Below are 57,671 nucleotides of genomic sequence, written 5' to 3'. Positions count from 1 at the left end.
GCAGACGATGCCAGGCTCATGCCACTGGCTAAAGCAATTGCGGCCAGGCCAAGACTGGTTTTGTTCGACATTGGTTTACGGTACATAGTGCTTCTCCAGATGCTTTGCGCGGCCAGGCCGCGGTTAATGCCACAGGGCGGATAGACCCTCAAGGAAGTTCGAGGCGAAAGGCACAAGCGTCTTCCACTTCGATACAGCGTCCTTGTTCGGGTAGGCCTATTTAGCGGGAGTCATGTATCGGCGATGTATCGGCGAGCGGAGCATTTGTAAGCCAATCCCAAGACTTAGCGTTTGGGTACATAGAGATACAAAAACCGACCTCAGCCTTTGCTCGTCAGTCAGGACAACAGCTTTAAAGCGGGTGTCGCGGCTACGCCGACGGCAGCTTGCGCATGCAGCTGGCGCAGCAGCACCAGTGCGTCAGCGACGAAGCCGGTCACGTCTGTTGCACCAGCCTCCTCAGCCAAAGCGTGCAACTGCGCTCGACCATCCATGTCAGGAAACTGCTCGATCCGCTGCAACAAACGGAACGCGAGAGGGCTGACCTGGGAGAATTGCACTTGGCCACTCGGCACACGGCTGATCAGCAGCAACGTTGGTTGTTCTGGCGGTTCAGGAGGCAGATGACCTGGCCCGAGACGATGTACGGCCCAGGTGTAAGCCAGCGGCCAGACGAGCGGGGAGAGCCTGAGGGGACGGTCGAGTAAATGCGCCGCATCACTGGCCTTTAACGGCGCAGCGTCCAACTGTTGAAGCGCCATTTCCACCCACTCGTAATGAGCCAATTCAGGCAAGAACGGGTACCAGGGGTGTTCGTGACCGGGCGAGTCTTCCAGGCTTGCTACGAAGTCTACAAACTCACGAGCAATTTCTCCGAAGCGTGGCGTTTGCGCGCGGTAATCACGCAAAAAACGTCGTACCAGCGCACGCCAACCGGCATCACCCAGCACGGCAACCAGCACCGGAAACGTTCCACCCAGCAACCCCAACAGATTGTTCAACACCAGGTTGAGATAGACCTGTGCTCTCTCGGGATTCATCTGCGCAGGCGGCGCATAACTGTCCGGGTCACGCAGGTACCGGGTCAGCGCGAGCTGCTGACTGTGCAGACTTGAAGGGGAGTCAGCCATCGACGGTCACCCGCACCAAAGCATTGGCGTCGCGTTGCAAGCGCCTGATGGTGTTCAGCTCAGCCACCAGTTCGTCGTAGGACGGAAAGTTGAAATCGCGCTCCAGCAGGGTTGGCTTCACACCGAACAGGCCATAAGCCTGGCCCAGCAATGACCAGACTACCGGTTTGACCGACGCACCATGGGTGTCGATGATCAGGTCCTCAGCTTCGTCGTAATGGCCTGCCACATGCATGGCGACTACGCGTTCTGGTTCCAGGCCGGCGAGGAAAACCGCTGGATCGAAGCGGTGGTTTACCGAGTTGACGTACACATTGTTAACGTCGAGCAACAAGTCGCAATCGGCCTCGCGGAGCACTGCATTGGTGAACGTCAGTTCGTCCATGTCCTGATGAGCACCGGCGTAGTAGGAGACGTTTTCTACAGCAAGACGACGACCGAGAATGTCCTGTGCACGGCGGATGCGCGCAGCAACGTGATGAACGGCCTCCTCAGTGAATGGCAACGGCAGCAGGTCGTATAAATGGCCATCGTCACTGCAGTAACTCAGGTGTTCGCTATAGAACGGCACGTTAAAGCGATCAAGAAACCCGCGGACTTGCTCAAGAAAAGGTTCGTCCAGCGGTGCACTGCCACCCAGCGACAGTGACAGGCCATGGCATGACAACGGATAGCGTTCAGCCAGCAATCGCAAGGCTTCACCATGAGCGCCGCCGATGCCGATCCAGTTCTCTGGAGCAACCTCCAGAAAATCGAAATCCCCGACTGGAGCGTCACGAAGCGTGTTGAGCAGCGCACGGCGCAATCCCAGCCCGACGGTCCCCTCAAGGGGGAACTGTGGAACGAAATGTGTTGATGATGAAGTGTTCGTTTGCATGAGTTCAATACTCCGATTCGACGTCTGGAACCCCCGATCCACAGCACCTCCACGGTTACCGCTGGCAGCCGGGGGGTGTGAATCGGGTGATTGAAACCCGCCACGGTTCTGCTCAAACGAGGTTGATCACCACGTTGATGTTGTTCCGCGTCGCTTTGGAGTACGGGCATGTCTGGTGTGCAGTATCGATCAGGTCTTGAGCAACGTTGCGATCCAGCCCGGGAAGGAAGACGTTGAGGCGAGCCTGGAGGAAATACGCACCATCGGTTGTGCCTAGATCGACTTCGGCGTCGACCGCAAGGTCAACCGGGAGGGTGACTTTCAGCTTGCTCGCCGCTAGTCCCATTGCACCGATAAAACAGGCCGACCAACCTGCGGCGAACAGCTGCTCTGGGTTGGTACCGGCACCAGAGGTGCCAGGCGACGACAGTTTTATATCCAGTCGGCCGTCGTCACTGACGGCGGTGCCATTGCGACCACCCGAGGAGGTATGGACTTTGCCGGTGTACAGCACTTTATCAATATGGGTCATGGTGAAACTCCTGATTAACTAGCGGGGGTTGAGAGCGATAACCTCGGTGACGCGATAACACTCAGCGTGCATTCAAACGCTTGAGATACCGACCGATGAATGCATCCAGGCTCAGCTTGCCGGCGCCTGTGAATACCAGTGGCAGAAGTGCGACGAGATAGATCAACGGCAGCTTGAAATTGCCGTAGCCTTTGTTGCTGATGGAGTACCCCATAGCCAGTTCACTCAACGTCGACCACTCTGCTGGCCAGTGAACTGCGGCAGTTGCCACGACGGTGACTACTATGAGGATCAGTGCCGAAAGACGTGTTCCCAGGCCTACAAGCAAAGCAATGGAACAGAGCAGCTCTGCCCACATGGATAACTGCCAATTGAACGTAGTCGGCAGCTGATTGAAGGGAAAAGGAAAGGCCCCTTGAATGCTGGGGAACCAGTTCTCACCGTTCCACTTTTCCCATCCCGCTTCAAAAAACTCCCAGGCCAGAAAAACGCGCAGGCTCAAAGGGGCGATCCAGTCTCCAGCGCGATCGAGATTAAGTTGCAGCCGATTCAAGACCGATGACGCGTTTGTATGCATGGGTTTAATCCTCCGACTTGTCGTCAAGAAAGTGGAAGCCGTTCAGGTGCTTCCAATGACAGGTGTCAGGCACAGGAGCACTGCGCTGGCTGTGAGCGCAGTTCATCGTGCTGGTGTATCTCGCTTGTGTCTGAGGGGGCGGGAAGATCAATGTTGTGTAACGTGTTTGCGTCCGTACACACTTGGATACAGAGCAGTGCCTGTCGAGGGCGCTATTTTGGAGTTGGGATATACGATCGGCTGCGTTCTGCCGGTGACTGGCGGGAGGATTTCTGGCAGGGCGTAGTCATCCTGGCCGCCAATAATCTGTATTAACAGAGGAATGTCCCGAGGATTTGGTCAGTTGTAACAGCGGTGTGCTGGCCAACCCGTGCGTGAACAGCGCGCGAATGCGAGTTTGCCAGGCGTTGAATGCAGCCGCGGCATGACAGATATTTTGCTGGAGTGAAGGGCTAAGCCTGGCCCAGCCCTGTAAATCAGTGCTGTCGCAGTTATCTGCGCCTCATTTTTTCTCGGCGCTGACCTGGCCGGTATATTTGGGGAGGTTGATTTCCACATCGGCTTTTTGTTGCAGGCCTAGTTCCATGAGCCGGCCGATATGGTGCTGGGCTGCGGGGCGTCGAACCGAGTTGAGAAAACCTGTCCATTCCTTACCGATGTCTTCGTTTGGGGGCAGGGAGGCTATGTTCACCAGATCCTTGATCTCGCCCAGAGATTGCTTGTCGAAGGTGGCAATGCGGCGAGCCAGAGTGTCGACAAAGCCGTTCAGTTCCCCTTCGGGGAAGCTGCGGTTTACGTAGCCATAACGCTCGGCCAGCTTGCCGTCGATGTCGCTACCGCTCAGCAAGACCTCTAATGCGCGGCCGCGGCCGATGAGACGCGGCAGACGTGCCATTGGGCCTCCACCAGGGACGAAGCCGGCGCCAATTTCAAATTGGGACAGCACTGCCTTGTCGCTGGCAAAACGCATATCGCTGGCCAGGGCCAGTTCGCTGCCTACGCCTGAGGCGCGGCCGTTGATCATTGAGATGGAAACCACTGGGGACTTACTCAGGCGTACCAGCATGTCCGGAAGTGGCGGTAGGCCGGTCTTCCCGTTAGGCATTTCCAGGGTCCGCTCCAGAGGCTCCGCAAAGTCGTAGTGGGTCAGGAAGAAACCAGGAACCTTGCTTTCAAAGACCACCACTTTGAGCTTGTTGTCGCTTTCGATCGCGCTGATCACCTTCTCGAGCTGAAAGGTAGAGTCAGGGCCATATATGTTGAAAGGCGGGTTATTGATCTGCACCCGCCAGTATTCCGGGCTGATTTTTTCAATGAGAAACTGGTTGGGTGAGGAGGAGGCAGATTTAGGGGGGCTGGCAGAGTCGGCTGCCAGGGCTTGACCCGCCATGGCAGTACCGCCAAGCAGCATGCTGACGGCGAGAGTCGCGCTTACGATACGTCGTAGTTTCATGGAGAACTCCAACTTAATCGAATGAACTGCGATGAATTGACCTGAATCCTGTTCAGGATCATGAGCACCGGATGATGCTCGACTCAGCAGTATGATCCGCAGCCGCGTTTTGGCAAATTCAGGCGCCACTACGAGCGGCAGCCGTGGCGCAGGCAAGGTTTCTGGTCATGGAAGCCAGTTCTGCAAACAAGCCAGCCAAGCCGAACTCACTCCCTCATATGCTTACCAAGAAATGCCCCCACCAACCCGGCAATCTGCCCAGGCTGCTCATCCAGCGCGAAATGCCCGGCCTCCAATACATGAATCTCTGCATTCGGCAAATCCCGGCGATACGCCTCGGCCTCAGCCACATCAAAAGACGGATCAAACTTGCCCCACACCACCAGGGTCGGCGGTTGATGTTCGCGCAACCACGCTTGCCACTTCGGATAGCTGGCGACGTTGTTGCGATAGTCGTAGAAAAGATCACTCTGTATATCCGCTTGCTGTGGCTGGTTCAGGAAGTTGAACTCATCGGTCCACAGATCCGGATTGAAAAGCTCGATATTCGGGTTGGACCCCACATGCCGTTGCCGAGTGGTCGCGAAGGAGAAAAAACTTGCCCGCAGTCCCGCCTCGTTTGCCGTCCGATTGGCCCAGAACTCACGACGTTTTTGCCACAACGGCCCCAAACCATCCTCATGGGACACTGCATTCTGAACAATCAGCGCCTGCAACCGTTCAGGATGAGCCAGCATCATCCTGAAGCCCACGGGGCCGCCGTAATCCTGAACATACAGCGCATAATTTTTCAGCCCCAACGCGTCAGTGAAATGCTCCATTACACTGGCCAGATGATCGAAGTTATAGGCAAACGCCTTGGGGTCGGGCGCATCGCTATGACCAAAGCCAGGATAGTCCGGCGCAACCAGATGGTAATGCTCAGCCAGCCGCGCCAGCAGCGGGTCATACATGCGCGAAGAACTGGGGAAACCGTGCAGCAATAATAAGGTAGGCGCATCCGGCCGACCGGCTTCACGGTAGAAAATCGTCAGGTCATCGACCTTGATACTTCGGTAGGCGACTGCCAGTTGCGCGGTGGAATATCTCGCCGAATCGGCAGCTTGGGCAGTGCCGGATAGAGACAAACTCAAAGCGCAACCAAGGGCCAGGGCAGACAACAATTTACTCATCGCAGGGCTCCGACAGAAGGGTGGAAGGAGGTGACTGATAACGGTGCCACCTCGATGTATCCACCCTGTATCGGTTTTGTAATCGCCGGTATGTTTCCCGGGGGAACTTACACAGCGATACACACCCCGCACGTCCCCGCGCGCTCTTGTTGGGGCGCGGTGGATTTGTAATGGCGGGTCTGGAACCGCCTAAGGTATCAAGCGCATCTCCCGCAGCCTGTCGAACACGTCAAAAAATGCCTGATCGCTCGCTTGGTAGGCAGTGAAGCCCATCAGGCGGCTTTTCGACATGTCCGTGACCACTTCGATTGGGCGGCCAAGGTCGGCATCGGTATGCCATGGGGAAATCAGACGTCCAATGTCGGACTCTTTCAAACCGTGCTCGGCGACTATTTGCGTCCAAACGGCTTGATCGTCCGCCATCTGCTTCTCTAGAGGCGAGGGTGACGCAGGATAGTCAGCAGCAGGCAGGTCGAAGTATTCGGCAATTCGGCTCCACATCCATTTCCAGCGGAATACATCGCCATTGGTGATATTGAATGCCTGATTTGCCGCAGCCGGCGTGGTGGCCGCCCACAGTTGCTGTTTCGCCAACTGCCGCGCATCGGTCATGTCGGTGAGGCTGTCCCACTGCACTTTTGATCCTGGAAACACGAAAGGGCGATTGGTGTGTTTGCAAATCGAGGCATAGACGGCGAGGGTGGTTGCCATGTTCATCGCATTGCCCACGGCCACCCCGGTGACGGTATGCGGGCGATGCACGCTCCAGGTGAAGCCGTCCTTTTCAGCTGCGGCGAAGAGTTCGTCTTCCTGTGCGTAATAGAAATTCTCGACATCGAGACGACCCTGTTCTTCGCGAAACGGCGTCTGCGGCAGACTGCCCTTACCGTAGGCTTCGAACGGGCCGAGGTAGTGTTTCAGGCCGGTAACCAGTGCTACGTGTTTGACGCTTTTGGCTGGGCGAATGGTGGCGAGGACGTTGCGCACCATGGCTGCATTGACGCGAATGTTTTCGGCCTCCGTGGCTTGCCGCGACCATGTGGTAATGAACACATGCGTGGGTTTCACATCCCTTAGCGCCTGTTCCAGAGAAGCAGGATCCTGAAGGTCTGCCGCGACAGGAATCACGCCGTGCGCTTGCGATGGATGTCTCGACAGCGCGGCAACGTGCCACTGGTTGTCGATGAGTAACTGGGTGATGGCGCTGCCGACAATGCCGCTGGCGCCCACGACTAGAGCTGTCTGGGTCATAGGTTTCTCCTAGATTTGAGTTTGGGAGTCCTGCTGAGCAGCAGAGGTTCAACCTGAAAATCCGTTAGAGTGCGCGCTACTCCCCGTTAAAGCCTGTGAGAAAAATGACTCGTCCGCTGTTTGTCGCTCTGGATGGCCCCAAAGGCGTCGGCAAAACCTCGCTATTGGAGGCCATCACTGAAGTCCTGAGGGCAAACAACCAGAAAGTCATCCGACTGTGCGAGAAAAAAAGCGACCCGTTCAGGGGCGAGACAATGCATCTGGTGAATCGACTCGTCCGACATCCCGACCGGAATCTGGAACTGGAAGTTTGCCAACGCCTGGCTGATAGCCGCAGTTGGATTTCCCAGCACGTGCTGACCAAACAACCCGCCGACAGCATCATCCTCATCGATCGCTGGTACCCGTCCGATGCCGCGTTTCGCCGGATAGTCCCGTTTGCTGAAATCCTGCAATTGAACATTGACCGCAACGTACAGGTGCCAGACCTGCATGTCGGGGTGGTTACAGCGGCGGACATTTCGTGGGAGAGGGCGGGGGCACGACGGCGGGGCTTGAGCAGTACTGTACTTCGCGGTCTGGAGGAGCATGTCGCTTGTACTGAGGCGTTTGAGGTGGCCGCTGCCGATCAGGGTTGGTTTTTGTGTCGGAATGAGGGAACGATCGAGGAGGCGACGGGGCGGGTGGTAGGGGAGATTAATCGGGTGATTAGACGCCTCCATGTCCGAAGTGTCAGTCCGCCATGCTGAGCGGCGCGGATCGAATCTAAACCCGCTGTCCTGTCACTTGATCGCACGCTCGGCGGCGTTGAGGATTGGTTCGCCGCGAGATAGGTCGGGCCTAGTAGGAGGTGGCGCTTCCTAGTTCTGGACCGCGGTAACCGTAGCGATTTCAGGCGGGGGGACCCAGCAGGGAAATCAGGCGCGGCTCGATGCTGTCGGGTTGTATCTCGAGAATTGCCAGCGTGACCGGCAACTTGAAACGCCGAGGGCCGGCGCTACCAGGGTTCACGTATAGACGATCGCCGCGCCATTCTATGCGCGGTTTGTGGGAATGGCCGGTGATGATGAGCTTTATGTCTGGATCTAGATCGGCGGGGACGTCGGCGATGTCGTGGATAAGGAGAGTGTGCCAGCCGTTGAGAGTGCAGGTCAGGAAGTCGGGGAGGTCTTTGGCCCATGGGCTGCTGAGATCATTGTTGCCGCGCACGGCGTGGACGGGAGCAATTTCGGACAATTGGGCGAGAATGTCCGGGTTGCCGATGTCGCCGGCGTGGATGATCAGGTCACAGCCTTGGAGCGCGCTGATGGCTTCGGCGCGGAGGAGATTGTGAGTGTCGGATATTAGGGCGGTTTTCATGGGCCAACTCTCCGTGGACGTTTCGGGTGGGAGTGACTGTTTTCGACCCATAGCTGCCTGTCGCGACCGCAGGCGATTGCGGCCAGAAGCGAAGAACCGCCCGAACTTGCATTAATCTCTTAGCCAGTTCCGCCAGAGCGTTTCAGGGACTTCGGATCGAATGTCACATTTGCCATACTTTGAGCACTAGGTACTGACTGCCATTCAGCAGTGGTGGAGTCGATTTCGCGCAGAGTCCATTGCTGGGGGCCGGACCAGGACAGTTCTATGTAGGGGCCTTCAAGTACTTCGTTCGCTATTAACATCTCGACTTCGTCGGCAGGTCCCGGCAGCATGCCTCCGACAGCAATGGGCACGCGCTGACGCAAAAGGATGTTGAGCATGCACAACAGCTCGGCATGTGATGTGTAATGCACTCTGTGCTCCCCGACTTCCGTGTAGGCAAACACCAGATTGCCCGATACTGAGTCTACGGAGCTGATCAAAGTGAGATGCGCCGGTGGCCGGCCTGACCCCTTTGAATAACGTAGTTTGATAACCGCGCCCCTCTACATATTTCGCTTTATGAAATCGGAGAGCTTCGCGGCTTCATTGCGTAATTCGTCGAATCTTTCGTTTAGCTCAACATGGCCCGGCTTCCAGCAAAGAACGCCATTGTCATGGCTTTGACCAAGAATGAGATCATTGAATGAGCCCATTCCGCCATAGGCTGACTGTAGGTACTCAATTCCGGAGTAATCAGACTCCATTAAGCGTGCTCTTGCCTTACGCATCCACAGGCTCCAGTGAGTATCTCCATCGCTCTCAAGCATTGCTGCAAGCTGATCAAGAACGCAGATCAGTTCTTCGGTTTTCGGTCCCATTTCTTAACATCCTTCAAGTGAAACACGGTATGGGAAGTAAGTCCCGCTGCCGAGTGTTTCTTGTCAGTCTCGCTGCATAAGCTACTGTTTCGCCATCAGGTTGTCCAAGGGCCGCTCCTGGCCGATTGATGCCTGTCACAAAGGGCAGCAATCGACCCTAAACTGACGGTCGCCTTAGCCTGACTTCAGATTGAAAAAAACGGGCGCTCTCCCAAACGCTCTACCAACCTTACGAGATAGCCATCGGGATCCTGGACGATGAATTCGCGCTGACCGGTTTCGACATTGTTAGCCCGATACCAGGTGTCTTTGCATTCTCGATAGAGTGGAAATCCAGCCTGACCAAGTTTTTGGATGATCGGGCCGACAGCCACAACGTCAATCTGGAGGTTGATTCCTCTTCCAAACGGTTTACTCAGGGGGGCCGTTAGCCATTGACCTGCGTCCGGGTCAGCCTGCTCAAGCACCACTTGCGCACCGTTCGAATCGAGGTAAGCGAATCCGTCTTCTGGGCGTTGATAAGCCACTTCAAGTCCTAGACAAGAAACCCAAAAGGCCAGACTGCTATCCAGGTCAGTGACCATTAACTCTGGAACCAGTTTGCTACGTTCGAACATGAGATGACTTCCATTTCAATCGGCTCATTCGCCGGGGGAACAGTGTAAAAAGCTGATCGCGAAATCAGGCTGTGCTCTCCTGGCACGGTGCCCCAGGAGAAGGTGGCGTGCGTCATGATGCCCGGTCAGCTGAGTATTATCGAGTCGAGTTGAATGGCGGCTTTTGGCCGTAAGCAGCCGTTCAAGCCTGCTCGTTTCTGCGGCGGTGTATGCCCATCTTGTAGTCGCTACTTTGCTCTCACCGTCCACAGCTGATCTAGCTTCGTCGTGTAACTCTGACTCATCAGCTCCCGACGCATTGCCCAATCAGGGGCGGCAGGCACGCTGGCTAAACGCAGCGCTCCCTTTCCCCAGCGGCCATTTATCTCATCCAGAACGTTCATCACTTTGTCCGCCATCACGGGTTGCGAATGGGCGAACAGGTCATCAGTGAATTCGCCGGGCTGCCGCAAATCCATCAGCAGCACTTCCGCCTTGCTGTATTTGTAGCCGGGACGGAAGAGACGATTGACCGCTTCGGTCGCAGCCTTCGTCATCAGCCGCACGTCGTTGGTCGGGTACGGCAACTCCACCAAGGCGCCATTCGCATATTTCGCTTCGTCAGGGTTGAACATGCCGGTCCGTATGCTCACGCGGATCTTCTTGCACAGCGAGTTTTGCGCTCGGAGCTTTTCCGCCGCGCGTTGGGTGTAGGTGGCGACGGCCTCTTTTATCGGCTCAATTTGGGTCAGCCGCATACCGAACATTCTGCTGCAGCAAATCTCCTGCTTCGGTGGGTCAGCTTCCCCTAGTTCTAGACATGGTGTACCGGCCAGCTCGCGAGCAGTCTTCTCGATCACCACGCTGAATTTCTGGCGAAGCATCCATGGATCGGCTTTCGCCAAGTCCATGGCGGTCTTGATGCCCATCGTTTCCAGATGAGCCTTCATGCGCTTGCCAATGCCCCAGACTTCGCCGACATCGGTGTTGCGCAGCGTCCAGTCCCGTTTGAACGGATCGCACAGATCCACCACGCCTCCCGTGACATCCAGCAGCCGTTTGGCCGTGTGGTTGGCGAGCTTGGCGAGTGTCTTGGTGCGCGCGATCCCCACCCCGACTGGAATTCCTGTGCGCTTGAGAAGGGTGGAGCGCATGTGCCTGCCAAACGCGGACAGATCTCCAGGCATGCCAGTCAAATCAGCAAATGCTTCATCAATGCTGTAGACCTCAAGTGCCGGCACCATCGATTCGATGATCGTCATGACGCGTTCGCTCATGTCTCCGTAAAGAGCGTAGTTACTGCTGAAGGCCACGATCCCATGCCGGCGAAGATGGTCCTTGATCTGGAAATACGGCTGGCCCATTTTTACGAACGGCTTGGCGTCGTAGCTACGCGCGATCACACAGCCGTCGTTGTTGGACAGAACCACGATAGGTGTCTTGGCGAGGTCCGGTCTAAAGACGCGCTCGCAGCTCGCGTAAAACGAGTTGCAGTCGATCAGGGCGAAGACAGGCTCACGTGTTGTCATGATCGCGCACGCTGTATTTCACAACGCCCCAGATCACAAGCTCATCGCCTTCCATGACATGTCTCGCCGGATATTTTGGGTTCTCTGATACAAGCACCACGGCGTTCTCGCGCAGAAGCAGGCGCTTGCAGAACGGTTCCGAATTCAACGCGGCGATAACGATATCGCCACTGACCGCTTCGATGCTCCGATCGACGATCACCATATCCCCGGAATAGATACCCGCGCCTTGCATGCTGTCTCCATCTATCTTTACCAGGTAACCGTGCGGCGCCCGGATATCGAAAAGCTCATCCAGGGAAATGTGCTTTTCGATGTGATCAGCCGCAGGAGAGGGAAAGCCCGCCGGTACCTTGGATGAATAAAGTGGCAGCTTCTTACCGCCAGTAGCGAGTGGGCCGAGAAGGGTGACGCTCATGATGCAAGCCTTAGAAGGTTAACTGTACATGCATACAGTTAACGATTTGGTTCGCTTGCGGTCAATCTCATAGGTACGACAATTCGACGGGTGACAGCATGTGCGGACGCTACTCGATCTACGAATCGATGGATCACTATCTTAAGGAGCTTGCGCCAAAGCAGTTGGTGATCAATGGCTATGACCTCTGGCCAGTCGAGCGGTACAACGTCGCACCGTCAACGCGGGTGGAAATGATCCGGCCGGTGGAAGAGGGCCTGAGCATCGATAAGGTCAAATGGGGATGGGCGCCATTCTGGGCGAAGGGAAAGCGTCCTGACCCTATCAATGCAAGAGTCGAGACCGTCATCACCGGCAAGTTTTTCAACCAGCTCTGGCCAAACGGACGCGTACTCGCGCCGGCGAACGGCTGGTTCGAGTGGGTCAGGGACGAAGAAGATCCGAAGAAAAAACAGCCGTATTTCATCACTCTGAAAGAGCAAATTCCCATGTTCTTCGCAGGGTTGGCCGAGGTGCACGAAGGTATGGAACCGGATGATCGCGACGGCTTTATCATCATCACCGCTGCGAGTGACGAAGGCATGGTCGATATCCACGATCGCAAACCCCTGGTCTTATCGCCTCAGCACGCCCGTGAATGGGTCGATCCCGACACTTCGCCTGAACGAGCTCGCGAACTCGCAATGGAGCACTGCAGGCCTGCTACGGATTTTCACTGGTACAAGGTTGGCAAGGATGTGGGGAATGTTCGTAATCAGGGCTCGCACCTGATTCAGCCGCTATCGCTGGCTTCGGATGTGGACGACTGACTAAAACCGAGAGTCGACAGTAATCGTCGGCGGAACGACGAGCGCCCCATAATTACCCGGAATTATGGTCGAGCCATAATTATCGCCAATTTATAATTGTCCCTAGCCCGGTTACGAAGCGGGCAAGAAATGCCGATCTGCAATACACTCTTAGTTACCTATCTAATCGAGACCTGTCATGTCCAAACTCGCAGAATTCCGCCAGCTCGAAAAACACCTCGCCGAACAGCTGCAAGCACTCGAAGCCTTGAAGGGCGATGCAGGCCTCAAGAAAGAAATCGAATTCGAAACGAAGCTGCGCGATTTGCTCGCAAAATACGGCTACAGCTTAAAGGACGTAATCAACCTGCTAGATCCACAAGTAGGCCGCCGCGCTCCAGCTGTCGAGGCGAAAGCTGGCAGCCGCAAGCCTCGCCAATTGAAGGTTTATAAAAACCCCCAAACAGGCGAAGTCGTAGAGACGAAGGGTGGCAATCACAAAACGCTCAAGGAATGGAAAACAAAGCACGGCGCTGCGACCGTTGAGTCTTGGCTGACCAAGTGATTTGTTGATTGAATAAAAAAGGGCCCCATAGGGCCTTTTTTTGTGACTCTTATTTGGAGATTGCTGTTACCTGATCACTAATAAGCTGGGCCAAAATTTGAACAGGCTTCGTAGAACTCTTTCAAGGTCGATGTACCAGCCCGATAACCCGGTGAAAGGTGTGTAGTCCCAAATTTATTCCTCGTACCAATCCTGCCTGTGACCCTCGCGCCACCGACGTTGGCGAACGTTGTGATTAGAGCAAGGCGATGGTTGCCAGGCCGACTTGAAGAGAGTCGAGCTTGATCTCGAATAGAGTGTGGATGTAGCCCACTGCGGTGATACTTCGCAGCTTTGATTTGCTTGTCAAAGCATGAAGGAAATCAGTTGCTATGGTTGACGTCCGTTTCGTCTAGCTACAACCGATTGAAATCGAGGGCAATTAGCGGGCTTTCTTTCGTAACGCATCGACCTTTCCTACATTTTTCTTGCGAGTCCTTTGGTAGCGTTTCCATCTGAATTGAAAGCTTGCTCGAAAGACGGATGGTCAAACGCAAGATGAATGAAAATGTGATGGAACACATGGATGGTCTGGGCCTATCCGTATCAGACAGATTTACATGTCTTCGCAAGCGTCTGGACGACGTAGGATGTGTTTTTGAGTTTGTGATCATGCCCGTGAAGGAAGGCGCCTCGATCGATGAGCAATGCCACCGACTTGCGCTGGCCAAATTGTACGAGCAGGTAATGTTCAGCCAGATGGAATGGTTTCGTCGGCTGATTCAAAGCCTTTCTGTCGCTGACTATCCAGAACCTACGATGCGCTGGAATCTTGCTGAAGCCTTCGCCGAACAAATGACTCAACAGCAGATCCTCAGTCTCTGCGGGTGGATGCTGATCAGCACAAAACGCCTTCTCTTTACACCGACTTCTCTCGCTCACTTTGTCTGTCTCGTCAGATCGATAGTTCTAGGATGAGTGAAGCGTTGTTTGCTGAATGGACCGATGCGCTGGGACTTCGAGTGCAAGACGATCCAGTGGTGTTGAATTGGGCGGATGCACCTAGCCAAGGTTCGTCGAAACCTGCGCAGAGAAAGCTTCGATGTGCCTGGACAGATTTCTTCTGCCCAACACCGTTCGGGCAGCACAGGTGGTGTCTTACAATCTGGAATCCAGCGCGTCGGACGCTCGCAGCAGTCGCCGCCTGTTCGACCGTTCAAAGCTAGCTTTGTAACCAGGACGACGATGGAGTTTGACGACATGTCGTCAGCCTGAGCGCCATGAGACTTTCCATAGCTGCTTGAGTCGAGTGATGTAGCTGTGACTCATCACTTTTCGTCCCATGGCCAAAACAAGATCGGTCGGACTGCCGCTGGTCGCAGTGTTCGTCGACCCCAACGCTAATTGATCTGATATAGCACGGACATGACCTGATTGACTGCAGCAGGCTGCGACACCATCAATAGATCGCCGGAGTACTAGCTAAGCAGACAAGACTTAGTAACAAAACCTCGCCTTACCTGGCTGAGGTCTGACCTGAACGGATGGGCGAGCGCACCGGTAGGGGCTCTGATCAGCGGCCTCACATCATCCAAAAGATAGGGCAGACGTACCACTACGCCATTGGCCTACTTCGCTTCCTCTGAATTGAAAAGGCTCGTGCGAGGGGTTGATGCGATGGATTTGCACGGTGAGTGCTGCGCTCTCAGGTTCTGCAGCTCTTTGCGTGTATATGGCGACCGTTTTTCTTGATCGACTGGAGCGTTTTAAGGCGTTCCCCAAACGTCCGCTTACAGCAATCGTCTGCTATGGAGACTCCGGTACACATACTTAAACCATGGAGTGCCGGCCAGGAAAAGCCCGTTCATTTGTAACGAAAATTGGCGTTATTGGGGGCTCGATAAGGGTAGGACGCCGTTTTCTCGAAGTGCGCAAGAAGTTGCGCAGTCGATCATAATATTTCGAGTGTTAATCGGCTTGTAAGCCACGTTTTTCGTGGGCTGCAGCCAAGTGCGCAAAAAGTTGCGCAGTACTGCGCAAAAAGTTGCGCACTTTTTCCAGAAATTCGGTGCATTGATGTGCTGAAAATTAGGGAATTCCTCGCAAGGCATTGATCCATAAGGCCATAACAAATACTGGCACGCTTTTTGATGGCTCATAGCCACTCTGGCGGGCAATTGTGCCCGTCAGTGTTGTGTCCAGTAGCAAGGAGAGCACCCCATGGCAACACCAGCGTACATGTCGGTTACCGGCGAAAAACAAGGCCTGATCACTGCCGGCGCTTTCACCGCCGACTCCGTTGGCAACACCTACCAGGAAGGCCACGAAGACCAGGTCATGGTTCAGGCTTTCACCCACGACGTGATCATCCCGCGTGACCCGCAATCCGGTCAGCCAACCGGTCAGCGCGTTCACAAGCCAGTTGTGATCACCAAGGTCTACGACAAGGCTTCGCCACTGCTGCAAGCAGCACTGACTTCCGGCGAGCGCATGAGCGAAATCGTTATCCAGTGGTACCGCACTTCGGCTCAAGGCACCCAAGAGCACTACTACACCACCAAACTGGAAGACGCGATCATCGTCGCCATCAACAACAAAATGCACAACTGCCAGGATCCAGGCAACGCGCACTTCACCCACCTGGAAGAAGTGCAGTTCACCTACCGCAAAATCACCTGGACCCACGAAGTATCCGGTACTTCGGGTTCCGATGACTGGCGTGCTCCAGTCGTTTAATTACGGCTGATGTTGTATTCACCCCGGTCGGCACTGCCGATCGGGGCGCTTTGACCTAAAGAATTCTTGCGTGCATCAGACTTGTTGACTGATGCCCGACGCAGCATTGCGCGAGGAACAAGGGATGTTCTCACCGGCCAACCAGCCTCATTTCAATCTGACCATCGATGGCATCGACAGCGATTTTCAAGTGCTGTCCTTCACGGGTCGGGAGGCGCTCAATACACCCTTCGAATTCGAACTGGAACTGGTCAGCGAAAAGGCTTCGATCAACCTCGAAAGCGTGCTGCATAAACTCGCGTTCCTTCAGCTGTCTCCGACCGGCACCGGTATTCACGGCCTGGTCTACAGCATTGCTCAAGGCGAAGCGGGCAAGCGCCTGACGCGCTACAGAATTTCTCTGCGTCCGCAACTGGCGTATCTGGCGCATCGGGTTAACCAGCGCATATTCCAGCAGATGACCGTGCAGCAGATCATCAGCAAGGTACTGGAAGAGCACGGGATCCTGGCCAGCGATTACCATTTCCAACTCAGCGCGATTTACCCGGAGCGCATCTACTGCGTGCAGTACGATGAGTCCGACCTGCATTTCATTCAGAGGCTGTGCGAAGAGGAGGGGATTCATTACCACTTCCAGCACACATCCAGTGGTCACAAGCTCACTTTCGGCGATGACCAGACGGTGTTCCCGAAGCTGGCGCCTGTGGCTTATCAGCAAGATTCTGGGCTCGTTGCCGACAAGCCTGTCGTCAAGCGTTTCGGCTTGCGGTTGGTTACCCGCACGAGTCGCACCACGCGGCGAGACTACGATTTCGTCAAACCCAAGATCGAACTGGAAAGTGATGCAAAGAGCTCCGCTCAGCCGGATCTCGAGGATTACGATTACCCGGGTCGATTTGTAGATCGTGACCGTGGCAAGCACTTGGCCAATCGTGCGCTTGAGCGCCATCGGACTGACTACCGTCTGGCCGAAGGCAACAGTGATCAGCCGATTTTGGTCAGTGGACATTTCCTTGCGCTGACCGATCATGCCAATCCGACCTGGAATGACCTCTGGTTGCTTACCGAGATCTTCCACGAAGGCAAACAGCCTCAGGTGCTTGAGGAGTCTGTGACCAGTGACACCACTGATCTCAAAGATGATTTCCATCAGGGCTACCGCAATCGCTTCAGCGCAATCCCTTGGGACGTGCCGTACCGGCCACAACTCGAACACCCCAAGCCAAAAGTTCTCGGCTCTCAGAGCGCTGTGGTTACCGGCCCTGAAGGTGAAGAAATCTACTGTGACCAATATGGACGAGTGAAGGTACAGTTCTTCTGGGATCGCGAAGGCCAACATGACGACATGACCACGTGCTGGATGCGCGTAGCGTCCAGTTGGGCGGCCGAGACGTTCGGTTCGATCAACATTCCGCGCGTCGGCATGGAGGTGTTGGTCAGCTTCCTCGAAGGCGATCCCGATCAACCTTTGATCACCGGCTGCCTGTACCACGGTGCGAACCTACCGCCGTACAAACTGCCTGACTTCAAAACCCTCGCCACGGTCAAGAGCAAGGAATACAAGGGCAGCCGTGCCAACGAGTTGCGCATTGATGACACGACCAGTGAAATCAGCATCGCTCTTCGCAGCGATCACGGTGCGAGTGCGATCAACCTAGGCTATCTGACCCATCCGCGCCCAAGTGGCGGCCAGCCGCGCGGCGAAGGTTTTGAGCTGCGCACAGATCGTCATGGCGCGGTGCGAGCTGGTGCGGGTCTCCTGATCACCACAGAGCCTCGGCCCAACGAATCCAAACACCATAAGGATCTGCCGGAAACCGCTGAGCGTCTGGCCACCGCGAGCGACCAGCAGGACGGTTTCGCGGTTCAAGCCAAAGAACTGCAGGCACAGGAAGCTGGCGATCAGGACGATGTGGCCAAGGCATTGCACGCTCAGCATCAAGGCGTGCTCGGCAGTGGCCCGGCCAACCTCACTGCTAATGAGTTTCCAGAGTTCACCGAACCGCATCTGGTGCTTGCCAGTCCGGCTGGCATCGCCCTGACCACGCCGCGCTCCAGCCACATCGCCACGGGTGAACACCTGGCATTGAGCAGCACCGGGCATACCAGTCTGTCGATCGGTAAACGTCTGCTGGCCAGTGCCAGTCGAGGAATGCGCCTATTCGTTCAGAGCATGGGATGGCGTCTGGTCGCCGCGTCCGGCGATATTGACGTGCGGGCACTCAAGGACAGCATTAACTTGCTGGCCAAGCTCAACATCACTGCCAATGCTGACCGCATCACCATCACGGCCAAAACCGAATTGGTGATCCAAGGGGGCGGCAGTGCCACGACTTACAACGCTGGAGGCATTACTCACGCTACCAGTGGCCCGTACACGGCGCATGCGGCGAACTTTGCCTATACCGGAGCGAAGAGTTTGGCAGGCGTGTTCCCTGAGCCGCCGAAACCTGGCAAGGGCAATCTTGAGTTGTTCAACCAGTACGCCGGACGCCAAGGCATCAAGGAAGGCGATTACGAAGTCATCGATGCGTTGGGCAAAAGCATCAAGGGCAAACTTGACGGTAAGGGCTTTGCCAGCGTTTCTGGTGCTGCACCGGGACCGGCGCGCGTGCTGTTCGGCAAGGATCCGGCCGATACCTGGAGCGAAGGCAGCTATATCGGCAAACCTGAGTGGCCATTGAATCCGCCGGGCGCGGACGAAGCTCCAAGCCAAGTGCAAGCAATGGTTGCTCAGGTGTTGCCAAGCAAGAGTTGGGATGTGCTGGAGAAGGGCAAGGATATGGCTCAGACAGGGATGAGTGCTGTACAGACGGCGCAAGGTGCAATGCAAACGGCGCAACAGGTTAAAGGTGCTGTACAGGGCGGAGTGGCTGGCTTGCCAAAACTGGCGAGTGCAGCGACACCGAGCGCGTCGAGCATTCTTAGCGCAGCCAGCAAGGCGGGCAAGCTGCCAAGCCTTCCGGCCCCGTCCTTGCCCAAACCAGCGTTTAAGACAGCTGACCTGTTGAATGGGGAGGTGTTGTCATGACTGAAGCTGCCGTTGCCAAGAAGCGCGAGCCTCAGGTAGCCGTCGTTCCGCTCAACACGCTGGATGTGCAGGACGTGGGTCGTGGTGCCGCTCGGTTTGATGCTTGGCTGCGATCCATCAGCGGTGATGTGGTCACGCTTGATCGAATCAAAGGGGTCGCCGGGTCATTGCCGGTTGTAGGCAACATCATGGCGCTGGTCGATGCGCTTGGCGACATCGTCACGCTTACCAAAAGCAAGCAGCGGGAGTTGCTTGATTGGGTCAGCTTGGGTATCAACCTGATCGGTGTTTTACCAGCCCCTCCGACCATGGCTGCTGCTCGTATGAGTTTGCGCCCGACCTTATTTTTGGTACGTCAGGAGCTGCGTAACAGCGCCAAGATGCTGTTAGGCGATTCAATGATCGAAGTGCTGGTCGGGCACTTGAACGCCACCATTGTCGGCACGATCGATGACTTCGTAAAACAGGCCCAAGGCAAACTTTCGGGCATTCTTACTGATGCCGGGAATCTGGGGGCAAGTGCGGTAGACGAAATTGCGAAAGGGCTTGAAGCCGTCGTCAACGGCAAGCTCGACGCAAAAGGCGATGCGCGCGCCGCGGGTCAGAAAATCACCGCTGCCGGCAACCAATTGCTCAGCGATCCCAAGGCGGCGATCAGCAATATCTTCGGCGCCGCCTTCAGTGCTTACAAAGCGGTCGGCAAAGGCGTTGCCAACAGCGCCGCCAATAACCTTCTGCCCGACCAAGCGAAAAAACTGGTGATGACACACACCGGTACCTTGAGAGCGATGGGGCCGGAGATCAAAACCCAATTAAGCAAGTTGGGTGATCCGGGAACGCGTCACTCGATCGGTTGGTTGCTGCAAATGCTCAGCGGTGCAGTAGTGACCTGGCGTAAGCGTCGTGGACATGGGCAGAGTGCTAGCGTTAAACCCAATGCCACCAGCAGAGCACAGCATGAAGCCGGGGAGGGCAGGCTTGAAGCATCCAGTCATCAAGCACCGGCCAAAGGTGTCGCTAATCCCGACAAGAACGTTGCCTGTGCCGGTACTTGCCACAGCATTAGCTTCTCGCTGGGCTCAGAGCTGCTGCGGCATACCGATTTCATTCTCCCTGGTGCATTTCCAATAGAGTGGTCACGCACTTACAACTCACGCCTTGAGGCCTACGATCAGAGCGCGCTCGGTGCCCGCTGGACCAACGAGTTCACTACATGCTTTGCCTGTGTAGACGATGGATTGACGTTCTACGGTGCCGACGGCCGTGACCATAGCTATCCATTGCCCCAAGTCGGTCTGTTCCATTACGACGCCATCGAAAACATCACATTGGTGCGTACTGGCGAAGACCAGTTGCTTTTGTGTCGTGGCTTCGAACGTAAGGAAACCTACGTCCGACGCGGCCTGCGCTACGTTTTGACCAATATCTCGCTGCGCAACGGCGCCGGCATCATGCTGCATTATGAGCATCGATACGGCGAACAATCGGTGCTTTCGGACCTGATCACCTATCGAGAAAACGATTTCGCTAAAGTCCATCTGCACATTGGCACAATGATTGATGACCATGGTCGGTTTATCGGCTTATGGGAGCTTCGCGATGGCGAACCCCAACGACAGCTTTGTGCCTATCAGTATGACGCTTGTGCCGACCTTGTTCAGGCGCAGGACGAACATGGCTTCAGCCGTTCATATCATTACCTGAATCACCTGATCACTCGTTACACCGACCGTACCGGACGCGGAATGAATCTGGAATGGGACGGCCAGAGCGCCAAAGCCAGAGCAGTTCGAGAGTGGGCAGATGACGGCAGCTTCGACACGCGTCTTGAGTGGGACGAAAACATTCGTTTGACGTATGTCACGGACGCGCTCGGCAACGAGACATGGCATTACTACGATATTCTTGGTTATACCTATCGCATCCGCTATGCGGACGAGCGCTCGGAATGGTTCTTCCGCGACGAGGCCAAAAACGTAGTGCGCCGGGTGAATACCGATGGCACAACTGATCGCTATAGATACGATGAGCGCAGTAATCTGCTGGAGCACATTCGCGCCGATCACACAGTGATGCACTATGCCTACGATGATCAGGATCTTCTGATCAAGATCAGCGATGCTGAGGGTGGACAGTGGCTACGCGCCTATGACGATCAAGGTAATCTGGTTGAAACGGTTGATCCACTGGGTAACAAAACCGAATACGCTTACAACAAGTCAGGCCTGCCCATCGCGGTCAAGGATGCCAACGGTAACGAAAAGACTCTTGCCTACAATGACGCCGGACAACTGGTGGAGTACGTCGATTGCTCGGGAAAAACCAGCGCCTGGCAATACAACGAACGGGGGCAATTGATCTGCTTTACCGATGCGGCTGGAAACGTCACCGAATACGTATACAAGACTGGTCAACTGGTGCTGATCAAACACCCGGATCAGACCGAAGAGCGTTTTGAGCGTGATGCCGAAAGTCGGTTATTGGCGTATGTCGATGGTCTTGATCGGTGCACTACCTGGAGCTATAGCGCGGCCGGCCTGATTACCGAGCGTGTCGATGCCGCCGAACAAACGCTTCGCTATCGTTGGGACCGCCTTGGACGGTTAACGGCCCTGGAAAATGAAAACGAACAACGCGCGCACTTTCACTACGATCCGGTTGGTCGCCTGCTGGAAGAGCGCGGTTTTGACGGGCGAAGCACGCATTACAAGTACGACCCTTTTACCGGGCGCTTGGCCCAATCCGCTAACGGTGAACGCGTAATTGCGCTTAGCTTCGACCCGCTGGGCCGTTTGACTGAGCGCCGCGCCTCCTTGGGCGACCAGTCGCAGAGCGAGACTTTCGCCTACGACGGTAACGGTAATATGGTAATGGCTGACAACGCTGATAGTCGGCTGCAATGGTTTTACGATCCTGCCGAAAACATTCTTCGTGAGCACCAGCACTACCTTGGCTTGGAAAACCCGGTCGTCGCTGTTTGGCAGCATGAATATGACGTGCTTAACCAGTGTGTTGCCACGACCCGTCCGGACGGCCATCGTGTCAGTTGGTTAACCTACGGCAGCGGCCACTTGCTGGGCCTGCGAATAGACGAGCATGAGCTGGTCGGTTACGAACGCGACGATCTGCACCGAGAAGTCGCTCGCCATCAAGGCAACAACCTGGTCCAAACTCAGAGCTGGGATCCGGTCGGGCGCTTGCAGGAGCAACTCCTCAGTCGCGGTGATGACAAGTCCACGTTGCTCAAGCGTGAATACAAATACGACGCTGCCGGGCAACTGACTGAGATAAACGACAGCCGCCGCGGGCCGCTCGCCTATCGCTATGATCCTGTTGGCCGACTGCTAACTGCCGCGACGCGTCAAGGCGTGGAAACCTTCGCTTTTGACCCGGCCGGCAATTTACTGGATGTCGGAGCGACGGACATCCGCCGCCCGCTGGATGTGATGCCTCTGCGTAGCAAACGGGTCGACAACCTGCTGCGTGAATACGCTGGCACTCACTATGAATACGATGAGCGCGGCAATCAGATCCAACGCTGGCACAACGGGCATCGCTGTAATCTGCGTTGGGACTTGTTCGATCGCCTGGTGCACTTTGAAGACCAGCGACTGAGCGTGGACTTCGCTTACGACGCATTGGGAAGGCGCCTGCACAAGAACTCCTTCGCGCACTACCAGCAGCGTCCAGAAGCAGGTTCGCTCTGGAACCGCAACGAACACGTACGCAAACAGCGTGAACTCGGCTGCGGCTTCACCTTATATGGCTGGGATGGCGACAATCTCGCCTGGGAAAGTAGCCCTGCGCAGGCCGATGACGATCTTGGTCGAACGGTTCACTACATATACGAACCCGGCACCTCTGTTCCGATTGCACAAGCGGTGCGTCACGCGCCGATCAATCTCACAATCCAACCGGAATATCGTGGTGAATATAGCGTTGATGAGGACCCGTTATGGAGCCGCAACGTCTCAGCATTACCCATTGACGCGTTGGTTTGGTATCAATGCGATCATTTGGGCACTCCGCAAGAGTTGACAGACTCGCAAGGCCGTTTCGCCTGGACCTCTGTATCCAAGGCATGGGGGCGCGTAACGGAACAGCGCTCGGACTGGGCACGGCAGCATGGCGTGAGGAATCCGATACGGTTTCAGGGGCAATATCACGATCATGAGACGGGGCTGCATTACAATAGATATCGTTATTACGATCCCGAGGTCGGACGTTTTATAAGTCAAGATCCGATCGGCCTCGCCGGTGGATTGAACGTTTATCAATATGCTCCGAACCCTGTGCAATGGATCGACCCATTAGGTCTGGCACGTATCCCCAAATCGGTTAAAACCAAGGTAGCCATTGAGAACAAGCAGTTTCACGGAGTGGAGTCATGTGAGAAGTGCTTGGTTACTGTAGTTCCAGGTCAAAAAAGTCAACGGGGTGTAACTCCTCCACCGAATGAACGACAATTCGATCATATCGAACCGGATTCATTGGGCGGAGCTAACGATGAAGGTAATACCCAAATTCTATGTCGCCGCTGTAATCGAGAGGCTTCTGACTCAATCAAGCCGGATTACAAAACACTTAACCGCCTAGGCGGCACTCCACCTTGAGCACATGACTATGAAGGATATTTTTCACAAGATCGTTTTTGAGCTAAAGCCTGATGAGGATGATTACCCTCCGGTTGCCGCCGAGTCGCTTTGGGGCATTCATTCTAACGATGGTAACTACACCATAGACAACACACCCTACTATATCAGTGGCGTTAGTAAGGGGGACGCCGTAGAGGTGAAGAACGTAGGCAAGGAAATCGTAGCCGTGCGGGTAGTAAACCAGGGTGGGCACTCTACTATTAGGGTTTTTGCCAGTGGTGATGAGGAGAGGAGTGAAATCATCGCTCGACTCCATCAGCTGGGTGCCACCTGCTCAGTCAGTCAGGGATTGTCCCTTTTTGCAGTGGACATTCCACCGGATTGTGATTTCTTCGAGATCGACGCTTACTTGTCTGATATTGCAGATGGAGAAAATATCGCGTACGAGGATGCTTGCCTGCAGCACCCAGGTATTGAGTCGTCCCGTCTAGGGGAGTGCCTGTCATTGGCCTCTATACCGCTCAGGGTGCATTGAGTAATCCACCAAAAAAATCTTGGGTAGGCTAGGTAGTGAAAATCAATCAATCGCGGCTTAATAGAAACAGAGCTGAATTCAGCAAATTCAGCTGTCGTGTTTGACTCAAGGTGATGGACATTCGTATGGAGGATATAAAAAGCCCTACTCAGATTCACGTGTTTATATCCAATGACGGTGGCCCTGTATTCGAGGAGCTCCCTGCAATCGCGATGGGGCAGGATACCTATGAGCTGTTATCTTCACCTGGTCTTGCGTTGAATTTGGCTCGAGGTGATGTCATCTCGATAAAAAACAAGAACACTCACGCTGAAGTCCTCAAGCGCGGAGGGAATTTTTGTATTCATATCTACGCCGATTCCATCCCCGAGGGCGTCATTGCGCAGCTCGAAACTGATATCGGCAATGAGCTGGGTGGAACACTTGATGGCGTTTTCGAAGGCAATCTTTCATTGGCTGTGCCGTCGAGCAACGGGATGGACAGCATCAATGAGTTTTTTGATCGCTTGCGCGAGAAAACCGGCCTCGAATGGTATTACGCCAATGTCTACAAGAACATTGATGATGAAGAGGACGAAACGCTGCTCAATTGGTGGCTGCAGAGCTGATTGGTCGCAGAGCGATCTTGCTCACAATAATCGAAGCTTGGCTGAGCAAGCTTCGATAAACACAAATGTGTCCAAAATGTATGAAAACGAAGTTGGGGATCTGATTAATGCAAAAGGCTGAAGCTGTTTATCCTGACGAGTCGCAGAAGAAAATTTGTGACAAGTATGGAATGCCTGTGCAAGAGCCTGAAGAAATGGTCGCCGTTGCCATTGACTCGCTTGGCCAGACACCGATTTACGGCACGAGAGTTCAAATGCCGGAAGGCGGCAACATCAGTTGGTTCATTCATTGTGGTGAGTACTCGGCAGCAGATGAGTTCTACAAGCCGGTTCACGTTCACCACCTCAGTGAAATGTTGCCAGAGGTTGTGAATTATCTCTGCCTGCCCACCGGAGCAAAATTCATTATCGATAACGCCGGTTATGAAGATGTCTGGATGGAGGCGTAGAAAAAGGTGAAGCCGGATCACGACCGGCTTCATGCTCGATGTATCCAGTGGGCCAATTTGGACAGCCAGATATCTGGTCAAAGGAGTGACACCATGAAAGATGTAATCCGCTTGGGCGACTCCACCACGCACGGTGGCAAGGTGCTCGAAGCCTTCTCTCGAACCGATCTCAACGGCAAGCCCATTGCCGGTGTCGGCCACAAGGTCAGTTGCCCGCTCTGCAAAGGGGTTTTCCCGATTGCTGAGGGCAGCAGCACCTACACCGTTGATGGCACGCCCATCGCTCTGGACGGTATGAAAACTGCCTGTGGGGCCGCGCTCATTGCGAGCGGTCCTAAAGGCGCAGTGATCAGCTGATCGACCTGACGACATCCTGGTTTCATTGCTAGCGAGCGGCGACGTGCAGTCGAAATCCCTCAATGGCGATGAGCCTCATGACATCCCTGAATTCCCGAGCCTGTTGGCTGGTAAGACGCTTCCATGACGACCAATACCGCTGTTGCAACCAAACGTGAACCACAAGTCGCCGTTGTTCCGCTGAATCTGATCATGGTGGAAGACGTGGGGCGCAGTGCGGCTCAATTTGATGCCTGGTTGCGAGAGATCAGTGGCGATCTGGTGACATTGGAGCGCATCAAGACGGTCGCCGGCGCGCTGCCTGTTGTCGGCAACATCATGGCGTTGGTCGATGCGCTGAATGATGTTGTGACACTCTCCAACAGCCCACGACGAGATCCTTTGAACTGGGTCAGTCTCGGGATCAACCTGATTGGTGTCTTGCCGATGCCGCCGAACATGGCGGCCGCGCGCATGAGCTTGCGACCGACATTGTTCCTTGTCCGTCAGGAGGTCGCCAAGGTCGGCACGCTGGTGTTGGGCGATGCGTTGATCAACGTCGTGGTCGGTCATTTGAATGCTGACATCGTCGGCGTGATCGATGATTTCGTTAAGCAGGCTCAAGCCAAACTCAAGGAATTGCTCAGTGATGCAGGGGAGTTGGGTGAGAAGATCCTCAACGAAATTGCCGTCGGTTTGGAAAGGGTTGTAAACGGACAGCTCGATGCCAGAGGCAATCTGAAAGCGGCAGAGCAGATGGCCAGCGCTGCCAGCGATCAATTGCTCCATGATCCGATGAGCGCGATCAGCAACATCTTTGGCGCCGCGGCGAACGTTTACAAAGCAGCGGGCAAAGGCGTTGCCAACAGTGCGGCCGAGCATTTGTTGCCTGAACAAGCAAAGAAAAAAGTTCTGGCTCATACGAAATCACTGCGCGCCATGGGACCTGAGCTGCGCACGCAGTTGAACAAGTTGAGTGATCCAGCCGTTCAAAGCTCCATCGGCGCGCTGCTGGTGGTGCTGGCCAGCGCCGTTGCGGCCTGGCGTATGCGCAATGCGCACGGGCAGGGCGGTAACGTCAAACCGGGCATGACCAGTCAATCCCGACGCGTTGCCAGCGACGGTAAGGTCGAAGTCAGCCGTGCTGAGTCGAAGCCGAAGACGCGCCCCAATGATGAGAAAAACGAAGTATGCCCTGCGACCTGTAAACGCATCAGCTTTGCCATGGGTACGGAGACGTTTGATCACTCTGATTTCAGCTTGCCCGGCGCGTTCCCTATTGATTGGGCTCGCACGTATTGCTCAGACCTGAGCGCCTATGATTCTGGCATCTTGGGCGCGCGCTGGATCACCGCGTTCACGACTCGCATCGATGAGCAGGATGATGGTCTGGTGTTCTACGATGCAGACGGCCGAAGCCACAACTATCCGCTACCCAAGATCGGGCAGTTTCATTACGACGCGATTGAAAACATCACCTTGCTGCATGTCAGCGAGGGGCAGTTGCTGCTATGCCGGGGTTTCGAGCGCAAGGAAACCTACAGCCGTCATGGGCAAAGTTACCTGCTGGTAGGTGTTGTGCTGCGCAGTGGCGCCGGAATCATGCTGCACCATGAGCATCGTCACGGTGAGGCGCCCGTGTTGTCCGACCTGATTACCTATCAGGACAATGACATCACCAAGGTACATCGTCATCTCGGTACGCTGATTGATACTCATGGCCGTTTGACCGGCCTTTGGGAGATCCGTGACGGGGCGCCACAGCGTCAGCTGTGCGCTTATGAGTATGACGCGCTAGGCGACCTGATTCTCGCCCAGGATGAGAACGGTGCGGCTTGGTCGTATCAGTATGAGCATCATCTGATCACGCGCTACACGGACCGGACCGGGCGTGGGATGAACTTGCAATGGCAGGGCACGGGCGCCGATGCCAAGGCGGTGCGCGAGTGGGCCGATGACGGCAGTTTCGACACCCGTCTGGAATGGGATGAGAACATTCGTCTGACGTACGTCACGGATGCTCACGGCAACGAAACATGGCATTACTACGACAGCCTGGGCTACACGTATCGCATTCGTCACGCCGATGGCTTGTCGGAGTGGTTGTTCCGTGATGACGTAAAAAACGTCGTCCGGCATGTGCATCCCGATGGGGCCACTGATCGCTATAGCTACGACGAGCGTGGTAATCGGCTTGAGCACATTCGCGCCGACAACAGCGTGGTGCACTTCGCCTATGACGACCACGACCAACTCATCAAAATCATGGACGCGGAAGGCGGGCTATGGCTGCGCGCCTATGATGACGCCGGCAACCTGGTTGAAACGGTCGATCCGCTCGGCAACAAGACTGAATACGCCTATGACAAAAAAGGTCTGCCGATTGCCATCAAGGATGCCAACGGTAACGAGAAGACCCTCGAATACAACGACGCGGGTCAATTACTCAAGTATGTGGATTGCTCGGGCAAGACCAGTACATGGGAGTATGACGATCGCGGCTTGATGATCTGCGCAACGGATGCAGCAGGGCAGAGCACCGAATACGAATACAAGGCTGGGCAGGTAGCGCTTATCCGGCATCCGGACAAAACAGAGGAGCGTTTTGAGCGCGATGCTGAGGGCAGGCTTCTGGCCCATGTCGACGGATTGGATCGCTGCACGACGTGGAGCTACACGGCAGCTGGTTTCGTCGAAGAACGCGTGGACGCTGCCGAACAGACTCTGCGGTATCGGTGGGATCGTTTGGGACGTCTGCAGGCTCTGGAGAACCAGAATGAACGCTCGGCGCAATTTCTCTACGACCCAGTAGGACGCTTGTTGACCGAAACAGGCTTTGACGGACGTCTGACTCGCTACCAGTACGATATCGCTTCTGGACGCCTATCAAAGGTCGCCACCGGTGACCGTGTTGTGACGGTAGCGTATGACGAGATGGGGCGTGTGACCGAGCGTCTTGCTTCGCTTGGCGATGAGTCACAGGCGGAGCGTTACGCCTATGACGGCAGGGGCAACATGATCCTCGCCAGTAACGCAGACAGCCAAGTGCAATGGTTCCATGACCTGGCCGGCAATATGGTGCGTGAGCATCAGCACTATCTTGGTTTGGACAAGCCACTGGTTGCTGTCTGGCAACACGAGTACGACGTGCTCAACCAACGCGTGGCCACGATCCGTCCTGATGGGCATCGGGTCAGTTGGTTGACCTACGGCAGCGGTCATCTCTTGGCATTGCGCCTCAACGAGCATGAGTTGCTTGGCTATGAGCGCGACGACCTTCATCGCGAAGTGGCTCGGCATCAAGGCAATCGTCTTGTGCAGACGCAGAAGTGGGACCCGGCCGGGCGCCTGCAAGAGCAACTGTTGGGCCGTAGTGATGACAAGTCGGTTTTGCTCAAGCGTGAGTACGCCTACGACGCAGCAGGACAACTGAACGAAATCAACGATACGCGCCGTGGCCAGTTGTCCTATCGCTATGATCCGGTGAGCCGGTTGTTGAGCGCAGTGAGTCGTTTGGGTGTTGAAACCTTCGATTTTGACCCGGCGGGTAACCTGCTTGATGAGAAAGCGGCCGAAAGTCGGCGGCCTTTGGAGTTGACTCCCCCGCGCAGCAAGTTGGTCGACAACCTGTTGCGCGAGTATGCAGGGACTCACTACGAATACGATGAGCGTGGCAATCAGATCAAGCGTTGGCGCGACGGTGCTTACAGCCAGATGCGTTGGGATCTGTTCGATCGGCTGGTGCATTTTGAGGACTCAAGGCTTTCGGTGGAGTTTGCCTACGACGCCCTTGGTCGGCGGTTATCCAAGAATTCAAAGGTTCACTACAAGCAGCGGCCGGCGGCAGGCTCACTGTGGAATAGCGCTGAACACGCTCGTTTGCAGCGAGAGCATGGCTGTGGCATTACGTTGTACGGTTGGGATGGCGATAACCTAGCTTGGGAAAGTCGTGCTGCTCAGCAGGATGGGGAGGCGGGGCGCACCATTCATTACGTGTTTGAACCGGGAACGTTCATTCCTGTCGCTCAGGCGATGACAAATCATTCCATTAATCTGATGGGATTGCCTGACTACGACGAGGATTACAGCTTAGAGGATGATCCGCTCTGGAATCGTTCCGTAGTATCGCCTCCTGTCGATGTATTGACCTGGTATCAATGCGACCACTTAGGCACACCTCTGGAGTTGACCGATCAGAACGGTGAGGTGGTTTGGAGTGCTCAGTACAGAGCTTGGGGCGAGATACGGGAGGAGAGGTCGCAATGGGCGGAGCAGCAAGGGATTGCGAACCCTATCCGATTCCAGGGGCAGTACCATGATCATGAGACGGGGCTGCATTACAATCGCTATCGCTATTACGACCCGTCGGTGGGCCGTTTCATAAGCCAGGATCCTATTGGGTACGAAGGAGGGTTGAATCTTTATCAGTATGTTCCTAACCCAATTGGTTGGACTGACCCGCGCGGGCTGGCTCGTCAAAAAGGAATCACGCCGAACAACAAAGGTACGCGCACTACAATCGAGTCGGGTAACCTACAAGCACCAGAAGTTGGCTATAGCGCAAAAGCAGGTGGGGAAGGTATTCAGCACCCTGTCGTTCAAGAGCTCTATGAATCGATACCAGACGATCAGCGTTCTCCTTTCATACATGGGCACTGCGGAGAAGCGGATGCCCTGAGTAAAATCGCCAAGGCTAACGATGTTAAGTCTGTCGAAGCCTTGAGAGACATTACACAAGGGGCAACGTCTACGACCGTAAGGAATGATGGTAAACAATTAAAATTCTGCCGTTCTTGCGCTCAAGTTATGGGTAAGCTCGGCGTGTGTGATGGGGTAAAAGAATGAGCGATCAGAAAGAAATTGAAGAAATCGAGAGCCTTGAGGCAGAACTGCTCACCGCTGGCGTATCGATTAATCAGTTGGTACGTCGCTATGCGAGTTTCCTGCGCCGACTGATCGAAGGCGGTGCACTAAGCGGGATTTCCTCTGAAAAACTTGAGATGATGTCTTCCTATCTTGATAAAGCCTTGATGCCGGGATTGCTTGAGTCTGATGAGGAGCAAAGGAAAAGTTTTTTTTTAGCTCTCTGGCCAATAGAGAGGAAGTACCGTGATCTGGATCCTGTATTTGCAAATTTTGTTCGTTGTGTAATCTGTTGTTTTGGTAATGAGGAAGATTGGGAGCGGGATGATACGGGAGAGGACACACCTTTGTGGTATTTCTTTTTCTATATAAAGAAGGTTTATCCCGAAGTAAAAAATGATTTTCTACAATATTTTAAGGGCGCCTTGAATAAGGTTTGAAGGCCTGACTAGGTTTTGGCTCAGGGATCGAGTGGTGCGAACTCGATCCCAGCGCTTAGAAAAAAGGGATGTAACCCACTCCAAGAAAAAAATGCATTGGCGATTATGGAGTGCCCCCTTAAATGAAGTTGGCTGATATTTACGGCAAAATAATAAGTAAAGAGCCGTAATGATATCGCTGTATTCTTTGAAAGCTATGAAGACTTCAAGGAAAAACCGCTTGTATCAAGATACAAGCGGTTGGATTTTTTGAAAAAAGAAATGAGCAACGAAAGAGTTTCGGCAGGTCTGGCTGGGGCTGCTATTTTTGTGATGAATTTGATAAACGTAATGGGGCGGGCGGGTACGCTAAATTTTTACGCCATAACCTTTACCGATTTTGACAGCCTAGATGATCAAGAAGTAATTGTTCCAAATATCTTTATCTATCCGGCGCCAGCATCAGTCGGTTTTCTGGATAAGTTCAGAGGGAGCTGAGATGAAGTGACTCTCAGGAAATGAAGGAGATAAAGGGTTTTTTTGATAAGTTGGGTAGCAAGGCGCTTTTCGATTTTTATGAAAGCAGCTTCTATGATTCTGTATGCGGTCAAGATGTTGTTAGGGTTTATGCAGTCTCGAAAAACGATTTATTAAAGGGTGGTTTTAAACAAGATTGGAAGGTTTGGTTAGGCTTTGGCTGAGGGATCGAATAGGTCGAGCTCAATTCCAATGTGTATTTGAATATAAAAATTGTTACTTTCATAAGTGATGTGGCGCTTCAGTCTTCCCCGGTAAAAATAAGAATGCACATGATTTCTACTGATTTCTTTAAAGTGGCTGAGCTATTTTTAGGTGGTGCGGGGCACCTTCCATCAACCCTTTTCGGACTGAGAAATTTTTCTGAAACGGAGTTGCTACACTGCGACTTCGAGCTCGTGGGTGATCCCCTTAGTTTCCATTTTTTTGAGAAGGCTTACCAAGCCCCATATTTCAGGCGGAAAGTAACGGTGGTCCTAAAGCAATATTTTTTCGGTGCCGAGCGCTTAGGCTGTGGGCTTTCAATTGTAGGTAAGGCTCGATTGAACACGGTTTTAAAAGGGCTTGCGTCAAAACAATATAGTGCTGATGCGAGCAGTGAATTAATAAATCTTTATCTTTCTGAAGATAAACGCGAAGGCGCGGTAATTATAGCGCCGGGATTTGTTATCCGATTTAATCAATGGTCTACTAGAGATTCATATAGGATTTCAACGCTCGAATGTGATTTTCGCGATGGACGCTTCGGTGATATAGCGAAGAAAGCGGTGTTTGAAGCGTATAAACCTATCGATCTCGGTTCAATGAAGAGCGAGGGGCGGGCAATAGGTTGCTCGAATGCGCTTAAAGGCTTGATTCGATCGATCTCCGACTACCCCCGATTAGGGTAGTTGTTTACATTGTGATTTATAACAGGATAGGACTGGCGTGTGAGCAAGCTCAATCATTTTAGTGTTCATGGTGTTGAAGAGGGTGGTCTGAAAGGAGTTCGATTAGAGTCAGTGTCGATAGTTGGAGATCCCGAAACCATACGAGAGATCGGTGCGTTTTTGATTAAATCTGCGGAGGAAATGGCTAAAAACGGCCTCGAGCACCTACATCTCCAAGATGTCGTTGAGGGCTTTGACTATGAGAAAAATGTTGATTTCATCGCGTTGAATGGTTTAGTTGTAAATTTTTAGTTCATCTGCAAATCTTTCACGCTTCTGAAATGCTGGGAGGCCCAATAAATAAAGTTGGCCCCATACATGCTTGTTGGGCGCAGCGGTGAGAGTTCAGGAAGTGATAGCTAAGCTGTTTTGCTGCAACTCGCTGCTGAACTGAAGCAGAAGAATTTTTGGAGCAGTATTCAATTGTCTTACGACTTTGTGCTCGCGGCGTATTCGTGGATCTGAGAAAAAGATTCTTGATATTCTCTGCGTGCTGAGTGAATACATACAGACATATGCGAACAATAGGTATATCCAGGACTGCATTGCGCAAGCTCTGAAAGGACGTCACGGACGCAATGCAGCCTTTCCCTCGCCTGTATCAAGACAAAGTCTGCGTAAAGGTTGGACAATAAAGTGAAAGATGATTTTGAGTGCGGAATGTTTGACAAGTTGGAGAGCGAGTTAATTTTCGCGAATGTGTCATTTAGTGAGATAACGCGTACCTATGCTAGGTTTCTGCTTAGTCTAATCGAACAAGGGAGGCTTGATTCGATTGCCTCTTCACCGTTGCACAAGCTAAAAACGCTTCTAGGCGATGCGACCTTTTATCGCATAATGAATGACGAGCTTTTGCGTAAAAAACTGTCGAGTGAATTATGGGGGATAGAGAAGCGGTTTCGAAAGGATAATGTTCGCCTCGCGGAACTAATTCGTTGCGTCCTTTTTTGTTATGAAACCGAAGAGCGCTGGGAAACGGAGGGTGCTGGCGACGCGACACCAATTTATCTTTATTACCTGATCTTGAAAAAAGTATTACCTGATGTGGCTGAAGCCTTCATTCACTACTTCCAAGGTGAGCTTCTACGAAAACAGGGATAGCAATCGAAATAATTTTACTAACAACATTGCTGGTGGAGCGAGAAGATAGATTCTAAAATTTTTGCATTCAAAGATCACGAGCAAGGAATGCAAGAGTGAAAGTTTTACCTTTTATCCTCATACCGCTTTTGAGTGCATGCGCGTCTCAGCAGCCGGTTGAATCGTTAGATCGATCGGATCTGTTACCGACCACGATGACATCGATTGATAATTGCTCAGTCGGATGCCCCGTAGGTGGAGACCACCAAACCCTCTATCGCAACGCTTATACGCTTAACAACAACGGCTCAACGAAGTTTGCAAATTGGGTAGCTTACAAGATCACTAAGCAGACCGCGGCTAGCGGTCGCCCGCGCGAGTGGGCCGATGACGGCAGTTTCGACACCCGACTGGAATGGGATGAGAACATTCGTCTGACGTACGTCACGGATGCTCACGGCAACGAAACATGGCATTACTACGACAGCCTGGGCTACACGTATCGCATTCGTCACGCCGATGGCTTGTCGGAGTGGTTGTTCCGCGAAAGAATCAAGCAAGCCCCGGGGTTAATACGCTGGGCAAGATCCTGTCCGCTCTATCGACATCACTGCCTGAATTCTTCGCAGAGATTGAGCGAGGAGGCGCAGAAGTAAAACCTGAGAAGAAAATTATGGAGTTTTGAATAAACAGGGCTGGAGTAGTTTTAATTCATCAATCTGAGGTCGAAGAAAATGAAAATGGTACCCAGACTTACAATGGCCGATGCTCAACACATCATGCAAGCTTGCCTTGCGAAAGCCAATGAACTGGCGGTTGATATGGACATCGCCATTACTGATGATGCCGGCCATTTAGTCATGTTTCAGCGTATGGACAATGCGCGGATCACCAGTATCGACATTGCCATCAGCAAATCCTTCACGGCTGCCGCCGCACGTAAATCGACGCGCGCCTATGGCGAAATCAGCGTGCCAGGCAAACCGGCCTTCGGCATCAACACCAGCAACCAGGGACGTTTTTCCATTGTCGCCGGTGGGCTGCCGCTCTTCATGCAGGAGTTCATCGTAGGTGGGGTAGGGTGCAGTTCAGGCACTCCCGATCAGGATGAGATTGTAGCGCAAGCCGGCGTCAATGCCTTCACGGCCTATATCAACTGATTAACTAAAAACATTCCCGAGTCATTCATCCAGCACGTTTACGTTTGCTGCTGGAAGCGCTTCTGCGCGCTTGATTTCCTGATCCGAACAAAAATAAAAGTTGAAGGAGAAATAAACAATGTTTAGCCAGCATGACCAAATTCAAGGTTACGATGATGAACTGCTGAGTGCGATTGACGCTGAAGAGCACCGTCAGGAACAGCATATCGAGCTTATTGCCTCCGAGAACTACACCAGTCAGCGGGTGATGGAAGCCCAAGGCAGTGGACTGACCAACAAGTATGCTGAGGGTTACCCGGGCAAGCGTTACTACGGCGGTTGCGAGCATGTCGACAAAGTTGAGCAGTTGGCAATCGACAGAGCCAAGGAACTGTTTGGTGCAGATTACGCCAACGTTCAGCCGCACTCCGGTAGTCAGGCTAATGCCGCTGTTTACCTGGCACTCCTCCAGCCGGGTGATACAGTATTGGGGATGAGCCTTGCTCACGGTGGACATCTGACTCACGGCGCGAAGGTCAGTTTATCAGGCAAGCTCTACAACTCGGTGCAGTACGGTATCGATACTGTAACGGGACTGATTGATTATGATGAGGTAGAGCGACTGGCGGTCGAGCATCAACCCGAAATGATCATCGCCGGCTTTTCCGCGTACTCGAAAACCCTGGATTTCCCGCGCTTTCGCGCGATCGCTGATAAGGTCGGCGCCTATCTATTTGTCGATATGGCCCACGTGGCCGGATTGGTAGCGGCAGGCCTGTATCCGAATCCGCTTCCATACGCGCATGTGGTCACGACCACTACGCACAAAACGCTTCGCGGTCCTCGTGGAGGTTTGATTCTTGCCAAAGGTAATGAAGATCTTGAGCGCAAACTCAACGCCGCGGTCTTTCCAGGCGGGCAGGGCGGTCCATTAATGCATGTGATCGCCGCGAAGGCTGTGTGCTTCAAGGAAGCGCTTGAACCTGGCTTCACCACGTATCAACAGCAGGTGATCAAGAACGCCAAGGCGATGGCTAGTGTGTTTATCCAGCGTGGTTATGACGTGGTCTCGGGTGGGACCGACAACCATCTGTTCCTTGTCAGCCTGATTCGGCAACGTCTGACGGGCAAGGATGCCGATGCCGCTTTGGGCCGCGCGCGTATCACGGTCAACAAAAACGCCGTGCCAAATGACCCACAGTCGCCATTCGTAACTTCTGGCTTGCGCATTGGAACACCTGCGGTGACTACACGTGGATTCCAGGAGCCCGAATGCAGCGTCCTTGCCAGTTGGATCTGCGACATCCTCGATAAACTTGGTGATGCCGAAGTTGAGGCTCGTATCGCTGCGCGGGTTTCAGAGTTGTGCGAGCGTTTCCCGGTCTACAAAGCCTGATCATCCACCAGCATTCGCTGCGGAGTTTAGTAGGTCGCTGACTGGTTTCGATCTGTTCAAGCTGGGCATCGGTCCTTCCAGTGCGCACACCGTCGGGCCGATGCGCGCTGCCGTGCGCTTTGCCGGGGGCTCAAGGATCAAGGCTTGCTGGAGGAGAACCGTGAATACACAGTCGGAAAGGCTTTTCACGGGAGGTCAGTAGCTATACGGGAAACGCCGGAGGACGGCATCTACGATCTCTACTGGGAGTAGACATCGTATCGCCCGAATCGACTTGAACTTGCAGATCGTTACGGCAGGTAAAAAGATCTAAAACCGTCCACCATGTCCCCTGTACACACAGGCGGAGAAAGTCCATTTGCTTTATCGAGAAAGAACACTTGGCGATGATCCAGGCGCGCTGTTCCTACCCGGGAGGACTGGCAAAGGGTAGTGGATATTACGTTCGTCAACATAAAACTGTTCTACGAAATCCTCTTTTCGATCGTAGGTTATAGAGGTGAACGAATCTACTACGAGAGTCGTGGATTTCCATCTGGGCTGCCTTTAGTTGGGATTGGCACGACAGCATAAGCCGAGGGGGGATAGTGGAACTGCGACCATGAGGTAGCATGCGGAGGGATTGACCGCTACTTCGAAGCCGCCCGGGTCTGCGCGGAATTCAAGTCAAAACTTAAACGCGTCAGCCCCATGGTCAGTGACGCATTGAGTAAAAGGCCTGAATGGGCAGTAGGCCACAACACAGCGCTGCACCAAGCTCGTGTGGTGCTCAATGTCTATCTGTAGACCTGTTTATCCATCCAGCTCCGAGACAATCTCCAACGATTTGCACCAGAATTGTCCTTAATCTTGTTTACCTCCCCCATCTATCACGCTAATTTACGTCAACGCTGGCATAGTGCCGCTATCGGGCGTATCTAATTAGCCTTCGCATACGCGCACCACAGCCCAGCTGGTGCCTTCCCAAATTTAGGGCGGGATCATTGATCGTACGTTGCAACCGCATGAGGATTCTGCGGTGTGGCTCTTGTGGGAAGTGTTATGGATGGCGTCAGCTTCAAGCAGGTAGACCAATATGCGCTTTGTTGTGTCGAGAATTTTTCTGATGAACTCAAGCTCGCGCTGAGGGAGAACCTCACACGGATCTGCCATGGTGCTGATCAGGCCAGCAAGGACAGGGCGATCTACAAATACCCAGCGACGATCAAGCACTTCTGGAACGAACGCTACTCCAAGAAACCTTGGGAAACCCGGATCGGCATGCTGGGCGAGCTTCTGTCCCATGTCATCATTCTGAAGCTCTTCCCCGACTTCGACGTAGTCTCTCCATTCTTCAACATGGAAGAAAAGAGCATCCGGAAGGGGTTCGATCTGCTCCTGTACGAGACTTCAACCAACAACGTCTGGATCACCGAGGTCAAGTCGGGCGGCAGAGGGGCAGACAAGACCTCTTGCTCGGCTACCAGCGCGCAGTTGCGTCTGGCTCGGGATGATCTCAAGAAGCGCTTAGCTGAGCCGGAGCTCAATCACTGGCTCAACGCAATCAATGCCGCGAAAAATGCTATCCATAACAAAGCCAACTACCGGGACTCCGTAATTGAAATTTTGGAGCTGGAAGGTGATTTAGCCGAAGAAAACGGTGCGACCGCTTCGGACAACAATGTGTTTCTCATCTCCGCTCTTTTCAGCGATGTCACCCAGGCCGTCGCCGAGAAGACCGTGTCGAAATTCACAACCAAGCTTGTGGCTGATGCAGTGTTCAAGACGGTGTGGGTGCTATCCCTACACAAGGGCACTATGGAAAAGTTGGAAGAGTTCTTAAGGCTGGAGACGGAGCAGTAGCATGGAAGAGCTGACCATCAGGAAGCTGGGCAACACCAAGTTCAAAGACTTGTATTTCCAACTCCTCAAGGGAGAAGAATTGGATAGCACGGAGACAGTGAAGCTTCTGGCTATCGCAGTGCTCCTCCTCAATCACAAGACCCCCGAAATTCGCCGCCTTGGCTACCGCATCATCCTGTTCTACGGGAATTCATCTGGTCAATACCAGGCGCTGTACGATGTGGCACTCAACAGTGGCCTGCACCCTGTCTCTGCAGTGATCAGTAGTTACTTTTCCAAGGAAGACCACCGCAGCGAGTCATTCATCCGAAATATCGTAGGTAGCTACGTCGATACCTTCCGCGATCAAGGCATCGTACTGACTGAACAACAGGACGCCCTTCGGACATTTGTTCAATCGGAGTACCGTAAATCCTCAGTCGTGATTGCTCCGACCAGCTACGGCAAATCTGAGCTCATCATCCAATCTGTGAAGGAAAATCCGGAGCAGCGGGTGCTGATCCTCGTGCCCTCGAAGGCCTTGCTGGCGCAGACGAAGAAGCGCTTGATCTACGCAGACATCGACGGGCTGGGTAAGGTGGTGACCCACCCCGAGATGTTTTCGGTGGAGCGGAATAACAGGGCGTTTGTCCTGACTCAGGAGCGACTCAATAGGCTCCTGAACGAGAACGCCGGGCTGACCTTTGATATGGTTTTCGTCGACGAAGCCCACAATCTGCTGCAGAGCGACCGCAGAAGTGAGTTACTCGCCGCCGTGCTATGCATCCTCGGAGCTCGTAACCCGGAGACGTCGTTTAAGTTCCTTACACCTTTCCTGTGCGATGAGCTCAATGTCCGTGTGCGCTTCCTGGACATGATCCCGAACGGGTTCAAGATCGACGAGTACATCAAGTCCGAACGTTTCTACATCAGGGATTTCAGGGCAGGGAAGGGCGAGACGAAGCTCACGCTTTACGATCACTTCCTGAATGACTCGATGGAGTTCGACAGGAAATACGCCAACTGCTTCGAGCTCATCCAGGGCGAAGCGCTGTCTAAAAATATCGTTTACGGTAACAAGAAGAAGGGCATTGAATCGTTTGCTGTCGAGCTGGCAGGAGTGCTGCCACCCGTGGATTGCCCATTGATTCAGACCGCATGTGACGAGCTGGAAGAGCTTTTTGACCGGCGCTACAAGCTGATCAGCTGTTTACGAAAGGGGGTCATGTACCACCATGGTTCGATTCCTGACACCATCCGCCTGTACTTGGAGAACCTGTTCAGCAGTTCCAAGAAGATGAAATTCCTGGTCTGCAACTCGACCCTTCTTGAGGGTGTGAATCTGCCGATCGAAAGGCTGTTTGTCTATGACTTCACCAAGGGCAAAAGCTACCTGACCTCATCCCAGTTCAAGAACCTCGTGGGACGTGTGAACCGCTTCAGTGAAGTCTTTGCACCTGGTGCGGAAGCTGCGCTGAAGAAGCTGGAATCCAGCATCTACCTGCTAGGCGTGGATGGTTATACAAGCAAGCGGGCTGATCTCGAAAACTTCTATAAGAAGGCCGTGAACGTCTCGAAGGTCGACAAGGATAACGTCAGCAATGTGCTACTGGAGGCGACCAAGATCGTCGATGGGAAGGTATCGGATCGGTACGAGGATGCCGTTGAGCGCCTGGAAAACCTGCACCCTGGTGTGGTTCGAGATCGAGAGTGTAAGTACGTTACCACTGAGGTAGGCAAGCTCCTCATCGCAAATAGCGTCAGTGAAATCGATGTATTCGAGCAGGAAGAGGCCATCGACAGCATGATTAGGCGGAGCATTGAGGCAAACGGTGTCATCAATACCGTCGATAGGCTGATGGTTGCCATCTGGAAGTCTTTCGTCGAGTACTTTGACGAAGGCCGAGAGTACAGCGATCTGCTGCGTCTTAAGCAGGAGCCAGCGCGGAACTTCTATGCCATGATTCTGGACTGGAAGCTGAAGAAATACAGCGTGAAGCAGACCATCCGATTTACGCTCGATTACTGGAAGAAGCTGGTCGAGGAAAAACGTAGTGACCATGTGTTTGTCGGCAAGTGGGGAGACACGACCTATGGCGATAGCAAATTCGAGAACTGGGTAAGGATTTCCAAAAAGGATGTCACTGAGCGGATCAACCTGGCGATTGTTCGCCTCAAGGACGAGGACGATTTCTTCGACAACAAGATCTTCAAATTCGTCGAGGTACTAAATGGCGTAGGCGCCTTGGATTCTGGTTTCTACAAGCTCATCAAATACGGCACTGCTGATGACACCAAGATCAAGCTCATACGCGATGGGTATAGCCATGGCCTGGCGGATCTGATGCTCGAACGTTATCCAGAAACGGTGCGTGCAACGCTCGGCGGTGAAATTGAAGTGAGCCCTCGTCTCGTCAACATGATGATCAAAAACGAGGAGAGCGATCTGTTGATTTTTGAAGCGAAGATGAACCTTAAACCGGTCTGATAGATGCCCTTGAAAATACCTGTGAGGTTGATCTGGTAGCCTGCCTGGCGGCTACCAACAGCACGTTGCGAAGATAGCTCAGCTGGAGCCGAAGGAGCTGAACGGTCAACCAGTTCTTCGTCGGAAGCGTAGACTGGCGCCTTGATGGGAGGATTGAGATTGTGATCAGGATCCTGGTTTTGAAACCTGAAGACTCCATGCTCAGAGCCGACGAGAATCTTGAAAGCCAAGGAGTTAGGGGGGCGGATGTCGTCGATTTGGGTTGATTCTGGTGATTCGTGGCAAAGTCCGGCTTTTAGGTACGGGTGACAGCGAGCAATCTAAACAACCCACAGACCTGATTTAACTATGGAAGATGTCATATGTTCATAAGAAGCGCGCGGGCCTCGAAATTCCCCACGCCCAGGATTGGACAGGATTTCTGAGGCCATTCGCATCCTTGATTTAACATAATATACATTACACGTAACAAAGTATTACAACGTTAGCATGGTCACACAGGAAATTTGAATCTGCGTTGGCCGCTTCAAGACCAGCTTTCCCTATAAACTGCATTCTTCCCAATCTACAGCCCTCATCCATCATCACGCGTCAGCTTTTCAATCAGCGCTCCGTGCTGTGGAAACTGTGCCGTGAGTTTTGCGCGATTACCGATTTCCATGTCTGCGAAATCAAACCCAGGCGAAACCGCTTCGCTGATCAAGCCAAAGCCATTTGAGCCTTCCAGTAATCGAGAGGCTTTCCAAATTCCACCCGGTACGTGCAACTGCAGTTGCTGACCAGCCAAAACATCGCTGCCCATCACCAGCGTTTGCAATGAGCCGTCGGCGTGGATCAGGTTGTATTCGATGGCGTCGCCCAACTGAAAATAATGCAGGATGTCGGACTGGTTGAAATGAAACTGGCCCGCCGGCGATTGCTCAGTGAGCAGATAGTAGATCGAGGTCAGCAGATAACGCGGGCCTTGCTGCGTTTCGAGGCAGGCACGGTGATCGGCTTGATAGGTTCTGCGGTAATAACCGCCCTCGACATGAGGCTGTAGATTCAGCGCAGCAATCACATCAAATGCGTTCGGCTTGCGCTGAATCATGGTTTTCTCCGTTATCGGTAATGATTTTTTGTTAGCTCAACTAAACGGTCATTTAGTGTAGTTAACGTATTATCGACGAAGATCGATGCAATCACCCTACTATCCTAGAAATCCACGGTCGCCGAAAGCAGATACGTTCTCGGCGTAGAAAGCGTCAATCCCGGCTCACTGTCATCCGATGCACCCGCCGAGCTCCAATAGCGTTTATCCAACACATTCTCGACATTGGCCCGCAAGGTAATGGTCTTCTCGTCCAGCTTGAAAGCATAGCGTGTGCCTACGTCGAGCCGTTCCCATGAGTCGATTTCCTTGTCGTTCGACTGGTCCAGATACTGCGAACTTGAGTAAATACCGCGACTGGTCAAGGTCAAACCCTGCACCGTGGGCACGTCCCACTCCGCACCAAGGTTGACGTTGTATTTCGGCGTCGCCGGTGCGCGGTTGCCGTCGAATGTGCCGTTGGTGGTGTGGGTCAGTTCGCTGTCGATGTACATCACACCGCCGAGCAATCGGAACCCCTTGAGCGGTTCGCCGAACACGCTCAGTTCTACGCCGTTGTTCTCACGCTTGCCGTTCGGGCCGAAGACTCGCGTGGTCGCATTGGTTTCGTAGGCAGGCTGTTTGATGCGGAACACCGCTGCCGTCAGCGCGTATGCGCCGGCGTCGTACTTGGCACCGACTTCAACTTGGCGGCTGATGAATGGCGGGAAGATTTCGTCTTCGTTGATAGATGTCGATGGCGCGATCTTGCCTTGGCTGAGGCCTTCCATGTAGTTGGCGTACAGCGAGAGTTTGTCCGTCGCCTTGAACAGGATCCCGCCCGATGGCGAGACTTTTTCCTCATCGTAAGCCGTGTCGCCCTTGATGCCGTCGCTCCAGTCATCGACTTTGACTCGCTGCCAGCGCGCCCCCAAAGTCAGCAACAGACGATCGTCGAAGAAGCCAAGCGTGTCGGACAACGCCACGCCGCTGAAGCGGTTCTCGGTGTAGACCTTGGCGTCATTGCGGGTCGGCGTGCCGGGCCTGGGGATTTCCACCGGGTCGTAGAGGTTGCTGCGCCCGGCCGCGTAACGGGCGCCGCCGTTTTCGAAGTCCATATAAAAGTAGTTGGCCGCCAGGTTCACTTCATGGCTGACCGGTCCGGTCTGGAACCAGTTACGAACGCCAGCGGTAGCCGTGCGAACGTTCTCGTCGCGAGTGAAGTCGCGCGGCTGAACGCTGAAATCGCCGGCATCGTTGCTCACCGAAACGGCATGGCGCAAGAAGTCGTGATTGCTTTTGCGGGCGCCGACGCCGCCATACAGCATGACCGAGTCGCTGACATCGAACTCGCCGTTGACTGTGCCGAAAGTGTCTTTGGTGCGCGCCTGGCTCCAGGGTTGCGCATAGTTATCGCGCACATCATTGGCGTTCGGCACCTTGGCATTGGCCGCGACTTGTACGCGTTCCTGCGGTGCGTCGGTGTCGCGTTCGGTGCGGCCGATATCGGTGGAAAGTCGCAAGCGTTCACCACGGAAATCCAGACCAAGGACCGCCATGTCGCGATCGACACTCTGATGATCCCATTCGGTATCACCGGACTGTTTAACCCCGTTGAAGCGCAGACCGAATTGGTTTTCGTCACCAAAACGCCGTCCGACATCCACCGCGCCGCCGGCTTGGTTGTTCGAGGCGTAATTGGCTGTCAGCGAGGTGATCGGCTTGTCGGTCGCGCGTTTCGGCACGACGTTGATCCCCCCTCCTACACTGCCCCGTGGCGAAATCCCGTTGATCAATTGGCTCGGGCCTTTGAGGATGTCGACGCGATCGGCCATTTCCATGTCGATGGTGTAAGTCGGCAAGATTCCGTAGAGGCCGTTGTAGGAAACGTCACTGTTGAACAGGCTGAAACCACGGATGGTGAATTGCTCATAGCGGCCACCGGCCGGGTTGGTTGCGCGTACCGAAGGGTCGCTGCCGATCAGGTCGCCAAGCGTGCGCGCCTGTTGGTTTTTCACCGTTTCGCTGGTGTAGGTGGTCATGCTGAACGGGGTTTCCATAAAATCTTTGGAGCCCAACAGCCCTTGCGAGCCACGCCGTGCGACCTGACCGCCGGCGAAGACGTCGGCATCCGCAGAACCGCTCGCGCCGAGAATCGATGTCGGTGCCAGTTGCAAGGTGCTGCCTTGCGCTGCGGGCACCAGCGTATAAGCCTGATCGCCGACCGGTTGCAGCTGCAAACCGGAGCCCAGCAACAACCTGCTGAACCCCTCCTCCACACCGAACTCGCCGGACAATCCATTGCTGTTACGGCCGCTGACCAGCGCCGGATCCACCGAAAGATTGACTCCAGCGAGACCGGCGAACCGCGTCAGCGCGGCACTCAGGCTACCGGCCGGCACCTGATAACTGCGGCGGCTGCCGTCGTCGGCCCAGCTCGATTGGATCAACACGGGGCTGGCACTCAGGCTCAGCAACAGACTCAACTGCAACAACGGACGCAAACGACCTGGAAATACTGCGGGCATTGGAAGAAGCTCTCGATTTTGTTCACTTGCCTGGAATGACCAGCGAGGCGAAAAAAAGGGACAGGCTTCAGCCAGTTTTTTCTGCGCGCGTTACCAGTGACACCCAAAATCGCGTTCGCCTGTGCACGTCGACGGGCAAACTGGCTGCCAGCAGTGCCAGCACTTGATCGGTATCGTCGAGGCGGAAACTGCCGGTGATGCGCAGCGATTCTAGCGCCGGATCCCAGCGCAGCACTCCCGAGCGGTAGCGACTCAGCTCGCGAAGGAAATCACCCAGCGCCTGGTTTTGCGCCATCAGCACACCGTCGCGCCAACCGGGCATCAATGCATCGAATGCCGTCACTGCCCCCGCGCCCGAAGCTTGCAGGCTGACTTGCTGGCCCTGCTGCAATACCAGCGACGGGCCTTGAAGTGGCTGCAATGGCACCGAACCACGCAACACGCAGACCTGGCAATCGCGCGCATTGAGGCGCACCGAGATGTCGCTGTGATTGACGATCATCCGCCCATAAGCCGCGTTGACGATAAAGGCTGAATCGCCCGCCACGTTGAGCGCCATCTCGCCACGAATCAGTGACAGCTGACGTGCAGGCAGATCGACATTCACCGCGCTGTCGGTGTTGAGTTGCAATGAAGAGTCCTGGGCCAACTGCACTTTGCGCCGCTCGCCAGTGCTGGTGTGCAAATCGGCGCGCCAGACCTCCAGCGGCAGCTCCCGACTGATCAACCACGCCGCCGGCACCAGCGCCGCCACGCCCAAGGCACGCTTGAGTGCCGCGCGCCGCGCCGGATCCGGCCGATCCAGCGTGGCCATGGCCAGTGTCGGCGGCAAACCTGCGAAACGCTGGCGAAGCTGTTGGATTTTCTGCCAAGCGTTTTCGTGGCGACTGTCACTGGCGCGCCAATACTGCAATCGGGCGTGATCTTCATCACTGGCGCCGCCGGATTCGAGCAAGGCCAGCCATTGCGCCGCCGCCCTCGCCACTTCCCGCGTTTCATCGCTGGGGGCAACGCGCATCACAGCTCCACCAGCAAGCAATGCTCGTACGCCTGGGCCATGTAGCGTTTCACCGTGCGCTCAGAAACCTGTAAACGCTCGGCGATCTCGCGATAGCCAAGGCCCTCGAGTTGACTCCAAAGAAATGCCCGACGCACCGCACGCGGCAAGCCATCGAGCAACTCATCCAGCGCCTGCAAGGTTTCCAGCAGCAACCAGCGCTGTTCCGGCGACGGTGCGCACGCTTCCGGCAATTGCGCCAAGGCGTCGAGGTAGGCTTTTTCCAGATGGCGCCGCGTGTAGAAATTGCTCAGCAGCCGTTTGCCGACGGTGAGCAGATACGCGCGCGGCTCGCGCAATTCGGCCAGTGGCGGCGCGTTGCACAGGACGCGCAGAAAGGTGTCCTGACTGAGGTCCGCCGCATCCCACGCATTGCCCATGCGCCGGCGCAGCCAGGTTTCCAGCCAGCCGCGGTGCTCGCGGTACAACTGCTGCAGGCTCTGCTCCGACGGTGACGTGGCTTCAATCATCTCAAGAGACCCTGCGCGAAGGTAGATTCAAATGAGACTGATTCTATTTAACTTCTCGAAGGACACAAAGCCTTTTTCTGCTCAACGCTTGAGCGTTTCGCTCGGCAGCTCCTTGAACAGCGCGTGGTAACTGCTGGAAAACCGCCCCAGATGCCAGAACGACCAGCGCATCGCCACTTCGGCAACGGTGGTTTCCGTGGGCCTGCGCTTGAGCAATTCACGGTGCGCACTGTTCAGCCGCCTCAGCCGTAACCAGTGGCTCGGGGTCATGCCGGTGTAGGCCTTGAACGCCTGCTGCAACTGGCGCAGCGGCACACCGGCGACGTCGGATAGTTCGAGCAGATTAACCGTGTCTTCCGGCGAATCTGCCGCCCACTCCCCCACTCGTTTCATGATTTGGCGTTCGTCGTGGCGCCGCTGCAATCCACCGCGATCGAGACGAGTTTGAGCGTTGTCGAGGATGAACAGACAGTCCTCGAGCAGTTGCCGAGTCAGGCGATCTTTATCAAGTGGATCAGCAGCTTGCGACAACTTCGTGAGAATCGAGCTTAACCAGCCGCTGAACAAAGCGTTCTGTCCGCAGTTCAGCGGCGCCATGAACAACCCTTCGAGCTTGGCCACTTGCAGGCCGTGCTCGCGGACAAAATCCGCCCCGAACACCACGGCGATTTCCCGATAGTTTTCCGGAGTGATCCAGATGTTGCGGCTCTCTTCGTTGAGCAGATACAGCACGTTGTCGCTGCGATCAAAGCAGAACGCCAGAGCACCGGATGGCGCACTGAAATTCTGCTCGACCCGGGTGTTCATCTGTTCTTCGTAGACCTCGACGCCCTGCAGATCCAGATAACGAATCTGCCCGGCGAAATGCCCCGGCGACATCTGCTGGTAATGCTGGACCCAACCCGGTGTGGCGCGGATTTGCTCGGCCACGTCGGCGGTATTGAACGCTTGTACCTGGAGCAGATTGCACGTTGTCATGGGGTGACCTTGCGCACTCTTTTGGTGCGCTTTGGTGCTGCTGAAAGTGGATAGATGGAATCGCGAGCCGCGCCCAAGATAGTCGCCAACGCGCCACAGGGGAAGGGGCGGAAGATGAAACCCGCCCTCCCCGGCGTCTACAAAACCAATAACGAGGTCTTTATGAACGCCCCTTTCGATCAGCTGTTCACCTGGCTGAAAGATCACAAGATTACCGAAGTCGAATGTGTGGTCAGCGACCTGACCGGCATCGCCCGCGGCAAGATTGCACCGACCAACAAATTCCTGCATGAGCGCGGCATGCGCCTGCCGGAGAGCGTGCTGCTGCAAACGGTAACCGGGGATTTTGTCGACGACGACATCTACTACGACCTGCTCGACCCGGCCGACATCGACATGGTCTGCAAACCGGTTTCCGACGCCGTGTACGTCATTCCGTGGGCCATCGAGCCGACCGCCATCGTCATCCACGACACCTTCGACAAGTTCGGCAACCCGATCGAACTGTCGCCGCGCAACGTGCTGAAGAAAGTTCTGCAGCTCTACACCGACAAGGGCTGGAAGCCGATTGTCGCGCCGGAAATGGAGTTCTACCTGACCCAGCGCTGTGAAGATCCGGACCTGCCGCTCAAGGCACCGCTGGGCCGTTCGGGCCGTGCGGAAAGCGGCCGCCAGTCATTCTCGATCGATGCCGCCAACGAATTCGATCCGCTGTTCGAAGACGTCTACGACTGGTGCGAACTGCAAGGCCTGGACCTCGACACGCTGATCCACGAAGACGGCCCGGCGCAGATGGAAATCAACTTCCGTCATGGCGATGCGCTGGATCTGGCCGACCAGATCACCGTGTTCAAGCGCACCCTGCGCGAGGCGGCGCTCAAGCACAACGTCACCGCGACGTTCATGGCCAAACCGATCGGCGACGAGCCCGGCAGCGCCATGCACCTGCACCAGAGCGTGGTCGAGATCGCGACGGGCCAGCCGATCTTTGCCGACGCCGAGGGCAACATGAGCGAACTGTTCCGTCATCACATCGGTGGCCTCCAAAAATACATCCCGAAAGTCCTGCCGATGTTCGCGCCGAACGTCAATTCGTTCCGCCGCTTCCTGCCGGACACCTCGGCACCGGTCAACGTCGAATGGGGCGAAGAGAACCGCACGGTCGGCCTGCGAGTGCCGACTTCCGGGCCTGAGTCGATGCGCGTGGAGAACCGCTTGCCCGGCGCCGACGCCAACCCGTATCTGGCGATTGCCGCAAGCCTGCTCTGCGGCTACATCGGCATGGTCGAACAGATCGAGCCGAGCGCGGCAGTCGAAGGCCGGGCCTACGAACGGCGCAATCTGCGCCTGCCCATCACCATCGAAGAAGCCCTGACGCAGATGGAAGAGTGCCCGAAAGTGGCCGAATACCTGGGTAGCAAATTCGTTCGCGGTTACGTCGCGGTCAAACGCGCCGAGCATGAAAACTTCAAGCGCGTGATCAGCTCGTGGGAGCGGGAGTTCCTGCTGCTCAGCGTCTGACCGCGCAGCTGTCCCTGTGGGAGCGAGCCTGCTCGCGAAGACGTCGGCACACTCACCATAGATGTCGACTGAAACACCGCTTTCGCGAGCAGGCTCGCTCCCACATTGGATCTGTGATGTACCCAAGAAGTGATAACACCACAGACGAATGTGCAGCGCCTGAGAATTCCAATAAATCCAAGAGGTGTCGATATGCGTCTATTGAAATCCGTACTCCCGGTAGCACTGAGCGTGCTGTTCAGTGCCGTAGCCCACGCCGAGTCCCAGGTCAGTGTCTACAACTGGACCGACTACATCGGCGAAACCACCCTCGCCGACTTCCAGAGCAAGACCGGGATCAAGGTGATCTACGACGTCTTCGACTCCAACGAAACCCTTGAAGGCAAACTCCTCGCTGGTCGGACCGGATATGACGTGGTAGTGCCGTCCAACCACTTCCTCGCCCGTCAGGTAAAGGCCGGGGCGTTCATGAAGCTCGATCGTTCACAGTTACCAAACTGGAAGAACCTGGATTCGAAACTGCTTGAATTGCTTGAGAAAAATGATCCTGGCAATGCGCACTCGGTGCCTTACCTGTGGGGCGCCAACGGCATCGGTTATAACGTCGATAAGGTCAAGCAAGTGCTCGGCATCGACCACATCGATTCCTGGGCCGTGCTGTTCGAGCCCGAGAACCTCAAGAAGCTGAGCCAGTGCGGCGTGTCGATGATGGATTCCGCCGACGAAGTCTTCCCGGCCATCCTCAACTACATGGGTATGGACCCGCGCAGTGAAAACCCTGAAGACTACAAAAAGGCCGAAGCCAAACTGCTGAGCATCCGCCCGTACATCACCTATTTCCATTCTTCCAAATACGTGTCGGACCTGGCCAATGGCGACATCTGCGTCGCGTTCGGTTACTCCGGCGATGTGTTCCAGGCGGCCAACCGCGCCAAGGAAGCCAAGAACGGTGTGAATATCGCTTACGCCATCCCCAAGGAAGGCGCCAACCTGTGGTTCGATCTGCTAGCGATCCCAGCCGACGCGAGCAACGCTAAAGAGGCGCACGCCTTCATCAATTACCTGCTCGATCCGCAAGTGATCGCCAAAGTCAGCGCCACCGTCGGCTACGCCAATCCGAACCCGGCGGCCAAGCCGTTCATGGATCAGGAACTGGTCACCAACCCTGAGGTTTACCCGCCGCAGTCGGTGCTCGACAAACTCTACATTTCCTCGACCCCGCCCCAGGCGATCATGCGTCTGATGACCCGGTCGTGGAGCAAAGTGAAGTCGAACAAATGAATCAGCACAGCGCACAACACACCGGCTCTTATTACGCCGCTTCTGCGCGGGCGAGCACGCCCTACCCTGCGCTGGATGGTGATTTGCTTGCCGACGTCTGCGTAATCGGTGGCGGCTTCACTGGCGTCAATACCGCGATTGAGCTGGCCCAGCGCGGTCTGTCGGTGGTGTTGCTCGAGGCGCGGCGCATCGGCTGGGGCGCCAGCGGGCGCAATGGCGGTCAGCTGATTCGCGGTATCGGCCATGAAGTCGCGGGGTTCGCCCGTTACGTTGGCCAGGACGGCGTGCGCTATCTGCAGCGCGCCGGCATCGATTCGGTGGAACTGGTGCGCCAGCGCATCACTGAAAACGCCATCGACTGTGATCTGCGCTGGGGCTTTTGCGAACTGGCCAACACCGCCGCGCAATTCGCCGCGTTCAAGCAGGAACAGGACAGTCTCGCCGAACTCGACTATGCCCACGAAACCAGGCTGGTCGGCCCGCAGCAGATCCGTGAGCAAGTGGTCGACGCTGGTGTGTACGCCGGCGGATTGATCGACATGGGTTCGGGCCATTTGCATCCGCTTGATCTAGTCCAGGGCGAAGCGCGTCTCGCGGCATCGCTGGGCGTGCGGATCTTTGAGCAAAGTCCGGTGCTGGAAATTCTCCATGGCCCGACCGTCGAGGTGCGCTGCGCCACGGGTTCAGTGCGCGCGGGCAGCCTGGTGCTCGGTTGCAACGCGCATTTGGATGACCTGGAACCCAAACTCAGCGGCAAAGTGCTGCCCGCCGGCAGTTACATCATCGCCACCGAGCCGTTGGACGAAAGCCGCGCCGCGCAGTTGATTCCGCAGAACCTGGCGCTGTGCGATCAAAAAGTCGGGCTGGACTATTACCGACTCTCGGCTGATCGACGGCTGCTTTTCGGCGGCGCTTGTCATTATTCCGGGCGCGATCCGGCGGATATCGCTGCCTACATGCGCCCGAAAATGCTGAAGATATTCCCGCAACTGGCCGATGTGCGCATCGACTACCAATGGGGCGGCAAGATCGGCATTACCGCCAACCGTTTTCCTCAGGTTGGCCGGCTCAAGCAGCACCCGAACGTGTTTTACGCGCAGGGTTATTCCGGTCATGGCCTCAACGTCACGCACTGGTGCGCGAAGCTGTTGGGCGAAGCCATTCATGCCGGGCACAGCCAGGGCATGGACGTGTTCAGCGGCGTGCCGCACATGACCTTCCCCGGCGGCCCGGCCTTGCGTTCGCCGCTGCTGGCGCTGGGCATGTTCTGGTATCGCCTGCGCGAAATGCTCGGCTGAGCCCGCCAAGATTCTGGCCCCTGTAGGAGCTGCCGAAGGCTGCGATCTTGGGACGCAGAGCGTCCCGGGCTGCATTCCCACGCAGAGCATGGGAACGATCAGGTCGCAGCCTTCGGCAACTCCTTGCACCGCAATCGCGTCCCACTCCAGCTATACACATTTGCTCTATCGCCAAGCACTTCTATATTGAGGAAGTGCTTTTGCGTTCCTGACGCTCAGTGCCCGATTAATTGAGGAGGACATGGATGAAGTCGTCAGCCAGCGATGAGCCGCGAGCACCCGGTCAGGCGCCGATCAAAACCCGCCGTTTCGCTATTTCACTGGTGTGGATCGTGCCGATTGTGGCGGTGCTGGTGGGCATTTCGCTGGTGATTCACAACATCCTTCAGGAAGGCCCGGTCATCACCGTCACCTTCAAGACTGGCGATGGCCTCACCGCCAACAAGACCGAAGTCAGATACCGCAACGTGGTCATTGGCCATGTCTCCGACGTCGAACTGGCCAACGACCATAGACATGTCAACGCCACGATCAAACTGGCCAAGCAAGCCGAAGCCTTTACCCGCGAGGACTCGCAATTCTGGGTCGTGCGTCCCCGTATCGGCGCCGGCGGTGTCTCGGGCATCGATACGCTGCTGTCGGGCGATTACATCGGCGCCGACATTGGCCAGGCCAATACCCGCTCGAAAAACTTCAAGGGTCTCGAGAATCCGCCGCCGATTACTTACGGCGAGCCGGGCAAGCGCTTCACCCTGCATACCGCCGACCTTGGCTCGCTGGACATCGGCTCGCCCGTTTATTACCGCAAGATTCCCGTCGGCCAGGTTGTGTCCTACGCGCTGGACCCGGACGGTAAAGGCGTCAATATCGAAGTGTTCGTGCATTCGCCCAACGATGTCTACGTCACCGAAAATACCCGCTTCTGGAACGCCAGCGGTATCGACATCAATGTCGGCGCCAACGGCTTTGCAGTGAAAACCGAATCGCTGTCGACCCTGCTGGTCGGCGGCATCGCATTCCGCGCTCCGGACTACAGCCCCGACGATAAGCCGGCCAGCGACGACAAGAGTTTCGAGCTGTTCGCCAATCAGACCGCCGCCCTCGCCCCGCCCGACGGCAAGGCGCAATACCTGTCGCTGCGCTTTGATCAGGCCTTGCGCGGCCTCAAGGTGGATGCGCCTGTCGAGTTTCTCGGTATCGAAATCGGCCGGGTGGTGGCGGTCAATCTCGACTTCGACGAGGTCAAGCGCACCTTTCCGGTGAATGTCGGCATCGTCATTTATCCGCAGCGACTCGGCCGTGCCCACGCGAAGATTCTCAAGACCTACCATGGCGACGAAAACGACGAGGCCACCGGCGCGCGCCTGATCGGCACATTCATTGAAAACGGTCTGCGCGCCCAGGCCCGCAATGGCAACCTGCTCACCGGTCAGTTGTATATTTCGCTGGATTTCTACCCCAAAGCGCCGAAAGTCGCGTTCGACCCCAAGGCACGGCCCGTCACCATTCCGACCGTCCCTGGCAGCCTCGAACAGTTGCAGGAAAAACTCGAGGCGATGGTCAACAAGATCAACGCATTGCCGGTTGAACGCATCGCCAGCAACCTCGACGGCAATCTGGTCGAGCTGCGCAAGGGCCTGAAGCAGTTCAATGCCAAGACCCTGCCGGGCGTGCAGAGCACCCTCGCCGACGTCAGCAAGACGTTGCAGTCGGCCAATTCGACGTTGGCCGAGGACTCTCCGCAACGCGAGCAACTCACCGAGACCCTCGACGAGCTCGGGCGCATGTCGCGCTCGTTGCGTGAATTGTCGGATTACCTCGGTCGCCACCCTGAGTCGCTGATTCGCGGGCGTCCCGACAACGCCGCGCCGCTGGACCTCAAAGGACCGCCACGTAATTGAGCACAGGAGCTGAATCCATGGCTTTACCGTTGAAGATCACCGTGCTCGCTGCCTTCGTGCTGCTGACTGCGTGCCGTAGCGACCCGATCAGCTTTCACACGCTGGTCCCGGCGCAACCGGGCGCCAGTCGCAACGGCGCCGACATCGCCATCGAAAGCATCAGCGTGCCGCCGCAGGTCGATCGCGCGCAGATTGTGATTCGCCAGGGCAACAGCGGCGTGGCCATCCTCGATACCGACTGGTGGAGCGCCACGCTTGCCGATGAGTTGCGCGGTGCGCTGGCCGATCAATTAAGCGGCGGCGGCCAGCATCGAGCATCGGTGCGCGTCGATGTGCAGCGCTTCGATTCGATTCCCGGCCAGTACGCCTTGATCGATGTGAAATGGCGAGTGCGCCCGCTGGATGCAACGGACGCGGCGCTGCTCACCTGCCGCTCGGTGTTGCAGACGCCTTCAGGGCCGAGCATCGAGGAACTGGTGACGGCGCAGCAGAGCAACGTCAAACGCCTTGCTGCGCAAATCACTCAGGCTGCGAGCGGCTCGCGCTGCCCGGTGCAAAACTGACTCAGCCTACAAATCGAAGCGATCCACCGCTCGCCGCCGCTCGTTGTCATCGCGCACATCGTAGTTGGCGGTTGTCTGGATATTGCTGTGATGCGCGAGTTTCTGCGCGATCGACAGGTCGTGCTCTTCGATCACCCGGGTGATGAATGAACGCCGAAAATCGTGGGGCATGATTTTCACCCCGACCTGCGTACCGCGCTGGCGGGCAATGTAGTAAATCGCGTGTTTGGTGATGCGCTCGCGGGTGATGTGGCTGCCCCGGCGAATGCGATTGAACAGAAAAGCATCGTCGCTCTCGCCTTCCTTGAGCTGTGAACGACGCAGTTCCAGCCAGGCGTCGAGCTTGGCAAAGGCCCAGGCCGGCGCGTACTTGATCAGCTGTTTGTTGCCCTTGCCGGTGACGGTCAGGCTGCGCTCTTTGAAGTCGACTTGACTCAGATCCAGATCCACCGATTCCGACTTGCGCATGCCGGTGCCATACAGCAACGCTATCACCGCCGCATCACGCAAGCCCTGCGGGCGCGGGTCGGCAGCGCAGACTTCCATCAGTTCGTGGATCAGCGTGCGCTTGAGGTTGCGCCCTTGGGACAGCCGCGTGCCGGCTATGCCCTTGACCGAACGCATCTTCAACAGGTGATCCTGGCTGATCAGGCTCATGCGCCACGCCTCGTTCATCACCCCGCGCACGGCGTTCACGTAAAGCGACGAGGTGTTCGGTGCATAACCGTCGGCACGCAAAGCGGCGACCAGCGCCACCACATCTTCCGGTTGCAGGCCGTGCCAGGGGATTTCTTCGATATCGACGTCCTCGAAACCGAGGCGGTCAGCGGCATCTTGCAGCACATAGCGCATGGTCAACTGGCTGGAAGGTGCCAGTCGCGCCAGGTAAACGGTCAGCGGATTGCTGTTGGACGGTGTGGGTTGGGTATTCGACAAATCACTCAAACGAAACGGCCTTGAAATAAAAAACGATTCTACAGAAACAATAAATGCATGAAATGAAACGCAAAAAACAGCATGACTCAATGAAAGGGGTTGCCGCGAAAGGCCGACAACCTGCCGTTCGAGGCAATAAAAGTCAATCGGGCATTCCCCGAACGGTCTGTTTGCTGCTTTATCAGCACGGTAGGCGAACTGAAACATCGCGCTCTTATGTTCAGTGCAGGGAACTGCAAGCAGGAGTGCGACATGAAGATCACGGTGTTTGGCAGTGGTTACGTCGGTCTGGTGCAAGCGGCGGTGCTGGCCGAGGTCGGTCATGACGTTGTGTGCATGGATGTAGACGCGCAGAAAATCGAGCAGTTGCGCCAGGGCCACGTCAGTATTTTCGAGCCGGGGCTGGCCAGCCTGGTGCGTGAGGGCCTGGATTCGAAACGCCTGCAATTCACCACTGATGAGCGACTCGCGGTGTTGCATGGGCGGGTCGCGTTTATCGCGGTGGGCACGCCGTCACGGGAGGACGGTTCGGCGGACCTGCGCTACGTGCTGTCGGTTGGCGACGCGATTGCCAGGCATCGTCAGCAGCCATTGATCGTGGTGGAAAAGTCCACGGTGCCGGTGGGCACGGGCGACGCTTTGCGCAGCCACATCGAAAAGGCCCTGATCAAGATTGGCCGCCTGCTGCAGTTCGATATTGTCTCCAACCCGGAGTTTCTCAAGGAAGGTTCAGCGGTTGCTGATTGCCGGCGGCCGGATCGCATCGTCATCGGTTGCGAAGGCGCTGAAGTGCGCGATGTGATGCGCGATCTGTACGCGCCGTTCAACCGCAACCATGACCGCATCATGTTTATGGACCTGCGCAGCGCCGAGCTGACCAAATACGCCGCCAACTGCATGCTGGCGACCAAGATCAGTTTCATCAACCAGATCGCCGAACTCGCCGAGCACCTCGGCGCGGACATCGAATCAGTGCGCCAGGGCATCGGTGCCGATACGCGGATTGGCTATCACTTTATCTATCCGGGTTGCGGCTACGGCGGTTCGTGTTTTCCCAAAGACATGCGCGCGTTGATTCACAGTGCCGAACAGGCGCATTGCTCCAGTGATCTGCTGCAAGCGGTCGAGGCGATCAACCAGCGCCAGAAGCACAAATTGTTTGAGCGCATCAACGCGTTCTACCGGGGCGATTTGCGCGGCAGGACCTTTGCCCTGTGGGGCCTGGCGTTCAAGCCCAACACCGACGACATGCGCGACGCGCCGAGCCGGGTTCTGCTCGAAGATTTATGGGCTGCGGGGGCCAGCGTGCGCGCGTTCGATCCGGAGGCCATGGTGGAAACCCAGAATCTCTATCCAAACGAATCAAAACTGATGCTGATGGGCACGCCGGAATCGGTACTGGCCGGCGCCGATGCGCTGATCATCTGCACCGAATGGCAACAGTTCAAGGCGCCGGATTTCGAGCTGATCAAACAGCGCCTCAATAGCCCGGTCATCTTCGACGGCCGTAACCTGTACGATGCCGGACGCCTGGCGCGCAATGGCTTCCAGTATTTCCCGATGGGGCGCGGTGAATCGTGCAAGTTGCCGATCACCTTGCGGCAGAGGCCAGCGGAGTCGGATGTGGCTTGAACTGGCCCTGTGGGAGTCATTGCAAATTGTGAGCTACACAGACCCTGTGGGAGCGAGCCTGCTCGCGAATACGGTATGTCAGCGACATCGCAGGTGACTGATCCGCCGCCTTCGCGAGCAGGCTCGCTCCCACAGGGAAATCATGTGTTCCCATGGACGCTGGTATATCAGCTTGACCGGTGGCGACTGCCCAGAGAGGATGGCGTTCGCCCAGGCTTCCCGAATAAGGACATTCCCCTTCCGTGGCCATGTATTCGCCGTTCATTCGCCGGTTGATGATCAGCTCGCTGACCGTGGTCATCAGCCGCGCCCTGGTCAGCCCGTTGCTGACACTGTTCCTCAGCAACAAGCTTGGACTCAATCCGCAGGATGTCGGCTTGCTGCTCGGCATCGCCGTGTTCAGCGCCACGCTGCTGTCGCTGTACGGCGGCTACATCATCGACAAGCTGGACAAGCGCCAGTTGCTGATTGTGGCCATGCTCTCCAGCGGTATCGGTCTGATCCTGCTGACCTTCGCGCAGAATCTGTATCTGGTCACCCTGGTGCTGATCATCAGCGAAACCGCGTCAGCGCTGTTCCTCATCGGCTCCAAGGCGATCCTCAGTGAAAAGCTGCCGGTGGGCCAGCGGGTCAAGGCGTTTTCCCTCAATTACACGCTGACCAATATCGGCTACGCCGTCGGCCCGATGCTTGGCGTGGTGATTGCCGGGGTGCAGCCGTCCGCGCCGTTCATCGTTGCCGGTGCGATCGCCATTGGCAGTATTTTTCTGCTGCTCGGCGCAGTCCGCGATGTCCGTCCGATAACAGCCGCCAGCGCGCCGCAGAGTTTTCTCAACACGCTGATGATCCTGAAAAACGACCGCACCATGGTGCTGTTCACCCTTGGCTGCCTGCTCAGCACATTGGTGCACGGACGCTTCACCCTGTACCTGTCGCAATACCTGCTGGTCACCCACTCCCAGCAACAGACCCTGGACACCATGGCCGCCCTGCTCGCCTGCAATGCGATCACGGTGATCCTCCTGCAATACCAAGTGGGTCGCTGGCTCAGCCGTGAGCACCTGCGTCACTGGATTGCCGGCGGTACCGCGCTGTTCATCGTCGGTTTGATCGGTTTCAGCGTGGCCGACAGTTTGCTCGGCTGGTGCGTCGCGATGTTCATCTTCACCCTGGGCGAAATGATCATCTACCCGGCCGACTTCCTCTTTGTCGACACCCTGGCCCCCGAGAGGCTGCGCGGCAGCTACTACGGCGCGCAGAACCTCTCGGCACTTGGCGGCGGCGCGAGCCCGGTGCTATGCGGGTTTTTGCTGATGCATACACCTGCGCCGAGCATGTTCTATGCCTTGAGCGGCTTGGCAGCGCTGGGCGGTTATCTGTGCTTCGTCAGTGCTCGGCGCACTGCTTCAATGCAAAAATAGTGTACTAAAACTGCATTTATATGAATTTGTCAGCATCGAATTTGCGCGGCAAACTACGCGCGTTCCTCCCCCAATGTTGGAACGCTTCGAGGGCTTTCCGGATATGCCGGACAAGTCCTTTTTTTTGCCCCGGATTTTGTAAAGGATCAGTTCTACATGCTTGCTCGCTGGTTGCCCGCTGCCATCAACACCCGCCCCACTGAATGGAGCCGTGCCGCGATCGGCATGGGCCTGGGCACGCTGTTCAGCGTGTGGATGTGTGCGCAGGTGTTCGGCCATGACGTTGCCTTTCACCTGGTCGGCCCGCTCGGCGCTTCGGCGGTGCTGCTGTTCGCCGTGTCCTCCGGCGCCCTCGCCCAGCCATGGTCGATTCTCGGCGGCTACCTGTGTGCCGGCGTGGTCGCCTTGCTGGTGGCCCATGTGCTTGGCCGTACGCTGGGCAGCGCCTGCCTCGCCGCCGGCATGGCGGTGATTCTGATGTGCTGGCTGCGTTGCCTGCACCCGCCGGCCGGCGCATTGGCGCTGACGCTGGTACTGGCCGACCCCGCAACCATCGCCATGGACTGGAAAGCCATGGAGCCGGTGATGCTCGGCGCCCTGTGCATGCTCATCAGCGCGCTGGCCTATAACAACCTGACTCGCATTCGCTACCCGAAACGCGCTGCTGACCCGGCACCGCCAGTGGTCCCGGTCGACCGCCAGGCGATCACCGCCGAAGACCTCAAACTTGCGCTGGCCGACATGGAAGCCTTCATCGACGTCACCCCCGAAGACCTCGAACGCCTGATCCACGCCAGCGAACTGCACGCCAAGCGCCGCAGCATTACCGAAACGTTCAGATAACCCCTTTGTAGGAGCTGACGAGTGCAACGAGGCTGCGATCTGTTGATCTTGCTTTCAAGATCAAGATCAAGATCAAGATCAAGATCAAGATCAAAAGATCGCAGCCTTCGGCAGCTCCTACA

51 protein-coding genes and 2 pseudogenes (1 of these 53 running past the window's edge) are annotated in these 57,671 nt (G+C 55.6%); 32 read left to right on the top strand and 21 right to left on the bottom strand.

Annotation, left to right across the window (positions count from 1 at the left end; translation table 11 throughout):
- The 8 genes from D6877_RS06205 to D6877_RS06170 all read right to left on the bottom strand — a co-directional run.
- Window positions 1–86: the 5' end (the start) of a hypothetical protein gene (locus tag D6877_RS06205; protein WP_130910230.1), read on the bottom strand. Its footprint begins 397 nt before the window's first position; the window shows 86 of its 483 coding nt (coding positions 1–86); the start codon lies at window positions 84–86; the stop codon falls past the left edge of the window.
- Window positions 87–338: 252 nt separating this feature from the next.
- Window positions 339–1,130, bottom strand: a complete 792-nt coding sequence (locus D6877_RS06200) for a putative DNA-binding domain-containing protein (protein ID WP_130910209.1) — start codon at window positions 1,128–1,130, stop codon at window positions 339–341.
- Window positions 1,123–2,007 (bottom strand): DUF692 domain-containing protein, encoded by an 885-nt coding sequence (locus D6877_RS06195; protein WP_130910208.1) that lies wholly within the window; start codon window positions 2,005–2,007, stop codon window positions 1,123–1,125. The genes D6877_RS06200 and D6877_RS06195 overlap by 8 nt, the downstream gene beginning before the upstream one ends.
- A 112-nt stretch (window positions 2,008–2,119) precedes the next feature.
- Entirely contained in the window at window positions 2,120–2,539 is a 420-nt protein-coding gene (locus tag D6877_RS06190; protein WP_130910207.1) for an organic hydroperoxide resistance protein, read from the bottom strand.
- 61 nt (window positions 2,540–2,600) lie between these two features.
- Complete coding sequence (locus tag D6877_RS06185; protein WP_130910206.1) at window positions 2,601–3,116, bottom strand: DoxX family protein; 516 nt, start codon at window positions 3,114–3,116, stop codon at window positions 2,601–2,603.
- A gap of 502 nt (window positions 3,117–3,618) precedes the next feature.
- Window positions 3,619–4,569, bottom strand: coding sequence for an enoyl-CoA hydratase/isomerase family protein (locus D6877_RS06180; protein WP_130910205.1), 951 nt, complete (start codon window positions 4,567–4,569; stop codon window positions 3,619–3,621).
- Between the two features lie 206 nt (window positions 4,570–4,775).
- On the bottom strand, window positions 4,776–5,741 hold the full coding sequence (locus D6877_RS06175; RefSeq protein ID WP_130910204.1) for an alpha/beta hydrolase: 966 nt from the start codon (window positions 5,739–5,741) through the stop codon (window positions 4,776–4,778).
- A 189-nt stretch (window positions 5,742–5,930) separates the two neighbouring features.
- Window positions 5,931–6,992, bottom strand: a complete 1,062-nt coding sequence (locus tag D6877_RS06170; RefSeq protein ID WP_130910203.1) for an SDR family oxidoreductase — start codon at window positions 6,990–6,992, stop codon at window positions 5,931–5,933.
- Window positions 6,993–7,096: 104 nt separating this feature from the next.
- On the opposite strand from D6877_RS06170, the gene D6877_RS06165 reads away from it, so the two are divergent.
- Entirely contained in the window at window positions 7,097–7,741 is a 645-nt protein-coding gene (locus tag D6877_RS06165; protein ID WP_130910202.1) for a dTMP kinase, read from the top strand.
- 142 nt (window positions 7,742–7,883) lie between these two features.
- Here D6877_RS06165 and D6877_RS06160 read toward each other — a convergent pair whose 3' ends face one another.
- From D6877_RS06160 to umuD, 6 genes are all read right to left on the bottom strand, one after another.
- Entirely contained in the window at window positions 7,884–8,351 is a 468-nt protein-coding gene (locus D6877_RS06160) for a metallophosphoesterase family protein (protein WP_130910201.1), read from the bottom strand.
- A gap of 119 nt (window positions 8,352–8,470) precedes the next feature.
- Window positions 8,471–8,767, bottom strand: a complete 297-nt coding sequence (locus D6877_RS06155) for a hypothetical protein (RefSeq protein WP_241662859.1) — start codon at window positions 8,765–8,767, stop codon at window positions 8,471–8,473.
- A gap of 132 nt (window positions 8,768–8,899) precedes the next feature.
- On the bottom strand, window positions 8,900–9,214 hold the full coding sequence (locus D6877_RS06150; RefSeq protein WP_130910199.1) for a hypothetical protein: 315 nt from the start codon (window positions 9,212–9,214) through the stop codon (window positions 8,900–8,902).
- Window positions 9,215–9,399: 185 nt separating this feature from the next.
- A complete protein-coding gene (locus D6877_RS06145) occupies window positions 9,400–9,831 on the bottom strand; it encodes a VOC family protein (protein ID WP_130910198.1) in 432 nt (143 codons plus the stop codon).
- Between the two features lie 227 nt (window positions 9,832–10,058).
- A complete protein-coding gene (umuC, locus tag D6877_RS06140; protein WP_130910197.1) occupies window positions 10,059–11,339 on the bottom strand; it encodes a translesion error-prone DNA polymerase V subunit UmuC in 1,281 nt (426 codons plus the stop codon).
- Window positions 11,326–11,757, bottom strand: coding sequence for a translesion error-prone DNA polymerase V autoproteolytic subunit (umuD, locus tag D6877_RS06135; protein WP_130910196.1), 432 nt, complete (start codon window positions 11,755–11,757; stop codon window positions 11,326–11,328). Before umuD ends, umuC begins: the two co-directional genes overlap by 14 nt.
- A gap of 98 nt (window positions 11,758–11,855) precedes the next feature.
- Between umuD and D6877_RS06130 the strand changes: the two genes are divergently transcribed.
- Both D6877_RS06130 and D6877_RS06125 read left to right on the top strand, forming a co-directional pair.
- Window positions 11,856–12,566, top strand: coding sequence for an SOS response-associated peptidase family protein (locus D6877_RS06130; protein WP_130910195.1), 711 nt, complete (start codon window positions 11,856–11,858; stop codon window positions 12,564–12,566).
- A gap of 178 nt (window positions 12,567–12,744) precedes the next feature.
- Window positions 12,745–13,110 carry a histone-like nucleoid-structuring protein, MvaT/MvaU family gene (locus D6877_RS06125; RefSeq protein WP_130910194.1) on the top strand — a complete coding sequence of 122 codons (366 nt, stop codon included), beginning with the start codon at window positions 12,745–12,747 and terminating at the stop codon, window positions 13,108–13,110.
- A gap of 185 nt (window positions 13,111–13,295) precedes the next feature.
- Here D6877_RS06125 and potE read toward each other — a convergent pair.
- Window positions 13,296–13,435: pseudogene (gene potE / locus D6877_RS29840) on the bottom strand (putrescine-ornithine antiporter); the annotation flags it as partial.
- Between the two features lie 197 nt (window positions 13,436–13,632).
- Between potE and D6877_RS06110 the strand changes: the two are divergent.
- The 21 genes and pseudogenes from D6877_RS06110 to D6877_RS06010 all read left to right on the top strand — a co-directional run bounded on the left by D6877_RS06110 (window position 13,633) and on the right by D6877_RS06010 (window position 40,051).
- Window positions 13,633–14,067 carry a hypothetical protein gene (locus D6877_RS06110; RefSeq protein ID WP_130910193.1) on the top strand — a complete coding sequence of 145 codons (435 nt, stop codon included), beginning with the start codon at window positions 13,633–13,635 and terminating at the stop codon, window positions 14,065–14,067.
- Window positions 14,068–15,309: 1,242 nt separating this feature from the next.
- Window positions 15,310–15,825, top strand: a complete 516-nt coding sequence (locus D6877_RS06105; RefSeq protein ID WP_007949952.1) for an Hcp family type VI secretion system effector — start codon at window positions 15,310–15,312, stop codon at window positions 15,823–15,825.
- 124 nt (window positions 15,826–15,949) lie between these two features.
- On the top strand, window positions 15,950–18,856 hold the full coding sequence (tssI, locus tag D6877_RS06100; RefSeq protein WP_130910192.1) for a type VI secretion system tip protein TssI/VgrG: 2,907 nt from the start codon (window positions 15,950–15,952) through the stop codon (window positions 18,854–18,856).
- The gene (locus D6877_RS06095) at window positions 18,853–23,469 is read left to right on the top strand and encodes an RHS repeat-associated core domain-containing protein (RefSeq protein WP_130910191.1); all 4,617 of its coding nucleotides are present in this window, start codon (window positions 18,853–18,855) and stop codon (window positions 23,467–23,469) included. The genes tssI and D6877_RS06095 overlap by 4 nt, the downstream gene beginning before the upstream one ends.
- Before the next feature lie 10 nt (window positions 23,470–23,479).
- Window positions 23,480–23,986 (top strand): DUF4265 domain-containing protein, encoded by a 507-nt coding sequence (locus D6877_RS06090; protein ID WP_130910190.1) that lies wholly within the window; start codon window positions 23,480–23,482, stop codon window positions 23,984–23,986.
- 125 nt (window positions 23,987–24,111) lie between these two features.
- On the top strand, window positions 24,112–24,594 hold the full coding sequence (locus D6877_RS06085; protein ID WP_130910189.1) for a DUF4265 domain-containing protein: 483 nt from the start codon (window positions 24,112–24,114) through the stop codon (window positions 24,592–24,594).
- A 107-nt stretch (window positions 24,595–24,701) separates the two neighbouring features.
- Window positions 24,702–25,043 (top strand): hypothetical protein, encoded by a 342-nt coding sequence (locus D6877_RS06080; RefSeq protein WP_130910188.1) that lies wholly within the window; start codon window positions 24,702–24,704, stop codon window positions 25,041–25,043.
- Window positions 25,044–25,136: 93 nt separating this feature from the next.
- Window positions 25,137–25,400, top strand: coding sequence for a PAAR domain-containing protein (locus tag D6877_RS06075; RefSeq protein ID WP_130902052.1), 264 nt, complete (start codon window positions 25,137–25,139; stop codon window positions 25,398–25,400).
- A gap of 123 nt (window positions 25,401–25,523) precedes the next feature.
- Window positions 25,524–30,224 (top strand): RHS repeat-associated core domain-containing protein, encoded by a 4,701-nt coding sequence (locus D6877_RS06070; RefSeq protein WP_130910187.1) that lies wholly within the window; start codon window positions 25,524–25,526, stop codon window positions 30,222–30,224.
- Window positions 30,221–30,682, top strand: a complete 462-nt coding sequence (locus tag D6877_RS06065) for a hypothetical protein (protein ID WP_130910186.1) — start codon at window positions 30,221–30,223, stop codon at window positions 30,680–30,682. The genes D6877_RS06070 and D6877_RS06065 overlap by 4 nt, the downstream gene beginning before the upstream one ends.
- Before the next feature lie 174 nt (window positions 30,683–30,856).
- Window positions 30,857–31,159, top strand: coding sequence for an Imm15 family immunity protein (locus D6877_RS29835; protein WP_241662861.1), 303 nt, complete (start codon window positions 30,857–30,859; stop codon window positions 31,157–31,159).
- Window positions 31,160–31,179: 20 nt separating this feature from the next.
- Entirely contained in the window at window positions 31,180–31,362 is a 183-nt protein-coding gene (locus D6877_RS29830; protein ID WP_241662858.1) for a hypothetical protein, read from the top strand.
- Window positions 31,363–31,470: 108 nt separating this feature from the next.
- Window positions 31,471–32,088 (top strand): hypothetical protein, encoded by a 618-nt coding sequence (locus D6877_RS06055; RefSeq protein ID WP_130910185.1) that lies wholly within the window; start codon window positions 31,471–31,473, stop codon window positions 32,086–32,088.
- A 39-nt stretch (window positions 32,089–32,127) separates the two neighbouring features.
- Window positions 32,128–32,379, top strand: a complete 252-nt coding sequence (locus tag D6877_RS06050; RefSeq protein ID WP_130910184.1) for a hypothetical protein — start codon at window positions 32,128–32,130, stop codon at window positions 32,377–32,379.
- 384 nt (window positions 32,380–32,763) lie between these two features.
- Window positions 32,764–33,228: a hypothetical protein gene (locus D6877_RS06045; RefSeq protein ID WP_241662857.1), complete on the top strand. Its 465-nt coding sequence runs from the start codon at window positions 32,764–32,766 to the stop codon at window positions 33,226–33,228.
- A 95-nt stretch (window positions 33,229–33,323) separates the two neighbouring features.
- Window positions 33,324–33,863 (top strand): DNA/RNA non-specific endonuclease, encoded by a 540-nt coding sequence (locus D6877_RS06040; RefSeq protein WP_130910183.1) that lies wholly within the window; start codon window positions 33,324–33,326, stop codon window positions 33,861–33,863.
- A 102-nt stretch (window positions 33,864–33,965) separates the two neighbouring features.
- A complete protein-coding gene (locus D6877_RS06035) occupies window positions 33,966–34,367 on the top strand; it encodes a heme-binding protein (protein WP_241662856.1) in 402 nt (133 codons plus the stop codon).
- Between the two features lie 118 nt (window positions 34,368–34,485).
- Window positions 34,486–35,742, top strand: coding sequence for a serine hydroxymethyltransferase (gene glyA / locus D6877_RS06030; protein ID WP_130910181.1), 1,257 nt, complete (start codon window positions 34,486–34,488; stop codon window positions 35,740–35,742).
- Between the two features lie 37 nt (window positions 35,743–35,779).
- A pseudogene (locus D6877_RS29825) lies at window positions 35,780–35,878 on the top strand (serine dehydratase beta chain); the annotation flags it as partial.
- Window positions 35,879–36,783: 905 nt separating this feature from the next.
- Complete coding sequence (locus D6877_RS06015; protein ID WP_130910180.1) at window positions 36,784–37,584, top strand: hypothetical protein; 801 nt, start codon at window positions 36,784–36,786, stop codon at window positions 37,582–37,584.
- Window position 37,585: 1 nt separating this feature from the next.
- A complete protein-coding gene (locus tag D6877_RS06010) occupies window positions 37,586–40,051 on the top strand; it encodes a DEAD/DEAH box helicase (RefSeq protein WP_130910179.1) in 2,466 nt (821 codons plus the stop codon).
- 574 nt (window positions 40,052–40,625) lie between these two features.
- Here D6877_RS06010 and D6877_RS06005 read toward each other — a convergent pair.
- The 5 genes from D6877_RS06005 to D6877_RS05985 all read right to left on the bottom strand — a co-directional run bounded on the left by D6877_RS06005 (window position 40,626) and on the right by D6877_RS05985 (window position 46,153).
- Window positions 40,626–41,141 (bottom strand): cupin domain-containing protein, encoded by a 516-nt coding sequence (locus D6877_RS06005; RefSeq protein WP_130910178.1) that lies wholly within the window; start codon window positions 41,139–41,141, stop codon window positions 40,626–40,628.
- Between the two features lie 104 nt (window positions 41,142–41,245).
- Complete coding sequence (locus D6877_RS06000; RefSeq protein ID WP_130910177.1) at window positions 41,246–43,648, bottom strand: TonB-dependent receptor; 2,403 nt, start codon at window positions 43,646–43,648, stop codon at window positions 41,246–41,248.
- A gap of 67 nt (window positions 43,649–43,715) precedes the next feature.
- Entirely contained in the window at window positions 43,716–44,666 is a 951-nt protein-coding gene (locus D6877_RS05995; RefSeq protein WP_130910176.1) for a FecR domain-containing protein, read from the bottom strand.
- Window positions 44,666–45,175, bottom strand: a complete 510-nt coding sequence (locus tag D6877_RS05990) for a sigma-70 family RNA polymerase sigma factor (protein WP_071172436.1) — start codon at window positions 45,173–45,175, stop codon at window positions 44,666–44,668. Before D6877_RS05990 ends, D6877_RS05995 begins: the two co-directional genes overlap by 1 nt.
- An 81-nt stretch (window positions 45,176–45,256) precedes the next feature.
- Window positions 45,257–46,153, bottom strand: a complete 897-nt coding sequence (locus D6877_RS05985) for a helix-turn-helix domain-containing protein (protein WP_130910175.1) — start codon at window positions 46,151–46,153, stop codon at window positions 45,257–45,259.
- Between the two features lie 162 nt (window positions 46,154–46,315).
- Here D6877_RS05985 and D6877_RS05980 point away from each other — a divergent pair, with 162 nt between their 5' ends.
- The 5 genes from D6877_RS05980 (at window position 46,316) to D6877_RS05955 (ending at window position 52,717) form a co-directional block, all read left to right on the top strand.
- Window positions 46,316–47,674 carry a glutamine synthetase family protein gene (locus tag D6877_RS05980; RefSeq protein WP_122881066.1) on the top strand — a complete coding sequence of 453 codons (1,359 nt, stop codon included), beginning with the start codon at window positions 46,316–46,318 and terminating at the stop codon, window positions 47,672–47,674.
- Between the two features lie 192 nt (window positions 47,675–47,866).
- Complete coding sequence (locus tag D6877_RS05970) at window positions 47,867–48,955, top strand: polyamine ABC transporter substrate-binding protein (protein WP_130910173.1); 1,089 nt, start codon at window positions 47,867–47,869, stop codon at window positions 48,953–48,955.
- Complete coding sequence (locus D6877_RS05965; RefSeq protein WP_130910172.1) at window positions 48,952–50,253, top strand: FAD-binding oxidoreductase; 1,302 nt, start codon at window positions 48,952–48,954, stop codon at window positions 50,251–50,253. The genes D6877_RS05970 and D6877_RS05965 overlap by 4 nt, the downstream gene beginning before the upstream one ends.
- A gap of 245 nt (window positions 50,254–50,498) precedes the next feature.
- The gene (locus D6877_RS05960; RefSeq protein ID WP_130910171.1) at window positions 50,499–52,154 is read left to right on the top strand and encodes an MlaD family protein; all 1,656 of its coding nucleotides are present in this window, start codon (window positions 50,499–50,501) and stop codon (window positions 52,152–52,154) included.
- A 17-nt stretch (window positions 52,155–52,171) separates the two neighbouring features.
- Window positions 52,172–52,717: a PqiC family protein gene (locus tag D6877_RS05955; protein ID WP_130910170.1), complete on the top strand. Its 546-nt coding sequence runs from the start codon at window positions 52,172–52,174 to the stop codon at window positions 52,715–52,717.
- A 6-nt stretch (window positions 52,718–52,723) separates the two neighbouring features.
- Here the strand turns inward: D6877_RS05955 and D6877_RS05950 are convergent, their stop codons facing one another.
- Complete coding sequence (locus D6877_RS05950; protein WP_347233401.1) at window positions 52,724–53,662, bottom strand: tyrosine-type recombinase/integrase; 939 nt, start codon at window positions 53,660–53,662, stop codon at window positions 52,724–52,726.
- A 243-nt stretch (window positions 53,663–53,905) separates the two neighbouring features.
- Here D6877_RS05950 and D6877_RS05945 point away from each other — a divergent pair, with 243 nt between their 5' ends.
- The 3 genes from D6877_RS05945 to D6877_RS05935 all read left to right on the top strand — a co-directional run bounded on the left by D6877_RS05945 (window position 53,906) and on the right by D6877_RS05935 (window position 57,549).
- Window positions 53,906–55,285 (top strand): UDP-glucose/GDP-mannose dehydrogenase family protein, encoded by a 1,380-nt coding sequence (locus D6877_RS05945; RefSeq protein ID WP_130910169.1) that lies wholly within the window; start codon window positions 53,906–53,908, stop codon window positions 55,283–55,285.
- 242 nt (window positions 55,286–55,527) lie between these two features.
- Entirely contained in the window at window positions 55,528–56,706 is a 1,179-nt protein-coding gene (locus D6877_RS05940) for an MFS transporter (protein WP_130910168.1), read from the top strand.
- Window positions 56,707–56,862: 156 nt separating this feature from the next.
- A complete protein-coding gene (locus D6877_RS05935) occupies window positions 56,863–57,549 on the top strand; it encodes an HPP family protein (RefSeq protein ID WP_071172429.1) in 687 nt (228 codons plus the stop codon).
- Window positions 57,550–57,671 lie beyond the last annotated feature (122 nt).

It is taken from the genome of Pseudomonas sp. Sample_9, from assembly GCF_004307535.1.
Classification (GTDB): Bacteria; Pseudomonadota; Gammaproteobacteria; order Pseudomonadales; family Pseudomonadaceae; genus Aquipseudomonas; species Aquipseudomonas mercuritolerans.
This window is presented reverse-complemented; position numbering and strand designations above follow the sequence as displayed.

What these genes read in the sequence shown, in the direction of transcription:
- D6877_RS06125 (WP_130910194.1), top strand. Translation starts at nt 12,745, where the DNA reads ATGTCCAAACTCGCAGAATTCCGCCAGCTCGAAAAACACCTCGCCGAA.
- D6877_RS05980 (WP_122881066.1), top strand. Translation starts at nt 46,316, where the DNA reads ATGAACGCCCCTTTCGATCAGCTGTTCACCTGGCTGAAAGATCACAAG.
- D6877_RS06095 (WP_130910191.1), top strand. Translation starts at nt 18,853, where the DNA reads ATGACTGAAGCTGCCGTTGCCAAGAAGCGCGAGCCTCAGGTAGCCGTC.
- D6877_RS05995 (WP_130910176.1), bottom strand. Translation starts at nt 44,666, where the DNA reads ATGCGCGTTGCCCCCAGCGATGAAACGCGGGAAGTGGCGAGGGCGGCG.
- D6877_RS06200 (WP_130910209.1), bottom strand. Translation starts at nt 1,130, where the DNA reads ATGGCTGACTCCCCTTCAAGTCTGCACAGTCAGCAGCTCGCGCTGACC.
- D6877_RS06175 (WP_130910204.1), bottom strand. Translation starts at nt 5,741, where the DNA reads ATGAGTAAATTGTTGTCTGCCCTGGCCCTTGGTTGCGCTTTGAGTTTG.
- D6877_RS06070 (WP_130910187.1), top strand. Translation starts at nt 25,524, where the DNA reads ATGACGACCAATACCGCTGTTGCAACCAAACGTGAACCACAAGTCGCC.
- D6877_RS06075 (WP_130902052.1), top strand. Translation starts at nt 25,137, where the DNA reads ATGAAAGATGTAATCCGCTTGGGCGACTCCACCACGCACGGTGGCAAG.
- D6877_RS05935 (WP_071172429.1), top strand. Translation starts at nt 56,863, where the DNA reads ATGCTTGCTCGCTGGTTGCCCGCTGCCATCAACACCCGCCCCACTGAA.
- D6877_RS06015 (WP_130910180.1), top strand. Translation starts at nt 36,784, where the DNA reads ATGGATGGCGTCAGCTTCAAGCAGGTAGACCAATATGCGCTTTGTTGT.
- D6877_RS06145 (WP_130910198.1), bottom strand. Translation starts at nt 9,831, where the DNA reads ATGTTCGAACGTAGCAAACTGGTTCCAGAGTTAATGGTCACTGACCTG.
- D6877_RS06035 (WP_241662856.1), top strand. Translation starts at nt 33,966, where the DNA reads ATGGCCGATGCTCAACACATCATGCAAGCTTGCCTTGCGAAAGCCAAT.
- D6877_RS06055 (WP_130910185.1), top strand. Translation starts at nt 31,471, where the DNA reads ATGATTTCTACTGATTTCTTTAAAGTGGCTGAGCTATTTTTAGGTGGT.
- D6877_RS06090 (WP_130910190.1), top strand. Translation starts at nt 23,480, where the DNA reads ATGAAGGATATTTTTCACAAGATCGTTTTTGAGCTAAAGCCTGATGAG.
- D6877_RS06170 (WP_130910203.1), bottom strand. Translation starts at nt 6,992, where the DNA reads ATGACCCAGACAGCTCTAGTCGTGGGCGCCAGCGGCATTGTCGGCAGC.
- D6877_RS06105 (WP_007949952.1), top strand. Translation starts at nt 15,310, where the DNA reads ATGGCAACACCAGCGTACATGTCGGTTACCGGCGAAAAACAAGGCCTG.
- D6877_RS06010 (WP_130910179.1), top strand. Translation starts at nt 37,586, where the DNA reads ATGGAAGAGCTGACCATCAGGAAGCTGGGCAACACCAAGTTCAAAGAC.
- D6877_RS29830 (WP_241662858.1), top strand. Translation starts at nt 31,180, where the DNA reads ATGAAGGAGATAAAGGGTTTTTTTGATAAGTTGGGTAGCAAGGCGCTT.
- D6877_RS06165 (WP_130910202.1), top strand. Translation starts at nt 7,097, where the DNA reads ATGACTCGTCCGCTGTTTGTCGCTCTGGATGGCCCCAAAGGCGTCGGC.
- D6877_RS06005 (WP_130910178.1), bottom strand. Translation starts at nt 41,141, where the DNA reads ATGATTCAGCGCAAGCCGAACGCATTTGATGTGATTGCTGCGCTGAAT.
- D6877_RS06085 (WP_130910189.1), top strand. Translation starts at nt 24,112, where the DNA reads ATGGAGGATATAAAAAGCCCTACTCAGATTCACGTGTTTATATCCAAT.
- D6877_RS06160 (WP_130910201.1), bottom strand. Translation starts at nt 8,351, where the DNA reads ATGAAAACCGCCCTAATATCCGACACTCACAATCTCCTCCGCGCCGAA.
- D6877_RS06080 (WP_130910188.1), top strand. Translation starts at nt 24,702, where the DNA reads ATGCAAAAGGCTGAAGCTGTTTATCCTGACGAGTCGCAGAAGAAAATT.
- umuC (WP_130910197.1), bottom strand. Translation starts at nt 11,339, where the DNA reads ATGACAACACGTGAGCCTGTCTTCGCCCTGATCGACTGCAACTCGTTT.
- D6877_RS06150 (WP_130910199.1), bottom strand. Translation starts at nt 9,214, where the DNA reads ATGGGACCGAAAACCGAAGAACTGATCTGCGTTCTTGATCAGCTTGCA.
- D6877_RS05965 (WP_130910172.1), top strand. Translation starts at nt 48,952, where the DNA reads ATGAATCAGCACAGCGCACAACACACCGGCTCTTATTACGCCGCTTCT.
- D6877_RS05955 (WP_130910170.1), top strand. Translation starts at nt 52,172, where the DNA reads ATGGCTTTACCGTTGAAGATCACCGTGCTCGCTGCCTTCGTGCTGCTG.
- D6877_RS05945 (WP_130910169.1), top strand. Translation starts at nt 53,906, where the DNA reads ATGAAGATCACGGTGTTTGGCAGTGGTTACGTCGGTCTGGTGCAAGCG.
- glyA (WP_130910181.1), top strand. Translation starts at nt 34,486, where the DNA reads ATGTTTAGCCAGCATGACCAAATTCAAGGTTACGATGATGAACTGCTG.
- D6877_RS06000 (WP_130910177.1), bottom strand. Translation starts at nt 43,648, where the DNA reads ATGCCCGCAGTATTTCCAGGTCGTTTGCGTCCGTTGTTGCAGTTGAGT.
- D6877_RS05960 (WP_130910171.1), top strand. Translation starts at nt 50,499, where the DNA reads ATGAAGTCGTCAGCCAGCGATGAGCCGCGAGCACCCGGTCAGGCGCCG.
- D6877_RS06180 (WP_130910205.1), bottom strand. Translation starts at nt 4,569, where the DNA reads ATGAAACTACGACGTATCGTAAGCGCGACTCTCGCCGTCAGCATGCTG.
- D6877_RS06110 (WP_130910193.1), top strand. Translation starts at nt 13,633, where the DNA reads ATGGTCAAACGCAAGATGAATGAAAATGTGATGGAACACATGGATGGT.
- D6877_RS06065 (WP_130910186.1), top strand. Translation starts at nt 30,221, where the DNA reads ATGAGCGATCAGAAAGAAATTGAAGAAATCGAGAGCCTTGAGGCAGAA.
- umuD (WP_130910196.1), bottom strand. Translation starts at nt 11,757, where the DNA reads ATGAGCGTCACCCTTCTCGGCCCACTCGCTACTGGCGGTAAGAAGCTG.
- D6877_RS05985 (WP_130910175.1), bottom strand. Translation starts at nt 46,153, where the DNA reads ATGACAACGTGCAATCTGCTCCAGGTACAAGCGTTCAATACCGCCGAC.
- D6877_RS05990 (WP_071172436.1), bottom strand. Translation starts at nt 45,175, where the DNA reads ATGATTGAAGCCACGTCACCGTCGGAGCAGAGCCTGCAGCAGTTGTAC.
- D6877_RS06130 (WP_130910195.1), top strand. Translation starts at nt 11,856, where the DNA reads ATGTGCGGACGCTACTCGATCTACGAATCGATGGATCACTATCTTAAG.
- D6877_RS06185 (WP_130910206.1), bottom strand. Translation starts at nt 3,116, where the DNA reads ATGCATACAAACGCGTCATCGGTCTTGAATCGGCTGCAACTTAATCTC.
- tssI (WP_130910192.1), top strand. Translation starts at nt 15,950, where the DNA reads ATGTTCTCACCGGCCAACCAGCCTCATTTCAATCTGACCATCGATGGC.
- D6877_RS05970 (WP_130910173.1), top strand. Translation starts at nt 47,867, where the DNA reads ATGCGTCTATTGAAATCCGTACTCCCGGTAGCACTGAGCGTGCTGTTC.
- D6877_RS06190 (WP_130910207.1), bottom strand. Translation starts at nt 2,539, where the DNA reads ATGACCCATATTGATAAAGTGCTGTACACCGGCAAAGTCCATACCTCC.
- D6877_RS06195 (WP_130910208.1), bottom strand. Translation starts at nt 2,007, where the DNA reads ATGCAAACGAACACTTCATCATCAACACATTTCGTTCCACAGTTCCCC.